Annotated in this window: 49 protein-coding genes and 1 tRNA gene (1 of these 50 running past the window's edge); 22 read left to right on the forward strand and 28 right to left on the reverse strand. The window is 40.8% G+C overall.

What is annotated here, in order from left to right; genetic code table 11:
- The 6 genes from ABIN91_RS18280 to ABIN91_RS18305 form a co-directional block, all read left to right on the forward strand.
- Nucleotides 1–663: the 3' portion of a nitrilase-related carbon-nitrogen hydrolase gene (locus tag ABIN91_RS18280; protein WP_348052884.1), read on the forward strand. The gene continues 204 nt to the left of window position 1, outside the view; 663 of the gene's 867 nt are visible here — the last part of the coding sequence; its start codon lies beyond the left edge, outside the window; it ends in the stop codon at nt 661–663.
- 96 nt (nt 664–759) lie between these two features.
- Nucleotides 760–2,100: an NAD(P)-dependent oxidoreductase gene (locus ABIN91_RS18285; protein WP_348052885.1), complete on the forward strand. Its 1,341-nt coding sequence runs from the start codon at nt 760–762 to the stop codon at nt 2,098–2,100.
- A 145-nt stretch (nt 2,101–2,245) separates the two neighbouring features.
- Nucleotides 2,246–3,514 (forward strand): NAD-dependent dihydropyrimidine dehydrogenase subunit PreA, encoded by a 1,269-nt coding sequence (preA, locus tag ABIN91_RS18290; RefSeq protein ID WP_348052886.1) that lies wholly within the window; start codon nt 2,246–2,248, stop codon nt 3,512–3,514.
- 264 nt (nt 3,515–3,778) lie between these two features.
- Complete coding sequence (locus ABIN91_RS18295; protein WP_348052887.1) at nt 3,779–4,141, forward strand: hypothetical protein; 363 nt, start codon at nt 3,779–3,781, stop codon at nt 4,139–4,141.
- A 57-nt stretch (nt 4,142–4,198) separates the two neighbouring features.
- Complete coding sequence (locus ABIN91_RS18300; RefSeq protein WP_348052888.1) at nt 4,199–4,900, forward strand: TIGR00730 family Rossman fold protein; 702 nt, start codon at nt 4,199–4,201, stop codon at nt 4,898–4,900.
- 2 nt (nt 4,901–4,902) lie between these two features.
- Nucleotides 4,903–5,766 carry an AMP nucleosidase gene (locus ABIN91_RS18305; RefSeq protein WP_348052889.1) on the forward strand — a complete coding sequence of 288 codons (864 nt, stop codon included), beginning with the start codon at nt 4,903–4,905 and terminating at the stop codon, nt 5,764–5,766.
- A gap of 129 nt (nt 5,767–5,895) precedes the next feature.
- Here ABIN91_RS18305 and ade read toward each other — a convergent pair whose 3' ends face one another.
- The 7 genes from ade to allB form a co-directional block, all read right to left on the reverse strand.
- Nucleotides 5,896–7,524: an adenine deaminase gene (gene ade, locus ABIN91_RS18310; RefSeq protein WP_348052890.1), complete on the reverse strand. Its 1,629-nt coding sequence runs from the start codon at nt 7,522–7,524 to the stop codon at nt 5,896–5,898.
- Between the two features lie 140 nt (nt 7,525–7,664).
- On the reverse strand, nt 7,665–9,095 hold the full coding sequence (locus ABIN91_RS18315; protein ID WP_348052891.1) for a phosphoenolpyruvate kinase: 1,431 nt from the start codon (nt 9,093–9,095) through the stop codon (nt 7,665–7,667).
- A gap of 30 nt (nt 9,096–9,125) precedes the next feature.
- Nucleotides 9,126–9,464 (reverse strand): hydroxyisourate hydrolase, encoded by a 339-nt coding sequence (gene uraH / locus ABIN91_RS18320; RefSeq protein ID WP_348052892.1) that lies wholly within the window; start codon nt 9,462–9,464, stop codon nt 9,126–9,128.
- Nucleotides 9,461–9,964, reverse strand: coding sequence for a 2-oxo-4-hydroxy-4-carboxy-5-ureidoimidazoline decarboxylase (gene uraD, locus ABIN91_RS18325; protein ID WP_348052893.1), 504 nt, complete (start codon nt 9,962–9,964; stop codon nt 9,461–9,463). The genes uraH and uraD overlap by 4 nt, the downstream gene beginning before the upstream one ends.
- Before the next feature lies 1 nt (nt 9,965).
- Nucleotides 9,966–10,712, reverse strand: coding sequence for a (S)-ureidoglycine aminohydrolase (gene allE, locus ABIN91_RS18330; RefSeq protein ID WP_348052894.1), 747 nt, complete (start codon nt 10,710–10,712; stop codon nt 9,966–9,968).
- A gap of 6 nt (nt 10,713–10,718) precedes the next feature.
- The gene (locus ABIN91_RS18335; RefSeq protein WP_348052895.1) at nt 10,719–11,963 is read right to left on the reverse strand and encodes a M20 family metallo-hydrolase; all 1,245 of its coding nucleotides are present in this window, start codon (nt 11,961–11,963) and stop codon (nt 10,719–10,721) included.
- A complete protein-coding gene (allB, locus tag ABIN91_RS18340; RefSeq protein ID WP_348052896.1) occupies nt 11,956–13,287 on the reverse strand; it encodes an allantoinase AllB in 1,332 nt (443 codons plus the stop codon). Before allB ends, ABIN91_RS18335 begins: the two co-directional genes overlap by 8 nt.
- 98 nt (nt 13,288–13,385) lie before the next feature.
- On the opposite strand from allB, the gene pucL reads away from it, so the two are divergent.
- Nucleotides 13,386–14,231: a factor-independent urate hydroxylase gene (pucL, locus tag ABIN91_RS18345; RefSeq protein ID WP_348052897.1), complete on the forward strand. Its 846-nt coding sequence runs from the start codon at nt 13,386–13,388 to the stop codon at nt 14,229–14,231.
- Nucleotides 14,232–14,465: 234 nt separating this feature from the next.
- On the forward strand, nt 14,466–15,464 hold the full coding sequence (gene bioB, locus ABIN91_RS18350; RefSeq protein WP_348052898.1) for a biotin synthase BioB: 999 nt from the start codon (nt 14,466–14,468) through the stop codon (nt 15,462–15,464).
- A gap of 89 nt (nt 15,465–15,553) precedes the next feature.
- Here bioB and ABIN91_RS18355 read toward each other — a convergent pair whose 3' ends face one another.
- Entirely contained in the window at nt 15,554–16,549 is a 996-nt protein-coding gene (locus ABIN91_RS18355; RefSeq protein WP_348052899.1) for an ion channel, read from the reverse strand.
- Nucleotides 16,550–16,843: 294 nt separating this feature from the next.
- On the opposite strand from ABIN91_RS18355, the gene trpD reads away from it, so the two are divergent.
- From trpD to trpA, 4 genes are read left to right on the forward strand one after another with little or no spacing between them, the layout of a single operon-like run.
- Nucleotides 16,844–17,833, forward strand: a complete 990-nt coding sequence (gene trpD, locus ABIN91_RS18360; RefSeq protein ID WP_348052900.1) for an anthranilate phosphoribosyltransferase — start codon at nt 16,844–16,846, stop codon at nt 17,831–17,833.
- 5 nt (nt 17,834–17,838) lie between these two features.
- Nucleotides 17,839–18,456: a phosphoribosylanthranilate isomerase gene (locus ABIN91_RS18365; protein ID WP_348052901.1), complete on the forward strand. Its 618-nt coding sequence runs from the start codon at nt 17,839–17,841 to the stop codon at nt 18,454–18,456.
- 2 nt (nt 18,457–18,458) lie between these two features.
- Complete coding sequence (trpB, locus tag ABIN91_RS18370; protein WP_348052902.1) at nt 18,459–19,640, forward strand: tryptophan synthase subunit beta; 1,182 nt, start codon at nt 18,459–18,461, stop codon at nt 19,638–19,640.
- On the forward strand, nt 19,640–20,413 hold the full coding sequence (gene trpA / locus ABIN91_RS18375) for a tryptophan synthase subunit alpha (protein ID WP_348052903.1): 774 nt from the start codon (nt 19,640–19,642) through the stop codon (nt 20,411–20,413). Before trpB ends, trpA begins: the two co-directional genes overlap by 1 nt.
- On the opposite strand, the gene ABIN91_RS18380 is transcribed toward trpA, so the two are convergent.
- From ABIN91_RS18380 to ABIN91_RS18395, 4 genes are all read right to left on the reverse strand, one after another.
- Entirely contained in the window at nt 20,403–21,002 is a 600-nt protein-coding gene (locus tag ABIN91_RS18380) for a hypothetical protein (protein WP_348052904.1), read from the reverse strand. The two genes, trpA and ABIN91_RS18380, sit on opposite strands and share 11 nt — an antisense overlap.
- A gap of 42 nt (nt 21,003–21,044) precedes the next feature.
- Nucleotides 21,045–22,436: an arginine decarboxylase gene (locus tag ABIN91_RS18385; protein ID WP_348052905.1), complete on the reverse strand. Its 1,392-nt coding sequence runs from the start codon at nt 22,434–22,436 to the stop codon at nt 21,045–21,047.
- A gap of 89 nt (nt 22,437–22,525) precedes the next feature.
- A complete protein-coding gene (locus ABIN91_RS18390; protein ID WP_348052906.1) occupies nt 22,526–23,449 on the reverse strand; it encodes an arginine deiminase-related protein in 924 nt (307 codons plus the stop codon).
- Nucleotides 23,446–24,882, reverse strand: coding sequence for an arginine deiminase family protein (locus tag ABIN91_RS18395; protein ID WP_348052907.1), 1,437 nt, complete (start codon nt 24,880–24,882; stop codon nt 23,446–23,448). The genes ABIN91_RS18390 and ABIN91_RS18395 overlap by 4 nt, the downstream gene beginning before the upstream one ends.
- A gap of 170 nt (nt 24,883–25,052) precedes the next feature.
- Between ABIN91_RS18395 and argS the strand changes: the two genes are divergently transcribed.
- Nucleotides 25,053–26,822 (forward strand): arginine--tRNA ligase, encoded by a 1,770-nt coding sequence (gene argS, locus ABIN91_RS18400; protein WP_348052908.1) that lies wholly within the window; start codon nt 25,053–25,055, stop codon nt 26,820–26,822.
- Between the two features lie 441 nt (nt 26,823–27,263).
- Here the strand turns inward: argS and ABIN91_RS18405 are convergent, their stop codons facing one another.
- On the reverse strand, nt 27,264–27,554 hold the full coding sequence (locus ABIN91_RS18405) for a hypothetical protein (protein WP_348052909.1): 291 nt from the start codon (nt 27,552–27,554) through the stop codon (nt 27,264–27,266).
- 61 nt (nt 27,555–27,615) lie between these two features.
- Nucleotides 27,616–28,509, reverse strand: coding sequence for a 3-hydroxybutyryl-CoA dehydrogenase (locus tag ABIN91_RS18410; protein WP_348052910.1), 894 nt, complete (start codon nt 28,507–28,509; stop codon nt 27,616–27,618).
- Between the two features lie 183 nt (nt 28,510–28,692).
- On the opposite strand from ABIN91_RS18410, the gene ABIN91_RS18415 reads away from it, so the two are divergent.
- Nucleotides 28,693–29,376: a hypothetical protein gene (locus ABIN91_RS18415; RefSeq protein WP_348052911.1), complete on the forward strand. Its 684-nt coding sequence runs from the start codon at nt 28,693–28,695 to the stop codon at nt 29,374–29,376.
- An 83-nt stretch (nt 29,377–29,459) separates the two neighbouring features.
- On the opposite strand, the gene bioD is transcribed toward ABIN91_RS18415, so the two are convergent.
- The 4 genes from bioD to ABIN91_RS18435 all read right to left on the reverse strand — a co-directional run bounded on the left by bioD (nt 29,460) and on the right by ABIN91_RS18435 (nt 32,482).
- Nucleotides 29,460–30,071, reverse strand: a complete 612-nt coding sequence (gene bioD, locus ABIN91_RS18420) for a dethiobiotin synthase (protein WP_348052912.1) — start codon at nt 30,069–30,071, stop codon at nt 29,460–29,462.
- Complete coding sequence (locus ABIN91_RS18425; RefSeq protein ID WP_348052913.1) at nt 30,064–31,185, reverse strand: 8-amino-7-oxononanoate synthase; 1,122 nt, start codon at nt 31,183–31,185, stop codon at nt 30,064–30,066. Before ABIN91_RS18425 ends, bioD begins: the two co-directional genes overlap by 8 nt.
- Nucleotides 31,186–31,246: 61 nt before the next feature.
- Nucleotides 31,247–31,639: a hypothetical protein gene (locus ABIN91_RS18430; RefSeq protein ID WP_348052914.1), complete on the reverse strand. Its 393-nt coding sequence runs from the start codon at nt 31,637–31,639 to the stop codon at nt 31,247–31,249.
- 66 nt (nt 31,640–31,705) lie between these two features.
- Entirely contained in the window at nt 31,706–32,482 is a 777-nt protein-coding gene (locus tag ABIN91_RS18435) for a LexA family transcriptional regulator (RefSeq protein ID WP_348052915.1), read from the reverse strand.
- 80 nt (nt 32,483–32,562) lie between these two features.
- Between ABIN91_RS18435 and ABIN91_RS18440 the strand changes: the two genes are divergently transcribed.
- Complete coding sequence (locus tag ABIN91_RS18440; RefSeq protein WP_348052916.1) at nt 32,563–32,925, forward strand: GIY-YIG nuclease family protein; 363 nt, start codon at nt 32,563–32,565, stop codon at nt 32,923–32,925.
- On the opposite strand, the gene msrB is transcribed toward ABIN91_RS18440, so the two are convergent.
- The 4 genes from msrB to ABIN91_RS18460 form a co-directional block, all read right to left on the reverse strand.
- On the reverse strand, nt 32,912–33,400 hold the full coding sequence (gene msrB / locus ABIN91_RS18445; RefSeq protein ID WP_348052917.1) for a peptide-methionine (R)-S-oxide reductase MsrB: 489 nt from the start codon (nt 33,398–33,400) through the stop codon (nt 32,912–32,914). The genes ABIN91_RS18440 and msrB overlap by 14 nt on opposite strands.
- A gap of 126 nt (nt 33,401–33,526) precedes the next feature.
- Nucleotides 33,527–34,168, reverse strand: a complete 642-nt coding sequence (locus ABIN91_RS18450) for a fasciclin domain-containing protein (protein WP_348052918.1) — start codon at nt 34,166–34,168, stop codon at nt 33,527–33,529.
- Between the two features lie 24 nt (nt 34,169–34,192).
- Nucleotides 34,193–34,987 carry an SDR family oxidoreductase gene (locus ABIN91_RS18455; protein ID WP_348052919.1) on the reverse strand — a complete coding sequence of 265 codons (795 nt, stop codon included), beginning with the start codon at nt 34,985–34,987 and terminating at the stop codon, nt 34,193–34,195.
- Nucleotides 34,988–35,000: 13 nt separating this feature from the next.
- A complete protein-coding gene (locus ABIN91_RS18460) occupies nt 35,001–35,351 on the reverse strand; it encodes a DUF4174 domain-containing protein (RefSeq protein WP_348052920.1) in 351 nt (116 codons plus the stop codon).
- Nucleotides 35,352–35,464: 113 nt separating this feature from the next.
- Here ABIN91_RS18460 and ABIN91_RS18465 point away from each other — a divergent pair, with 113 nt between their 5' ends.
- The 4 genes from ABIN91_RS18465 to ABIN91_RS18480 all read left to right on the forward strand — a co-directional run bounded on the left by ABIN91_RS18465 (nt 35,465) and on the right by ABIN91_RS18480 (nt 41,612).
- On the forward strand, nt 35,465–36,484 hold the full coding sequence (locus tag ABIN91_RS18465) for a zinc dependent phospholipase C family protein (RefSeq protein WP_348052921.1): 1,020 nt from the start codon (nt 35,465–35,467) through the stop codon (nt 36,482–36,484).
- Between the two features lie 14 nt (nt 36,485–36,498).
- Nucleotides 36,499–39,219: a bifunctional YncE family protein/alkaline phosphatase family protein gene (locus ABIN91_RS18470; RefSeq protein ID WP_348052922.1), complete on the forward strand. Its 2,721-nt coding sequence runs from the start codon at nt 36,499–36,501 to the stop codon at nt 39,217–39,219.
- A gap of 97 nt (nt 39,220–39,316) precedes the next feature.
- Nucleotides 39,317–40,351 (forward strand): glutamate 5-kinase, encoded by a 1,035-nt coding sequence (gene proB / locus ABIN91_RS18475; protein WP_348052923.1) that lies wholly within the window; start codon nt 39,317–39,319, stop codon nt 40,349–40,351.
- 13 nt (nt 40,352–40,364) lie between these two features.
- The gene (locus ABIN91_RS18480) at nt 40,365–41,612 is read left to right on the forward strand and encodes a glutamate-5-semialdehyde dehydrogenase (protein ID WP_348052924.1); all 1,248 of its coding nucleotides are present in this window, start codon (nt 40,365–40,367) and stop codon (nt 41,610–41,612) included.
- Nucleotides 41,613–41,874: 262 nt separating this feature from the next.
- Here the strand turns inward: ABIN91_RS18480 and yidC are convergent, their stop codons facing one another.
- From yidC to ABIN91_RS18500, 4 genes are all read right to left on the reverse strand, one after another.
- Entirely contained in the window at nt 41,875–43,731 is a 1,857-nt protein-coding gene (yidC, locus tag ABIN91_RS18485; protein WP_348052925.1) for a membrane protein insertase YidC, read from the reverse strand.
- Between the two features lie 21 nt (nt 43,732–43,752).
- Nucleotides 43,753–45,363, reverse strand: coding sequence for a CTP synthase (locus ABIN91_RS18490; RefSeq protein WP_348052926.1), 1,611 nt, complete (start codon nt 45,361–45,363; stop codon nt 43,753–43,755).
- A gap of 299 nt (nt 45,364–45,662) precedes the next feature.
- Nucleotides 45,663–46,223, reverse strand: a complete 561-nt coding sequence (locus ABIN91_RS18495; RefSeq protein WP_348052927.1) for an acyl-CoA thioesterase — start codon at nt 46,221–46,223, stop codon at nt 45,663–45,665.
- Between the two features lie 74 nt (nt 46,224–46,297).
- Nucleotides 46,298–46,669, reverse strand: coding sequence for a VOC family protein (locus tag ABIN91_RS18500; protein ID WP_348052928.1), 372 nt, complete (start codon nt 46,667–46,669; stop codon nt 46,298–46,300).
- Between the two features lie 236 nt (nt 46,670–46,905).
- On the opposite strand from ABIN91_RS18500, the gene ABIN91_RS18505 reads away from it, so the two are divergent.
- On the forward strand, nt 46,906–47,814 hold the full coding sequence (locus ABIN91_RS18505) for a hypothetical protein (RefSeq protein ID WP_348052929.1): 909 nt from the start codon (nt 46,906–46,908) through the stop codon (nt 47,812–47,814).
- Between the two features lie 125 nt (nt 47,815–47,939).
- Nucleotides 47,940–50,864 carry an outer membrane beta-barrel protein gene (locus ABIN91_RS18510; protein WP_348052930.1) on the forward strand — a complete coding sequence of 975 codons (2,925 nt, stop codon included), beginning with the start codon at nt 47,940–47,942 and terminating at the stop codon, nt 50,862–50,864.
- Nucleotides 50,865–50,920: 56 nt separating this feature from the next.
- On the opposite strand, the gene ABIN91_RS18515 is transcribed toward ABIN91_RS18510, so the two are convergent.
- Nucleotides 50,921–51,445, reverse strand: a complete 525-nt coding sequence (locus ABIN91_RS18515) for a GNAT family N-acetyltransferase (protein WP_348052931.1) — start codon at nt 51,443–51,445, stop codon at nt 50,921–50,923.
- Entirely contained in the window at nt 51,445–52,311 is an 867-nt protein-coding gene (locus tag ABIN91_RS18520) for a sialate O-acetylesterase (RefSeq protein WP_348052932.1), read from the reverse strand. Before ABIN91_RS18520 ends, ABIN91_RS18515 begins: the two co-directional genes overlap by 1 nt.
- A 190-nt stretch (nt 52,312–52,501) precedes the next feature.
- Here ABIN91_RS18520 and ABIN91_RS18525 point away from each other — a divergent pair.
- A tRNA-Ser gene (locus ABIN91_RS18525) sits at nt 52,502–52,588 on the forward strand.
- Nucleotides 52,589–52,729: the final 141 nt, after the last annotated feature.

The following is a 52,729-nucleotide window of genomic DNA, read 5'->3' on the forward strand; positions in this document are numbered from 1 at the left end:
TACGCTTCCGCGGAAGCCGTACCTGGCCCAACAACCGATCTGATGGCGCAATACGCCAAAAAATATAACATGGTAATCATCGTTCCGATATATGAAAAGGAGCAGGCCGGCGTTTTATACAATACCGCCGCCGTTATTGATGCCGATGGTACTTATTTAGGTAAATACCGCAAAAATCATATCCCGCAAACTAACGGCTTTTGGGAAAAGTTCTTTTTTAAACCAGGCAACTTAGGTTACCCTGTATTCCAAACTAAATACGCCAAAGTGGGCATTTATATTTGTTACGACAGGCATTTCCCTGATGGCGCACGCTGCCTGGGTTTGAATGGGGCCGAAATAGTGTATAATCCATCAGCAACCGTAGCCGGTTTGTCCCAATATCTTTGGAAACTGGAGCAACCGGCACATGCCGCTGCAAATGGTTATTTTATGGGCTGCATCAATAGGGTTGGTGAAGAAAAGCCATGGAATCTGGGTCGTTTTTATGGCTCTTCATACCATGTTGATCCACGCGGGCAAATATTAGCCACCGCATCAGAATACGATGATGAACTGCTGGTAACTGAATTTGATTTGGATATGATAGACGAAGTACGCAGCACCTGGCAGTTTTTCCGCGACCGCCGCCCCGAAACTTACGGCCCAATAACGGAATTGTAGTTCGGATTAAAGAGCAAGGAACAAAGACACAAATTAAAGAAATCAATAGAATTTGCACATTCACATATCTGCACATTCGCACATTAAACAAAACACATGCCTATAACCAATTTCAGGCTTACTACCGATCAATACGAAGAGAACTTCGCTGATATACATCCGCCATTCGAGAACTTGACTGCGGCCTTGGTAGAAGCAAACCGCTGTATATTTTGCTACGATGCACCGTGCATGAAATCGTGCCCGACGAGTATCGATGTGCCAAAATTCATCAAACAAATAGCTACCGAAAATATCAAAGGCTCTGCACATACCATCTTTACATCCAATATTATGGGTGGTGGATGCTCTAAAGTTTGCCCGGTTGAAAAACTGTGCGAAGGTGCCTGTGTGTACAATTTGATGGAAGAAGAACCCATCCAGATAGCCCGTTTACAACGTTACTCAACCGAAAAAGCGATAGCCAACAAATGGCCGCTATTTAAACGCAAGCAATCAAACGGCAAAAAAGTAGCCGTTATTGGTGCCGGCCCGGCAGGTTTATCATGTGCGCACGTTTTATCCCGCGAAGGTATTGATGTTGATGTTTACGAAAAAGAAGCCAAAGGTGGTGGTTTAATGACTTATGGCATAGCAGCTTATAAAGTTACCCCTGGCTTTTGCGAGGATGAAGTAGAATACATTCTATCAATAGGTGGTATCGAAATTAAATATAACCAGGAGTTAGGTAAAGATATTACGCTGGCCGATCTGCAAAGCCGCTATGATGCCGTTTATGTAGGTATCGGCGTAGGTTTAGCCCGTCAGCTCGAAATTCCGGGTGAGCATTTGGATGGTGTAGAAGATGCCATCAGCTTCATTTACGATATCCGCAGTAAAGATTTTAGCGAAGTAAAAGTAGGCGAAAGCGTAGCCGTAATAGGTATGGGAATGACGGCCATTGATGCCGCTACCCAAGCCAAACGCCTCGGTGCCAAGCAGGTTACAATGGTTTATCGCCGTACTCAGGCCGAAATGCCTTGTACCGAAGTGGAACTCAATATTGCCAAACTGGATGGCTGTAACATTATTTGGCTGGCTGCTCCAAAAGAAGTTTTAGGCGTAGATGGCAAAGTAACAACCTTAGTTTGCAGCAAAATGGTATTGGGTGAACCCGATGCCAGCGGCCGCCGCTCACCAATAGAAACCGGCGAAGAAATCGCGCTCGAAGTAGATATGGTAATTAAAGCAGCCGGGCAAATGCCTTTCGAAAGCCTCGTATCGGGCCTAAGCCTCGAAAATAAATACGGTAAAATAACAACCGATAAAAATGGCGTAACCAATATAGCAGGCATATTTGCCGGTGGTGATTGCGTTAACGGAGGTAAAGAAGTAGTAGACGCCGTTCAAGCCGGAAAAGACGGCGCAGCGGGAATTTTGTCCTATTTGGGCGCATAGTTAGTTCATGGATCATTGTTCATAGATCATAGTAAAAAGGGAAAATTAATAAAAGACAAAACTGGTTAAGCAGAGTATTTGAAAGGTTGTTCTACCATGAACTATGAACCGTCAACTATGAACCCCTAACCATCAATCAAATACCATGGCCGATATATCATCAGATTTTTTAGGCATTAAATCGCCTAACCCATTTTGGTTGGCGAGCGCGCCACCAACAGATAAAAAAATAAACGTACTCCGCGCATTCGAAGCCGGGTGGGGTGGCGTGGTATGGAAAACCCTGGGCACGCAGGTAAAAAATGTATCGTCGCGCTATTCGGCGGTTGATTACCATGGTAGTCGGGTAATGGGTTTCAATAACATTGAGCTGATATCCGACAGGCCGCTTGATATCAACCTGATCGAGATCAAAGAGGTTTTGAAAGAATTTCCCGATAGGGCGATGGTTGTTTCGCTTATGGCGGATAACAGCCGCGAAAGCTGGCATGAACTCATTAAAAAAGTAGAAGACACAGGAGCGCATGGTTTGGAACTAAACTTCGGTTGCCCGCACGGGATGACTGAGCGTGGTATGGGAGCAGCCGTAGGCCAGGATCCGGAAATTGCCCGCATGGTGGTTGAATGGGTAATGGAAATTGCCACAATACCGGTAATAACCAAACTAACGCCAAATGTACATTCTGTTGTACCAACCGGTTTAGCTTCGGTTTTGGGTGGCACGAATGCGCTTTCGCTGATCAATACCATACAATCGGTAACCGGAATTGATCTGGATACCTTAATTCCTAATCCAAATGTTGGTGGTAAATCTGCTTTTGGTGGCTATTGTGGTCCGGCGGTTAAACCTATCGCATTAAAATTTTTGACTACCATTGCTCAGAACGAGATAACCCGTAAAGTGCCTGTTTCGGGTATCGGAGGTATCAGTACCTGGAAAGATGCCGTTGAATTTATGCTGCTCGGCGCATCCAACGTACAGGTTTGTACTGCTGCTATGAAACATGGTTTCCGTATTGTGGAGGATATGATTGAAGGTTTGAATTACTGGATGGACGAAAAAGGCTTTGCCAAGCTGGATGATTTTATTGGTAAATCCGTCCACACCATGTCAAACTGGGAAGACCTGGACATCAACTATCACGTTATCGCTAATATTAACCAAGATAAATGCGTGCATTGCGGTCTATGCTACATCGCCTGCGAAGATACATCGCACCAATCCATCGCTTTGGATTATGGTAAGCCATACAACAAATACACCATTAAAGAGGAAGAATGTGTAGGCTGTAATTTATGCGCCTTGGTTTGCCCTGTTGATAATTGTATTACCATGGTTGAGCACCGCAAAGGCGATGAATACATTAACTGGAAGGATTATCAACGTCTTGGTTTACCATTGAATGATCATTAAGCTGTAAAAGTATAATTTGTTATTTTTAAATCAATTTTAAACAATAATTACAATCAAAAACTTATATTTCAGCAAATATTTTGTTAAAATAGCATTAATTTGTAAATAAATTAATTGAACTTCTTGATATTCTGAAAGTAAAGCCTTAAATTTAAGGGTTTTGTATGCACGAACTGCGTAAAAGACTGGCGAAACCCGGTCTTCCAAATAGTTTGGAATTAGAATTAAGTACTGACCTCTTTTTTTAAATTTTACTACAAGTATATGCACCCTGAAATCGAAGCCGTAATCAAACTCCCTGTTGAAGGTTATTCTGAGCCAAATGAACTGGCTCAAAATAATGCCGATAAATTGTTATCCCACATTACAAGGAAAGGTTTATACCAAACCAACATGTTAAACAAAACATGGACTGGTGGGTTGAGCATTTACCTAACCTTTGGCGATTGGCAATTTCACATGCAGGCCAATAACGAGGGCAGAATAGTTTATATCTTATTCAGAGGACAGGAACAATTAGATTGCGGCAGTGTGATTTATGAGCAGTATACACACATTTTATCACATTATTTAAACGCTATCAAATTTAGCACACCGGCTATTGGATTGAGGCAAACAGGGTCGTGATACCCATATCAAATACTGTTTTGATAATTGAGTCATTACAGTAGTAAATATTTATACATGAAAGAGGATAGAATACGGAAGGCATTTGAGAATAAAGACTGGAACGAGATCAAGGTTACCGACTCGTGGCAGATACTAAAAATAATGGCCGAGTTTGTTGACGGGTTTGAAAAACTGGCCAAAATTGGCCCATGCGTTTCCATATTCGGTTCGGCTCGTACTAAAGCAGATCATAGATATTATCTGCTGACCGAAGAAATAGCCCGTTTACTTACCAAACAGGGCTATGGCGTAATCTCAGGCGGTGGCCCCGGCATTATGGAAGCTGCTAATAAAGGCGCTTTTGAGGCCGGTGGTAAATCAGTCGGGTTGGGGATAGAATTGCCCTTTGAAGCATTTGAGAATAAATATATTGATCGGGATAAGTTGTTAGAGTTTAAATATTTCTTTGTCCGGAAAGTAATGTTTATGAAATACGCGCAGGGTTTTATAGCCATGCCGGGTGGTTTTGGAACATTGGATGAATTTTTTGAAGCAGTTACCCTGATACAAACCGGCAAAGTAGCCCGGTTTCCGATAGTTTTGGTTGGTACCGAATACTGGAAAGATCTGATAGAATGGACTAAAGATAAAATGCTTACCGCCGGTAATATTAAAGAAGAAGATCTGAACTTGTTCCGCTTGGTTGATACTGCCGAAGATGCAGTGGCCCATATTGTTAAGTTTTACGAAAAGTATATCATTAAGCCGAATTTTTAAGCATGAACGAAGAAAAAGTTGTAAAAAAAGATGCGGCAATTGTAGAGCGGTCTAAAAAAATTAAGGAAGTACAAAGTGCTGTTCGGTCTGGTTTAAAAACCAAGGAGGCTATTGTGCATAACTGGCTGCCACGTTATACCGGCCGCCCGCTGGAAGATTTTACCAGCTATATCATCTTGACCAATTTTTCGGGTTACCTGCAATTGTTTTCTAAATGGCACAATGATGCGCCAATAATCGGTTTAGATAAACCCATGCAAAGTGTAAGTGCCGACGGTATTACCATCATCAATTTCGGCATGGGCAGCGCATTGGCCGCTACTGTAATGGATCTGCTTACCGCCATCACACCCAAAGCCGCCATATTTTTAGGGAAATGCGGTGGCCTGAAAAAGAAAAACAACGTAGGTGATCTGATATTACCCATAGCCGCTATTCGTGGCGAAGGAACATCAAATGATTATATGCCACCCGAAGTTCCGGCGCTACCATCATTTGCTTTACAAAAGGCGATATCAACCACCATTCGCGAGCATAACCGTGATTATTGGACCGGCACCTGCTACACCACCAACCGCCGTGTTTGGGAGCATGATAAGAAATTCAAAAAATACTTGAAAACCCTGCGCGCTATGGCCATCGATATGGAAACTGCCACCATATTTACCACGGGTTTCGCCAACAAAATCCCGACGGGCGCAATTTTGTTAGTATCCGACCAACCCATGATCCCGGAAGGTGTTAAAACCGCAGAGAGTGATTCTAAAGTATCCGAGAATTATGTAGAAACCCATTTGAAGGTTGGTATAGATTCGTTAAAGCAATTGATCAATAACGGGCTTACCGTAAAACATTTGAAATTTTAGAGAGCAGAGGCATATTCTCCACGCGTCATTGCGAGGTACGAAGCAATCTCTTTAGGACAAGCGGCCATGCAAGTTCGCCCTGTATAGTTGGGGATTGCTTCGTACCTCGCAATGACGGCTTGGTGAGAATCAGTTAATCAACTTAAATTCAGCGCCATCAAACAAACCCTTATCGCTCAACTTCAAATGTGGTATCACCAGTAAGGCCATAAAAGATAAAGTCATGAAAGGAGCGGAGAGGGTTGATCCCAGTAGTTTGGCTTTTTTATCAATAGCGGTATAAGCTTTGGCTACCTTGTAACCATCCTCGTTGCTCATTAGACCCGCAACTGGTAAAGCCAGGATAGACTCGCCATTATCGCTTACACAGCTAACGCCACCCTGGGCTTTAATAATGAGATTGACCGCTTTGCAAATGCTCTCATCATCTACACCAACCACCACAATATTGTGGCTATCGTGTGCTACCGATGATGCAATGGCTCCCTCGGTTAATCCAAAATTCTTGATAAAGCTTTTCACGACAGGGGCATCCCGGTAACGGTTAACCACAGCTATTTTTAGGATATCGTCTTTTAAGTCCGATTTTAGTACACCATTCTCTGGCAAAAGTTTAACCATCAGTTTATTGGTGATCAACTGTCCATCAATCGCTTCAATAACCGGGATTAATTCATCAAATGAATTGGAAACAGTAAAAGCAAAATCCTGCGGTGTTTTTTCAGTCACCTGGAAGTTATTCACTAAACCGGCTGTACTGCTTTTAATATTCGAGATACCATTTTCGGCAACCAGAATACCATCAATATAGGTTTGCAGCACTTCAAAGTTTCTCAAATCTTTAACCACAATAAAATCAGCAGGGTCGCCAACGTTTAGTAACCCAATATCTAATTTATAATGCTCAACCGGATTAATACAAGCGGCTTGCAGCACTTTGAAAACGTCGATATCTTTATGCACCGCGCGGCTGCAAAGCTCATTTATATGGCTCGCCACAAGGCTATCCGGATGCTTATCATCACTACAGAACATGATATGATCCGGATGATCATGCAGCAGATCTACCAGCGCGTCAAAGTTTTTAGCGGCGCTGCCTTCCCGTATCAAAATCTTCATACCATGCTTTAATTTATCCAAAGCTTCGTCGGCAGTAAAGCATTCATGGTCGGTAGTTATACCCGCCTCAATGTATTGTTTAGCCTGTTCGCCGCGTAAACCAGGCGCATGGCCATCAACGGGTTTGCCTGCATTTTGAGCGTATTTTATTTTGGCTAAAACTTCAGGGTCGCTGTTTAATACTCCAGGGAAATTCATCATTTCCGTTAAGTATTTGATCTCATCGCGCTTTAGTAATTCGGCAATATCGGCGGCATCTAAAACTGCTCCGGCTGTTTCAAAAGTTGTAGCTGGTACGCAACTTGGCGCACCAAAATTGAATTTAAATGGAACGGTTTTGCCATTCTCAATCATATACTCAACTCCGGCAAGGCCACATACATTGGCAATTTCATGCGGATCGTTAACAGTACCCACGGTGCCGTGCACTACTGCCAAACGTGCAAACTCTGCCGGTACTAACATGGAGCTTTCTACATGCACATGTGCATCCACAAAGCCCGGCATGATATAAGGGAGCGCTGCTTCTTCGCTTACAGTAACTTTTTCTACAGACATGATCCTGCCGTCGGCAAAGCTTATCCTTGCGGGGTAAATGCTTTTGTTTTTGATATCGACTAACCGGGCAGTGATTTGCATTTTGTTGTTTATATAATTTGTTTTGTCCTTACGAGGTACGAAGCAATCGCACGGAGGCATCTTCGCCCTGTATAGCCGCTTGGCTTCTGTGCAATTGCCGCGCTATGGCTCGCAATGACATGGAGGAAGAAGGAAATATTCTACTTCTTTCTTCTTCCTTCCAAAATTCTAAAGAACGAACGGCTACGGATCTCATCCAAAGTTAAGCCAGTTGCCAGGGCTTCTTCTTCGGTAATAGCACCGCAGTTCATCGCCTTTAAAAAGAAGTTTAATAATCCCTGACCGGTAGCCGCATCATCAAAAATATCCCCGGTAAGGGTTGATATCGCCGCACGCTCCACAAAGGTTTTCAAACGGAAAACAGCATCGCTGTAACTACTTAAAAAGAAGTTGTAGGTAGCCGCGTAACGCATTGGCAATTGTGCCGGGTTCAGATCCCAACCCTGGTACATTCCGTTTATTAACGAATGCATGGTGTGGGTATAACCAGTTCTCCAGGCATTATGTACCGAATCGCGGTTCTCTTTCAATTGCTCAAAAGTCAGGCTATCACCACGGTGCGGGCCTATTGGCATTACGTTGGTAGCACCGTCAGATAAAAATATGCCTGTTCCGCCCAAAGCAACCTTAGTCATGTGGTGGGCAAAATCACAAACAGAGTGCGACATAGTTTGATATTTGGCCGTTATCCCGCACGAAGCGGTATAATCATACGTACCAAAGTGCGCGGCAATACAACGCCCCTGGCTCGCCTTAATAATGCGGAACAAAGGGTTGCGGCCTTCATCGTCCATCACAATTTGGGTAGCCTCAACCATGGTTTCCATTTTTAAATAGCCAGCCGGTAAGTTATTCGCTTTTTCAATGATCTCGAAAAGGTTAACCAAAGTTACCACCTGCTCAGGGATTGTAACCTTAGGTAGCATCACCACAAAGTTTTCAGGCAGTTTGCCTTTGGTTTTTTCGAATAGGGTAGTCAGGAAAATATCCAGCGTGCGTACGCCGCGTGCTTTCAAATCTTCGGTAAATGGTTTGATGCGGATACCAATAAATGGCGATATCGTGCCATTTTGCATTCCTAAAGCCAGTTCATTAGCTGCGTTAACTGCGGTAGCGTCTTCCTCAGCATCAGGGCGGTTACCAAAACCATCTTCAAAATCTATCCGGAAATCTTCAACGGCTTCGGTTTGTAACTTCTTAACTATCTTGTTGTAAACGGAGTAGGCTAACCACTCGCTTTCTTCCTTGCGTTTGGCCTCGGTCATGGCATCCAGTTTTTTGGTTAGCTTTTCAATATCAGCTTCCAAATGAGGCAAATGCTCGTAGCCATCCAGTTTTAAAACGTTAGCCAGCGTTACAAAGTTTGGGGCGTATGTTTGAAGGTTCTTCAAGGCAATTTCGCCCATCTTAACCGTCGTGTCCGATTTAAATAAGTTGGCACCACCATATACGGTATGCACAGCCTGCCTGTCGGGTTTATCGCCCGGGTATTTTTTCTGGAACTCGATATTGGCCGTTCCAAGTGTGTTTAATAGCGCGGTTTTGTCGCTTTCGCTGATGCTTAATTTCATCTCTTTTTATATTTTTTTGCGGAACCTTGGTCAGGAACCGCGATAGGTTGAATATCCAAACGGATTTAATAATAAAGGTACATGGTAGTGCTCGCCGGATGTTATGTTAAAAACGATCTCTACAAAAGGGTAAAAGGCTTGTACTTCAAGTAAATCAAAATACGCCTGTACCTCAAATCGCATTTTGTAAATACCTGTTGGCACGGTTAAGCCGGTATCTAATAAATCGGGGATTCGGCCATCGGCATTGGTTTTACCTTCTGCGAGTTTGCTCCACTCATTGCCGTTTTGCTGATGCAGTGATATCACTACACCCTGTGCCGGTTTGCCTAAAGTGGTATCTAAAATATGTGTAGTGATCTGGCTCATGCGAATAATTTTTCTAAACGGATACGGGTTATTTTAGCTTGCTCAGTGGCGGCTATTTCTATTTCTCTATCAGGATCGTTCGGTAATCTCGATTCCAAAAGCCAAAGCATTTCACTTGCCGGTTTACCGGTAGCGCAAACAATAAATATATAGCCAAATTTATCTTCATAATCCCGGTTACCTTTAGCTAATGCATCAATCACATCGGCAGATGCGGTGTTAACACCCGATTGCTCGTTGGATGCCCATGTTGCCGTTGCCGCGAATCTCTCTTTCAGCGAATCTTTATCACCAATTTTAGGGTGATGTGTAAATGCTTCAAGGTAGTCTTCCTCGTCACATTGCGCCCATTTTTCATCGGCGGCTATTAATATATCAGCCAGGCTATCAACCGGGAAAACAGTGAGCATCAAGTTAGCCCAACTTGTTGATCCGCAGCATTTGAATAGCGCATCATACTTTTCGGTTTCGCTTAAAAGGTTAAATTCGGCAATGGTCATGTTAAATGGTTGTTGGGTGCCTGTTTACGTTTTTGTAGTAAATATATATGGCGGGTTCTTTACCCATAGCTGTGAACCATTGCTGGCAATAAGGTGCCATCCAAATGGAATCGCCTTTTTTAATCGGGTACCATTCATGGTCGAGCATATAAATACCCTGGCCTTGCAAGTATAATAAGCCATGCTCCATAATATGGGTTTCTACCATGGGCAGGTTACCACCGGTTTGGTAAGTGAAAATATTCACGGCCATGTCAAAGCCTAATTCGGCAGGTAATAAAACCTGTATGCGCAGGGCATCATCGTTCATATATATCGGGCCTTCAATATCTTTTTGATCGCCAAACAGGGTATCCGGTACATCATAACCTTCCAAATGTTCATAAACCTTGTGAAAAGTAAGTAGTTGTGTACCCACGGCCATGTCCTCAAACAAATATTCTTTTTCTATCGGGATATACACAAACTGGCCTTTAGTTAAGGTATATCCCTTGTTGCCAATATTAGCTTTGGTGCTACCCTCAACTACATAAAAAAATATCTGCGAGGCTTTGGTTATGCCTTTTAAAGTACAATTTGGTGCTGCTGTAATTAATGTTTGGCAAAGGTTAGCACCCATTTGCTCGTTAATGATCACGTTTACGGTACAGTTTTCCCATCCCGGAACATTGCTGTTAATATAACCATCGGGCGCAATAACAGCGTGGTTACGCTTTACTACCGACCGGGTTAATGCTGAAATCTCCATATTATTCTATTTAGTACTCTTTATTAATTCTTCTATAAACTTATCCGATACCTCAATGGCCGCCGCAACGTCTTCTAACTCGGCATCTTCCAAAGGATTATGACTAATGCCCTTAAAGCACCTTACGAACAACATGCTCACCGGAGCTACCTGCGAAACCGGAACGGCATCATGCCCGGCACCACTCACCAGTTTTACAAGTTTAATGTTCGATGCCCCGATGGCTTTTTCAAGCGATTGGCTCAAATCCACATCACAAGTTACGGGTTTGGTTTCTTGTATCAAATTCCAATTCAATTCAATACCGCGCTTATCGGCAATAGCCTGGCAAAACTGATTAATGGCATGGTAGGCCAAACCCAGTTTCAATTCATCTGCACTACGCAAATCAAGGCTGCAAATTACCTTGCCGGGAATTACGTTACTGGCCGAATTAACCACATCAAGCTTACCAATTGTGGCAACTAAATCTTCCTTGTTTTTAATGGCGAAGTGCTCCAGTTCCAAAACAAATTGCGACGCTGCAACCAACGCATCATTACGCATATCCATTGGCACGGTACCGGCATGGCCAGCCATCCCTGTAAACGTAATTTCTACCCGTTTTTGTCCCGCAATAGCGGTAACTATAGCAACGGGGATATGGTTTTCATACAATACCGGGCCTTGCTCAATATGTATTTCATAATATCCCAGCCAATCTGCGGCAACAATAGCATCTGCGGGTAGCAATTCACTTTTACCGCCCATAGTTTCAATCGCGGCATTTAAGCTAATTCCGGTTTTATCTGTTTTACTTAACAGTGCCTCATCAAAAGAGCCAACTACTACCTTGCTACCTAAATAAGTGGTATGGTAACGTACACCTTCTTCGTCGCTAAAAGCAATCAGTTCTATATTGAATGGCACATTAGTTTCGGTTGCTATCAAATGCTCTAACAAATCTAACCCCATTAAAACACCCAGCGGGCCATCAAACTTACCGGCGTTAACAACAGTATCAATATGCGACGCCACCACAAATGTTTTAGCGCCCTCAATCTTGCTTTTTAAAATACCACGAACGTTCCCGATATTATCAATACGGGTTTCCAAACCAGCTTTTTGCATCCATTGGGATACCAAAGTGCTGCCTTGTAAAAATGCATCGGTACCAAAGGTGCGGGTAATGCCGGCCTCTTGCTCGCTAATGGCGGCCAGTTGGTTAATCCGTGAAAATATTTGCGCCGCGCGATGTATATAATTACTCATTCAATATCACTTTTCCATGGTTTAACTGGAAGGTTCCCTTATCAAAAAGCTTGTTCCCTGCAATATACGTTTGTTCAACTATTCCATATAATGTTTGGCCCAAATAGGGTGTTACTTTATGCTTATGTTGTATCATATCTTCGGTTAGCACAAAACTTGTTTCCGCATCCCAAATTACTAAGTCGGCATCATAGCCGGGTTCAATTTTTCCTTTTTTATCTTCTTTGCCTATCAGTTTGGCTGGGTTTTCACTTAACCATTTGGCTATATCATTTAACATGCAATTATGCTTTTTAGCAGCAGTCCACAATACAGGCAGGGCGAATTGCAATGATGATATACCGCCCCAGGCTTTGGTAAAATCGCCGGTTTGCATCTGTTTCAGATCGGGCGGGGCAGGGGAATGATCAGTCGCCACAAAATCAATAACATCCTGCTTCAAGGCATCCCATAACAAATCATTATTCGTTTTTTCGCGGATGGGCGGTGCGCATTTGAATTGTGTTTGCCCGTCTTTAATATCTTCGGCATTAAAGTATAGATAATGCTCCCCGGTTTCAACAGTTAAAGGTAAACGCTGTTTTTTTGCTTCGGCGATGGCTGATATTGAGTTTGATGATGACAGGTGAACAATATGTACCCGGCAATCAAATTCTTCGCATAAGCGGATCATCAGGTCAATGGCATTATCTTCCCAATATTTTGGCCGCGATGTAAGGTAGTCTTGATACGATAGCGGGTCTTGATTCTCAACTTTAAAATCATCAGTTAACTCACAATGTACCAATAATGGCAAATCATATTTTGCTATGATCGGCATCGCTTTGCGTAGATCATCTTCAGTCGCGTTAGGGAAATCATCTATCCCCGAATGGGTTAAAAAAGCTTTAAAGCCCAATACACCCATTTTAATTAAAGGTTCAATTTCGTCCGTATTGCCCGGTACTACACCACCCCAAAAACCAACGTTGGTATGTAGTTGTCCTTCGGCTGCAGCCAATTTCTCTTTAAACGCTGCAACACTGGTTGTAACCGGCGCCGAATTTAGCGGCATATCCACCAAAGTGGTTAAACCTCCGGCTATGGCCGCCTTTGTTGCGGTGTTAAAACCTTCCCAATCGGTGCGGCCGGGTTCGTTAATGTGAATATGCGGGTCAATGATGCCTGCCATTACAATTTTATCGCCAACATCTTTAATAGGGAAACTGGTTTTAGCATCGTAACTTAAAACATTAACTATTGTTCCGTTTTCAATCAGTATCAGACCTTTAACTACACCGCTTGATGTGATGATATTTGTAGATTTAATTGCGAAGCGGTTCATTTTTTGTAAAAAAAAGTAAAATTTATATATTTTACTGCAAAATCAGTTTAAAGTCCCTAAATTGCTAATCTTTTAACAATAAAACAAAATTGATTACAATGAATATCAAGTTAGGGAAAAATGCTTACGGAAAGAATGCTGTGAATCTGTCGAAGATCATCCGTCATGACGATCATCATGAATTTAGGCAAATATCCGTAAACTCGGCCCTCGAAGGTGATTTTGAAACCGCACATACCGAAGGAGATAACTCTAAAATTTTAGCTACCGATACTCAAAAAAATACGGTATATATTTTAGCAAAGGAGCATTTTACCAAGGGTATTGAAGATTTTGGACTGTACCTTTCAAACTTTTTTTTTAGTAATAATCCACAGGTTTCTAAAGTTAATATCGAGATCAGCGAACATCTGTACACCCGCATGGCTTTTGATGGTACAGTACACCCGCACGCTTATGTAAGTAGTGGTGATGAAAAACACACTACAACTATTGTGCAGAATAAGGACAGCATAACCATCACCGCAGGAATTAAAGATTTATTAATTCTAAAAACAACAGATTCTGCCTTTACGGGATACATCAAGGAACCTTACACCATCCTCAAAGAAACAACTGATAGAATATTAGCTACCAAATGCGAAGCCACCTGGACCTATAACTCGATCAACATTGATTTTACAGCGATGTTTGATCAGATCCGCACCACGTTATTAAAAACATTCGCCTTCCATAACAGCCTTTCGGTGCAGCAAACGCTTTATGCCATGGGTGAAGCAGTATTGCAGACCTATCCGGAAGTTACCGAGATCAGTTTGATTATGCCGAACAAACATCATATACCTTATAACATGGAACCATTTGGTATGGATAACAAGAACGAAATTTTTATGGCTACTGATGAGCCGTTTGGTTATATAACCGGGACGGTGATAAGGGGGTAGTATTCTATGTCATTTCGATGAGTGGAGGGGAAATGAGCGAGGGGGCGAAGAGAAATCTTCTGCTTCGCGCTTGGCGAAATACAAAGAGCAGAAGATTTCTTACTCGTACCCTGCCTGCCGGCTCGCTAAATGACAACTATTTTATATATCAATTCTAAATAAACAGTTTATTTGTACCTCAAATTGCACAAACAATTTTTTCCGTATTTTTGGATCATTAAATTTTGACACTACATGACTGAAGTTAGACATAACTGGACAACAGAAGAAATTTCTGAAATATATTATTCCCCATTATTGGATCTGATCTACAGGTCAGCAACTATTCACCGCGAAAATAAGGATTATTCCGAAGTACAGATCAGCTCGCTGATCTCGATCAAAACCGGTGGTTGCCCCGAGGATTGCGCATATTGCCCGCAAGCAGCCCGTTACAATACCGGTGTTGATGTACATGCCATGATGCCTAAAGAAGAAGTTTTAGAAGCCGCTGCCAAAGCGAAAGCGGGAGGCGCATCACGTTTATGTATGGGAGCCGCATGGCGCGAAGTACGTGATAACCGCGATTTTGACAAGGTTTTAGAAATGGTGACAGGCGTTAATGCCATGGGTATGGAAGTTTGCTGTACCCTGGGTATGCTTACCGAAAATCAGGCACAGCGTTTGGCCGATGCCGGTTTATATGCTTATAATCATAACCTGGATACATCCGAAGATGATTACAAACGTATTATCACCACCCGTACTTATGACGACCGTTTAAATACTTTAGATAATGTACGTAAGGCACATATTAGCGTTTGTAGTGGTGGAATTATCGGTTTAGGTGAAACTAATGAAGATCGTATCTCCATGCTGAAAACATTATCAACTATGCCGCAACATCCCGAATCTGTACCTATCAACGCGTTGGTTCCTGTAAAGGGAACTCCATTGGCAGATCAGCCCCGTGTTTCGGTTTGGGATATGGTTAGGATGATCGCTACAGCGAAGATCGTAATGCCAAAATCGGTGATTCGCCTATCCGCCGGAAGGACTGAAATGACAACCGTTGAGCAGGCATTCTGCTTTATGGCCGGTGCCAACTCAATATTTGCTGGCGAAAAATTATTAACCACACCAAACCCAAGCTTTAGCGATGATATGGCTATGCTGGAACTATTAGGTTTAAAACCACGCGAAGCCTTCAAAAATGGCCGCCCAAAACAAAAAGTTGAGGAAATAGAAGCTTAAGATTATAAATCACCACCCCGTCATTGCTGTAAAGGTCAGATAATTCTGTCACCGAGTTATCTGACCTTTACAGTAATGATATTTTTTAATTATATTGCTTTGTTGGCCAACTCTTTATTTAAAGGCTGCTCCTTTACATAATCATCCAGTTTCTCGTGATCGCTTATCTTACCCAGATCAAGCACCATTCTACCCTCTTCATCGCGATCAAAAGCTGGGGTGAATTTGGCGTTCCATACTACCTCATCGTATTGATAAGAAGTACGGGAATGCACAGTTTGTGAAAAGGTATCGTCGAAAGATTTTAATAAAACCGATACGCTCGCCTCTGTTTTTTCGAGATCTTCGTGGGTGATATCCTTAAGCGGGCTATCGTCATTTAAGGGATGAACAATGGTCCAATTGAGGGTGAGTATACTCACACGTTTACGTTCCAATTCAAGCGGAATGAATTTTCGTACAGTTTTACCATTAACATCTTCGTTATAAGAAAATATAACTTCAACTTCCAGATCTATCAGTGTACTGCGGCGTTTATTAGCTAACCTGAACATTAGGGCTTTACCATTTTCGAGATATGGGGCAACTAACAAATTTTTACTATAAGCTATCCTGGCAGACGGCCTTGAAAAACGGCCATACAATAAACCTGTAGCCAGGGCAAATGCCAATAAGCCTATCATTGATTCAATTGCCGATACGCTGCTTGCGGGTATCCCGTGAGGATAAATATGACCGTAACCAACTGTGGTAATGGTTTGTGCAGAGAAAAAGAAAGCGTCAAAAAAATGTTCGTAAGCTGTTGCACCTTGTGCGCCAACCAGGTTTTCAATACCTAAACTAAGATAGATAAACGAAAATATAAGGTTTACAATTAAATAACCACTGAGTATCAATAGCCAGAAATGGTGCCATTTCATGGTGATCAGCCTGTGATAATTATTAGCGGTGTTAAAGTAGGATAGGCCCTTGCGTTTAACATTAATAGATCCATCCTGATTAAATATGCGTTGATTTTTGGATACTGCCTGTGTACCCAAACCCATATCATTTTCAGGGTTAATCTTTACTTTCTTAATGCCCATGTTTAAATATAGCTATTTATGACTGTAAATTTATGTATACGCTTGCTTTTAGAAAAAACAATTTACATATTTGTCCACGAAATGATACAAACCGGATTAAATAACAATTGGTGGTGGCTTAACGAGTAATCGTAAGGCTTCCCTGTGTTTATCCGTAAATATATTGTAAAGGGTTGCCAATGGCAGCCCTTTTTTATTGGCCTCACCCGGCCTCTCCGAAGGAGAGGAGGTTCAAAAGGCTTATTATTAATTTAATTTTAAAAGCCTCCCCTTTTGGGGAGGTTGGAGGGGCTAATGAAATCTATATTAAACCATCTTTTTGAATACAAAACCTTTAGCAAAGAAGAGTCGAAAGTGATTTTGACGAACATTGCCCAGGGCCAATATAATAACGCGCAAATGGCAGCCTTTATGACGGCTTATTGCATGCGTAATATCACTGTTGATGAACTAGAAGGTTTCCGCGATGCCATGCTTGAACTTTGCCTCCCGGTTGAATTGGATGCTGATCAACTGGTGGATCTTTGTGGTACAGGTGGCGATGGTAAAGACACCTTTAACATATCAACCCTGGCTTCGTTCGTGGTAGCTGGTGCCGGATATAAGGTTGCGAAGCATGGCAATTACGGTGTGTCGTCAGGTTGTGGTTCATCTAATGTGATGGAGTACCTGGGATATAAGTTCACCAACGATATCAGTACCATTAAAAGGAATGTCGACGAAGCAGGTATTTGTTTTCTGCATGCACCTTTATTTCATCCGGCCATGAAAACTGTTGCACCTATTCGAAGAGAACTGGGAGTTAAAACATTTTTTAATATGCTGGGTCCGCTGGTAAATCCCGCAAGGCCCAAAAATCAAATAGTAGGTGTTTTCAGTTTAGAATTGGCAAGGTTATATGCTTACCTATATCAAAAAACATCAAAAAACTATACCATATTACATGCTTTAGAAGGCTATGATGAAGTATCGTTAACCTGCGATTTTAAAACGTTTACCAAAGCCGGTGAAAAGATAAGCACCTTAGAGCAATTAGGTTTTGACAAACTAAGTCCGGAGGAAATCGCCGGTGGAAATACGGTGCCCGAATCGGCAGATATATTCATCAGTGTTTTGGTAGGCGAGGCAACCCCGGCTCAGAATAATGTGGTATTATGTAATGCAGCTTTGGCTATACAAACACTGAATCCTGAAAAAAACTTTGCCGATTGCTTTTATGAAGCCGAGGAATCGTTGTTAAGTAAAAAGGCATTGATCAGCTTTAAAAAAATAAGCAGTAACTAAACAAAATGAAGATCAAAGTTTGCGGTTTAAGGAACCCGGGAAATATTGAAGCGATTGCTGAATTAAAGCCTGACTATATGGGTTTTATATGCTATGATAAATCGCCAAGATATGTTTCAGAAACATTAGCTCAAGCTTTGAGAAATGTACCAGACGGAGTAACTAAAACGGCTGTTTTTGTTAACGAAAGTAAAGAAAAGATTGGACAGCATATTGCCAATTTTGGCTTTAATTCGATACAATTACATGGTGATGAAAGCCCCGATTTTTGTACTTACTTTCGTGATAAGGTAGAAGTTATTAAGGCCTTTGGAATAGATGATAGTTTTGACTTTACGAAGCTTGATGATTATACAAATAGTGTTGATCTGTTTTTGTTTGATACTAAAACCGTTGGGTATGGTGGATCGGGTAAAGCCTTTAATTGGGATGTAATAAATAAATACACATTAAACAAACCTTTCTTTTTATCGGGAGGTATAAGTCTGGATAACCTGGAGCAGATCAAGCAAATCAAACATCCTGCTTTTTATGGTGTTGACCTCAATAGCAAGTTTGAGATAGAACCAGGTTTGAAGGACGTACAAAAATTAGAACAAGCGTTTAAAATATTAAGATCATAATAATGAATTACGGAGTTAACGATTTGGGGTATTACGGAGATTTTGGTGGGGCATACATCCCCGAAATGCTATATCCTAATATAGAGGAGTTGCGCCAGCAATATCTGACTATTACTTCAGATCCATCTTTTATAGCTGAGTTTAACCAGCTATTGAAAGATTATGTGGGCAGGCCCTCACCTTTGTATCTGGCTAAACGTTATTCGGAGAAATATGGCGCCAATATTTTCTTCAAACGTGAAGATCTGAACCATACAGGCTCACACAAAATAAACAACGCCATAGGGCAAATATTACTGGCTATCCGTTTGGGTAAAAAGCGAATTATTGCCGAAACAGGTGCTGGTCAGCATGGTGTGGCAACAGCCACCGTTTGTGCTTTAAAAGGTATTGAGTGTGTGGTTTACATGGGTGAGATTGACATGGAACGCCAGGCACCAAACGTTGCCCGCATGAAAATGCTGGGCGCTACAGTAGTGCCGGCAACATCAGGAAGTAAAACCCTTAAAGATGCTACCAACGAAGCCATGCGCGACTGGATCAATAACCCGGTTGATACACATTACATTATTGGTTCGGTAGTAGGGCCTTATCCTTATCCTGATATGGTGGCAAGGTTTCAATCCATTATATCCGAAGAAACAAAAAAGCAATTATTGGAACAAACTGGCAACGAACTGCCTGATTATGTAATGGCTTGTGTGGGTGGCGGCAGCAATGCTATGGGTATGTTCTACCACTTTTTAGATAATGAATCTGTGAAATTAATAGCGGTAGAAGCAGCAGGCAAAGGCGTAGATAGCGGCCACTCGGCAGCAACCACATTTTTAGGCTGTGAAGGTGTTTTACACGGCAGCCGTACCATTTTAATGCAGACTGATGATGGGCAGGTTGTTGAACCTTATTCCATATCGGCAGGTTTAGATTATCCCGGTATTGGCCCACAACATGCACATTTGTATAAGGTTAACCGCGCGCAATATGTGAGCATTACCGATGATGAATCGTTACAGGCTGGTTTACTATGCTCGCAGTTAGAAGGTATCATCCCCGCTATAGAAACCGCGCATGCCTTAGCTTATTTAGAAAAAATGACCTTTAAACCAACCGATAATGTGGTTATCTGCTTATCTGGCCGTGGCGATAAAGACCTAACAACATACATCAACTACTTCGGATTTTAATGAACAGATTACAACAACTCTTCGCTGAGAAAAAGCAAAACCTGCTATCTATCTATTTCACGGCCGGTCACCCTGCGTTAAATACCACAGTTGATATTGCCGAAGCTTTAGAAAAAGCTGGGGCTGATTTTTTGGAGATCGGCTTTCCATATTCCGATCCGATAGCCGATGGGCCAACCATTCAGGATAGCTCCCTTACAGCCTTAAACAATGGTATGAATTTGAACGTGTTGTTTGAGGAACTAGCTGATCTGCGTAAACGTGTAACTATCCCAGTCTTACTAATGGGATACTCTAACCCGATGATCCAGTATGGCGTTGAACGTTTTTGCAAAAAAGCTGCAGAGGTAGGAGTGGATGGTGTTATTGTTCCCGACTTACCTATGTACGAATACGAAAAGCTATACAGCAATAACTTTGCAGATAATAATCTGAGCAACATTTTCCTGGTAACGCCACAAACTGCCGCAGACCGTATTTGCAAGATTGATGGATTAAGTAATAGCTTTATCTATCTGCTTTCTTCAGCATCAATAACTGGTAAAGCTTTAGATTTAAATGATACAGTTGATACGTATTTTAAACGTATTGAGGATATGCAATTGAAAAATCCAACCATAGTTGGATTTGGTATAGCTGGCAAAGCCGCTTTTGATAAAGCTTGCCAGTATAACAGTGGCGCCATTGTTGGCAGCGCTTTTGTGAAATATCTAAACAGTACCAAAGATTACCTTGCCGGGATTCCTGAGTTTATTGGGCAGTTTAAAGGATAGTATTTATTGCTTCTTTTGAAAAGTTTATTGAACTTAAATACTTTTTGTCTTTTAATTTGTCTAAAATAGATTTGGCTTCTGCTTCCGAAATCCCGCCCGCAAATTTTATGGTTTCCATGCCGTAGTCAAATCGTATTAATCCACCATTATCTAAGGACCAAGGATTGGTTCTTCTTCCGCCAAAGCTTGAAAAGATATCATTACTACCATCATCTAAAATTCTAAAGTCTTTAGCGGAGTTTAGATCGTAAGTTTTAGACTTTAAAACAATTACTGCCTTTTTGATAATGGTTAATTGACCTGAAGTTGCAGTGATAATTTCATGGCCTGAAAAATTCCAGACTAATGTTCTGATTACAAATAAACCACCAACGGTCCAACCAATCACCCAAAACACCAGAAATAGATTGCTAAATGTTTCTCCTTTTAAAATGGACGTAATAGCGAAAAATTCACCCATTACCCATCCACCCATCCAGGCACACATAAACAGTATGATAAACCAATTTTTTTTAGACGGTATAACTATTTCAATACTGTCAAAATTATCATTTACAGTTGCCCTGCCAGAATACGGTGTTTCCATCATTGTAGAGGTTTAGATGTTGATATACCCAAGCTAAACAATTGATCAGGTATACCCTAAAAGTTTCAATACTTGTTTACTATTCTGCTCCTCACCAAACACCTCAAAGTTGAAAGTTTCATCACGGTTACGGCGTATCAAAACATGTTTAGGCGATGGCAATAAACAGTGGTGAATACCACCGTAACCGCTCAATACTTCCTGATAAGCGCCTGTGTGGAAGAAACCAACATACTGTACCTTACGCGTTTTAGGCATAAATACGCTGTTCATGTGTGCTTCCTGGTTATAATAATCCTGACCGTCGCAGGTTATCCCACCTAAGTTTACCCGCTCATATTCTGAGTCCCAATTATTTATCGGTAACAGAACATATTTTTGGTTCAAAGCCCAAACATCGGGCAGATTGGTGATGAATGATCCATCCAGCATTAACCAGCGCTCACGGTCATTCTGCTGTTTACGACCTAATACTTTGTATAAGATCCCTGATGCTTCGGCAACGGTATATTTGCCAAACTCGGTGATAATATCCGGTTCCATTACATCGTGCTCGGCACATATCTCTTTGATCCGGCTAACAATCTCATTGATCATATATTCATAATCAAAATCGAAAACCAACGAATCTTTGAACGGCATACCACCACCAATATCCAAAGTATCCAGATCAGGATTGATCTTTTTCAACTTGCAATATAGGGTAACGTATTTCTCTAACTCGTTCCAGTAATATGGCGTATCAGAGATACCAGAGTTGATAAAGAAGTGCAATAACTTCAATTTGAAGTTAGGGTTTTTCTCTATTTTGTTATAATAGAAGTCAATCACATCCTCAATACGAACACCTAAGCGCGATGTGTAAAACTGCGAATCTGGTTGCTCTTCAGCAGCTATACGGATACCCAGGTTACAAGGGGTGTTCATTTCAACCTCATCGTCGTAAATGTTAAACTCTTCTTTATTATCTAAAACCGGGATGATGTTTTTGAAGCCATCGTGCAACATATCTATGATATATTGCTTGTATTGAAAAGTTTTAAAACCATTACAAATAACGGTCATATCCTTATTCAAAAGGCCTTTTTTCTCCAAAGCATCAATCATCGGCATATCAAAGGCAGACGATGTTTCCAGGTGGATCTCGTTCTTTAGCGCTTCTTCAACAATATGCTTAAAGTGGGAGCTTTTTGTACAATAACAATATTTATAGCTTCCACGATAATCATTCTTGATGATAGCCTGTTGAAACAACAATTTGGCCTGCTGTATTTTTTTAGATACGATAGGCAGATAGGTAAACCTAAGCGGTGTACCGTACGTTTCTATCATCTCCATTAAATTAAGGTCATGAAAATATAGTTCATCATCATAAACCTCAAAACCCTCTTGCGGGAAACCCACGCTCAGGTCAATAAATTCCTCGTAACTCTGCATTTATTGAATTAAAAATTTTTGCAAAAGTGTGATTTTAAAATGGAAATAAGCCCTATTTAACCACACTATTTTAATCTTCTAAATGTAATTTAATTTTTGACGGGCAAATGTACCTCTGCTATCATGCAGCGGGCACTTCCGCCGCCAATGGTTTCAATAGTTTCGAGGCTTGCACTAACAATTTTACAGTACTTTTCAAGCTTTTTAACTTGTTCTGGTTCAAGCGAGGCGTGAGCTCTGGCCGACATGATCAATAACCGCTCGCCTTTATCGTTTTTTAACTCCAGCATGTTGCCGGCAAATTCATTGAGTTGCTGCTGCGATATTTCGATAACCTGCTTGTTGGTTTGCTCAAAAGATGCCATTAATAGATTTTTTTCAATGGCATCGGTAACAGCGTCCAGGCATATTACAACAAATTCATCGCCCAAGCACATCATCACATTGGTATGGTAAATGGCTTTGCCATTTTGATCCGTAGCGTGAAATAGGATAGAAGTATAACCACTTTCGGAGCGAAATGCTTTAATAACATCAGGGTGGGTTCGGGGCGATAGGCAAGCATAAGCTATTTTGTTTTCGCGATCAAGTACCATACTACCGGTGCCTTCTAAATATTCACCACTGTGTTCGTACGGACTTAAATCTTTAATTTCGCTAACTACAAAATCATTAAACGTCGTTTTTTTGAGCATTTTAATATCCCTTTCCAGTCGCCTGTTTTCGGCTTGCATCGGATAGATGAATATTTTACCGTCCTCATGAAATGAAACCCAATTGTTTGGAAAAATTGAATCGGGAGTATGGGGCTCTGTTGTATCATGAGCTATAATTACATCAAGGCCGTTATCCTTTAATTTTTCTGCAAAAGCATCAAACTCAGCCAATGCCATCTCCTGAATATTTTGCTCCTCAATACTCTTATGTTGAAAAGCATTACTTTCTGCCGTTTGCTCGTTAAAGCCAAAGCTAACCGGGCGGATCATCAATATGTGGGATGTTAGATGATTCATTGTGATATCGATGTTCTTAATAAAGGCATACTCATACAATGAAACCCGCCACGTGCTCGTGATAACTCAGCCGATGGCATTAGTATTACCGTATCTTTTATGGTATCAACTGATAATTCACCACTTTCAAGCTTTCGAAGCAAATCGGCTACCTTAATTACTTCAAAGCCATTATTTTCAAAAGCTTCAACGGTTTTATCATTCCTGTCGTATGCCAGTACAACGCCTTCTTTTAGCGCAAGCAGGTTACACGAATCCGTCCATTGCTCACGTGAATCATACGGGAATTGGTTGTTACCCGAGTAGATGAATTTTGTTGCCTCTGTGCTATGCAGATCATTTCGGCTAATATCATCCAATAACTCTTCCAGGTTATGGAAACGTTTAGGTGAGTCTGTTTTACCTTTACTAAATTGTAATATCTCCGGACTTTCCTTAGGTTTAGTATCCCCAAAATGACTTATCGGCTCTGCCGGGTCTACGTTTGTCACATCAAACAGCGATTTAAGCAGTACCCAAACATTACGCTTTACCTGTGTAAAAACAGTATCCAAATGCATAAAATTCCGCTTTTGCGGGATCTTAATGATCGTAATTTTTTCGATCACATTTTGCTCAAACAGTAATTTAATAGCCGCGTTGGCGCCACGGGTTGATGTGCGCTCACTACAACCTATCAGCAGGTGGTTATGGTTCACTACCATTACATCGCCACACTCTAAAGTGGTCCGCTCATGCGTTTCGTCGGCAGTTTCTAAAAAAGTCTCCGAACTTTGTGGTATCTCAATGATCTTATCGCGATAAACGCTAAAAAGCGGGTGATTGAAAAATATATAGCGTACCAATAACGTTTCGCGTAAGCGGGCTGGTTTAGCAGGCTTACTGATCAATAAATGCCCGTTAATAGCTACACCCACATCACGCGAGAATATAAAGTTCGGTATCGGGGCAAAAATGAGCTCCTTGTTAAAAAAACCAGATAATAGTATTTTAGCTAATTCTACAGGATCTGTGCTAATTAGGGTTTGTTGTAAGGCATAGGTTACGTTTTCCATACCACACACAGCGGCTATCAATTTTTCTTTAACGTTTTGTTCACTTAGGATATCTGCTAATAGTGTTTGAAACTCTATTACTTTGCTGGAGTTATGGAAATCGGCTTTACCGGGTTTAAAAAAATCGCGGTTATCTTCTATCTCATTAAGCTTACCTTTAATCTTATCGGGGTCTAAAAAGTAAAGTAGCACTTTAACGTAGTGATCATACTCTTTGCCGCGTATGGTATCCAGGTGAACTATATCTTCAAAAAGCCAATCCTGTGCTTTATTGGGTACTACTTTACCTAAGCCAATATCGGGGCTGTGAATGAGTAAGCATTGCAGATCTCCAATTTCGGAGCTGTTGCTGATCTTAAAATCTGGTGCAGTTAACATAGATGTCTGAATTGGATCCAAGGGCCAAGAATCAGGAAGCAAGGTAAAAGCACACACAACTACGTCTTGATTTTTGCATCTTGACTCTTGATTCTTTGCAGAAACAAAGCTATCAGAATTTAGCCATATTAAAATGTGGCAGGTTGTTACGATTTGATTAATTTTGCCGGATGGATTTCATAGTTGATGCAACCCTTAAGGCGGTTAAAGCCTTATACCAAACCGATATTACAGCTGCCGATGTTACACTGCAACAAACCCGTAAAGAGTTTGAAGGGCAGGTTACCATAGTTACTTTTCCGTTCGTTAAGTTTTCGCGTAAATCGCCGGAGCAAACCGGTACCGAAATAGGCGAATTTATCCAGAACGAAGTTGCAGTTGTTTCTGGCTTTAACGTGATCAAAGGATTCCTGAACATCAGTATTACCGATGCCTACTGGATCAAGCAGTTATATACAGAAATTGCTACCGATTCATTTGGCTCTTTCCCCGCTAAGGGCGAAAAAGTGATGGTAGAGTATTCGTCGCCAAATACCAATAAGCCATTGCACTTGGGCCACGTGCGTAATAACCTGTTAGGATACTCTGTTGCCGAGATTTTGAAAGCCAATGGGTATGATGTGATCAAAGCCAATCTGGTTAACGATAGGGGCATTCACATCTGTAAATCAATGCTGGCCTGGCAATTATTTGGCAACGGTGAAACACCACAATCAAGCGGTTTAAAAGGCGATCATCTGGTTGGCAAATACTATGTCGTTTTCGACAAGGAGTACAAAAAGCAGATCGACGAGCTAAAAGCCAAAGGCCAAACCGAAGATGAGGCCAAAAAGAACGCGCCCCTAATTATCGAGGCCCAGCAAATGCTCGAAAAGTGGGAAGCCGGTGATAAAGAAGTAATCAGCCTGTGGGAAACCATGAACAGTTGGGTTTACGCTGGTTTTGATGCCACCTACAAAAAACTGGGTGTCGATTTTGATAAGTACTACTACGAATCAAACACCTATTTATTGGGTAAGGATATCGTAGAAGAAGGTTTAGCCAAAGGCATTTTCTTTAAAAAAGAAGACGGCTCAGTTTGGATCGACCTGACCGCTGATGGCCTGGATGAGAAACTGGTACTCCGTTCAAACGGCACATCGGTTTACATGACCCAGGATGTTGGTACGGCTCAACTAAAGTACAACGATTTCCAGGTTGATAAGTCGATCTATGTTGTAGGTAATGAGCAGGATTACCACTTTAAGGTACTATTCCTCATCCTCCAAAAATTGGGTAAACCATGGGCCAAAGGCTTATTCCATCTATCTTATGGTATGGTAGACTTACCATCAGGCAAAATGAAATCCCGCGAAGGTACCGTAGTTGATGCCGATGATCTGATGGCCGAAATGGAAGCAACAGCCAAAACACAAACCGAAGCTTTAGGCAAGATCAACGATTTTGATGAGGAAGAGAAAAAGCAACTATACTATAATATAGGCATGGGCGCTTTAAAATACTTCCTGTTAAAAGTTGAACCTAAAAAACGCCTGTTGTTTGATCCTAACGAATCGATAGATTTTCAAGGTCATACCGGTCCGTTTATTCAATATACACATGCCCGTATCAAATCGGTATTAAAACGTGCAGGTTTCGGCCAGGGTACATCAAACACAAATATTGATGTTTTAGATGGGGTAGAACGCGAACTGATTTTAGCCATGAACCAATTCCCTGAAGCTATCAATCAGGCGGCCAGAGATTATAGCCCTGCTATAATAGCCAACTATGTTTATGAGCTGGCTAAAACCTACAATAAGTTCTATCAGGAAAAGCCTATCCTAAAAGCCGAAGACGAAAGCGTAATGCAATTTAGATTAGAACTATCATCAGCCACAGCCCAAATAATCAATAAAGCTATGCACTTGTTGGGTATCAATGTTCCCGAAAGAATGTAATAGGTAATGTAGGTTTCATTTTGTCTTGATTTTTACATCTTGACTCCTGATTCTTCTTTGCAATTATCATTCTCATAATGCACCCTAACGTAAACGTCATATACACATGGGTATTTATGGGTGTTTTTCAGGATTATTAAGACTCTAATTATGAATTTGATAATTTATTAGAGCCTAATAACTATCATAACCTCAATAATTTAAATAACAAATTATGGGTATTTATGGGTGTTTTTCAAATAACAATTGATCGGATTTTACATTATAAATCTGCACAATCCTAACATTACAAAAATACAAAAATATTTCCACAAAGCTCTCAAAATCCTGTGCTTACCAAAAAAAGTCCCGCCAAAAAGCGGGACTTCCACATCATTAAGCAGCAAAAAATAATAAGACCATACAGTTTCTAACTACTTGATACTTGCTACTAAATACTCATCATCTCCAATGGCCCTTTTCCCAAACATAACCGTTCGGAACATTGCGCCAATGGCCTGGTATCCATTCGCGGTTTCTGCCGCGTTCGTAGTGGCCATTTATATAAACGTATCTTCCACCACGCCATTGCCATTCGCCCGGAATCCAAACCGCATTTGCATATGGTGAAGAAGGGCGAACATATACAGGTTCTACAGGCCTCTCCCGAACAACGAATGAACCTGATGCGCAACCAGCTAATAATGTGCTGACTACACCAACTATTGTTGAAATTTTCGATATCGTTTTCATCTACATAAGTATTTATTACCATATACGACAAATAACTTTCTCGAAAGTTTAATTAAATGATTTACCGCTTCCTAAAGTTGGCCGCAACAACCAGGTCTTTTGTACCTCCGCTGTAATCATAAAATCCTGAGCCCGACTTTACTCCCTTACTACCTGCGGTAACCATATTCACTAAAAGAGGGCAAGGCGCATATTTTTGATTACCAAAACCATCGTACAATACCTTTAATATAGCCAAACAAACATCCAGGCCAATAAAATCGGCCAATTGCAGCGGCCCCATTGGGTGCCCCATGCCTAACTTCATTACGGTATCAATTTCTTCAACCCCGGCAACGCCTTCGTATACACTGTATATGGCTTCGTTTATCATCGGCATTAATATGCGATTTGCCACAAAGCCGGGGTAATCGTTTACTTCAACCGGTTGTTTATCCAGCTTTCGCGATAATTCCATAATAGTATCGGTAACCTCATTGCTTGTAGCATATCCGCGAATAACCTCTACCAGTTTCATCACCGGAACCGGGTTCATAAAATGCATGCCTATAACTTTATCCGCTCTGTTTGTTACCGAAGCTATTTTAGTAATGGATATTGACGAAGTATTGGTAGCTAATATGGTTGTAGAAGGGCATATTTCATCTAGTTCTTTAAATATCTTTAATTTTAGATCGCTGTTCTCGGTAGCGGCTTCAACAATCAGATCTGCATTTTGTACTGCCTGCTTTATATCTGTATAAGTAGTGATGTTGTTGATTGTTGCCATTTTTACAGCCTCGTCTATTAGGCCCTTAGTTAATTGGCGGTCAAGGTTTTTTTTGATTGTATTAACGCCCTTTTCTAATGCGTTCGCATTTACATCAACCATATTTACGCTGTATCCATGTTGCGCAAACAGGTGCGCAATGCCATTCCCCATAGTTCCGGAACCTATAATTGTGATGTTTTTCATGTAAGTAAATAATTATGTACTTGAGGGCGAAATTATTCGTTAAAGATAAACGTTTATATTAAAATGACTTGTTAGCCTATTAGAATATTAGGTAACAATAAGTTATCTGGTTATTATGGTCCGCTTTTTGAAAAATATTTTTTATGTGATATACCTTATAAGTAATTTAATTATATTTAGCATATGAAAATCAGATTAGTTTTATCAATAGCCGTAATAGCATCTTGTTTAAACCTTAAAGTTGCCAATGCTCAAGAGCAGCAGGAGTTTAATAGTACCAATATTATGCCTGTGCTGAACCATAGCTACACAAATGTTGAAGGTTCACCTTTTTTAACAAATCAGTGGGCTAAAGGAACTGTAAAAATGGCTAACGGACATGTTTACAAGGATATGCAGCTAAAATACGAACAGTGTTCAGATGCTATGTTCTTCAGAAAAACTAATGATGAAGACCTATTTGCTTTTAGTGAGCAGATTAGCGAGGTTAAAATGGACTACATTCAGAACAATATTCCATATCAAAAGCTTTATCGTACGGGCTACACCATTACGGGAAGTACCGAGAAATCTTTTTTTGAGGTTCTTAGCGATGGACGCGTACAATTGTTAAAAAAGGACAATAAAATAATAACCGAATCGAAAGAATATAACTCATCAACTATTAATAAAAAGTTTGAGCCGGTTACAAAATACTATATCGTTATAGCTGGAAATGTAAAACCTTTTAAAAAGGATAAGAAATTCATTCTGGCTAATTTATCCGATAAACAAACGCAGATTGAAAACTATATTAAAACCAATGATCTGGATTTGAAAAACGATGCTGATCTGGCTATGTTATTCAATTATTATAATTCGATATAATTAGTTTAAGCGATTCAAATTGATCTATAAATAAAGAGGGCCGGCTTTTTAAGCCGGCCCTCTTTATTTGAAAATAACTTAGATTATAAGGCGAGTTGATTGCTGACGCTTAAAATACCAAATTTATCTGGAGATAAATTTGGTATACTGTATGTACTAATATTTTGCGCTTTTGCTTTAATTATTGATTCTGAATCAACATCTGGTTCACCATTAAATATAATCATTTTTAGCGGTATTGATCTGTATTTTAACGCTTCTATAGATAACAGGGTATGATTAATGCTCCCCAAATAGTTTTTAGATACTAATATTACTTCCGCATCCAATTGTTTGATCAGATCTATCATTAAAAATGTATCATTCAAAGGAACCATTAAACCACCGGCCCCTTCAATAATTAACTGGTTTTGAGTTTTAGGTAATATGATCTTAGCCGGATCAATAGTGATCCCATCCAAAGCGGCCGATTTATGTGGCGAATAAGGCTGTGTTAATCTATATGCCTCCGGGTGAAATACCGATGTGCTATTTGAAATTAAGCTTTTAACCATTAAAGTATCGCTATTATCCAAATCACCAGATTGTATGGGCTTCCAATAATCAGCTTTAAAATGCTCAACCATAACTGCCGAAACTATAGTTTTGCCTATACCGGTACCAATACCGGTTATAAATATGGGGCGCTTACTCATTTATTATCTGTTTTAACAATTGGATGAGGCTGTTTATTTCTTTATCCGTATTAAATGCGTGTAAACATATGCGTAACCGTTCAGCGCCTTTGGCAACCGTAGGGCTTAATATTGGCCGGATATCAAAGTTATTATCCTGTAAAGTTAATGCAATCTGCTTCACCCTGTCATTGCCCGGAATAACAATGCTTTGAATTGCACTGTCGCTCTCAAGTAATCCATAGCCATCTCCCAATCCCAATTTAAATAGATTAATATTATCTGTCAATTCTTGTTGCTGTTTACCTGAAGTCTGCAAAAACTCATAGGCCATTTTTACGCTCACCTGTTGGTGGAAAGATGATGCAGTGGTATAAACAAATGAGCGGGCAAAGTTTATTAAATATTCTATTAACAAGCTACTCCCCAAAACTATAGCGCCATGTGTACCTAAAGCCTTGCCAAAAGTTATAACCCGGGCAAACACTTTATTTTGTAAATTTAATTCGCTTACTAAGCCTCTGTTAAATAAACCAACAGCATGTGCCTCGTCAACTATTACATTTGCTTTGTATGTTTCGGCCAATGTTATTATTTCTGTCAAGGGCGCCCTATCTCCATCCATCGAATAAATGCTTTCTACAGCGATATAGCAATTACCTGTTGCATGTTTAAGCTTATCCTCCAGACTTTTTAAATCGTTATGTTTAAAGGAGTATCTGTTGGCATAACTAAGCCTTGCCCCGTCAATAATGCAGGCATGGATTAATTCATCGCTAATTATAGTATCGCCGCGCTGCGGAAGAGATGAGAATAACCCCAGATTAGCATCATATCCCGAATTAAATATTAAACCCGCTTCAGCATCATGAAATTTTGCAATTTCTGATTCTAATTCTTCACAAAATGCAGTATTACCACTTAATAGGCGGGAGCCTGTAGATCCGTTTAAATAGTCGGGATGTTGTTTGAGGTACTGATCAACCTTGCTCTTTAATTCTGCTGATCGTGCAAAACCAAGGTAATCATTCGAACAGAAGTCTATAGGCGGCTTATCCGTTTTTAAAATCCGGTAAGTTCCTAACGCTTTACGTTCGTTAAGTTTACTTTTTATATAGTTGTTAGCGCTGCTCAATATTGAATATAATTTACGCTAAAATAAGAAAAGCGGCGCAAGGCCGCTTTTCTACATCAAATTATTTTGATGGTGGGGGTGGAGGAGTACCACCACCGCCGCCGCCGCCATTGCCGCCACGGTTATTCATTCTTTCTTCCATTATTTTTTTCCAGGCCGCTTTTTGATCATCAGTAAGTACTTTCTGAACTTTTTCATTAGCAGCTTGCATTAACGGGCGCATAGCTTGTCTGTCGCCGCCAGCTTTCATAACACTATCTCTTTTTGCAGTTTGCTCTGTGTAGATAGCGGTAATTTTAGTTGTTTGATCGTCAGTTAATTTTAACTGAGTTTGCATTTGCTTTGCCCTGTCTGCAGCAGACATTTGTGGGCCGCGGCCCTGGCCACCACCTTGAGCCTTGCTCAAAGATACTACGCTTACTAATAAGCAGCATACCATTAATAATTTTTTCATTTCTTTCTTTTAAGTTTAACTGTATGATAAAGATAGAAGCAAATAGTTTAATTGCAACCCTGTAACTTAATTGTTGCCTTGGTTTATCTTTGATATAGAACGCTGCATTTCCATCATCATTGTTGTTAAACTTTCCATAGTTGGTTCGGGTACGGGCTGTGGCAATTGGGTTGATATATAAGCCTTGGCTTTCCACAATTCCAAAATATCCTCGCCACTAACCTCATACGGGTCATACACCGGGTTATCCGACATCAGCTTTAATTTCTTCTGATCTTTAAATTTATTGCCAACACGTTTATAAACCACACCGTCGTTCTTACTTACTACCACATAGGTTTCGGCAGGTTTAACATCGGCCCAGTTTTCAACATACTCACCTATAATAATAGAACCTGACGGTAACGGTAGCATAGAATCGCCCTTGATCTCAAATGCGCGGAACGTACCCCCGGTAAACATAGGCAAGTTAAACTTAGGCAATCTGGCTACATATTCAGGATCGGCGTAGCCATTCATATAACCAGCGCTGGCCTTCATAGGCACCAGTTCTATATTCTCGTTATCGTCTTTATCAACAGATATACTAAGTACCCTCAGATTAGCCGGATTGCCCTTTGGTTTGGGTGCCCACTTATCGTCAATGGTTTCATTAATAAAATCATCAACACTTAAATCAAAAAATATTGCTATTTTTTTTAGTAATTCATATTTCGGTTCAGCTCTGTTCTCTTCGTAGGCGCCTACTAATGAGCGCTTAATATCCAGTGAATCAGCAAATTGTTGCTGGGTTAAACCTTTCTTTTTACGTAGAAACTTAATATTTGAAGAAATATTTGCCATAAAATTTGGAATTGCTAAAATAGTTAGTATTTTTATGCCAATAAAATTAGCAATTAATATTTACATAGACAAATAAAATTATGAACACGTTTATTTATATCATCACCGACAGGAACAGGAATTGCTTACACAGTGGCATGACAACTGATTTGATCAAAACGATTGACTTTTATACCGAGATGCCGAACCTGTTTTTTGATAGCGCTCAACAACTAAATAGATTAGTATATTTTGAAGAGATCAATAACGAGGAAATGGCTATGGAGCGCTTTAAGGTAGTAAGCCGTTTTACAAGGGCCCAAAAAGAAAAAATGATCAGATCCGTTAATCCCGACTGGGTAGATCTGACCATTGGTTTAAAGTTTGAAACAAACACTATGCAGCAACGGATGCAATTCCGTCCGGCAATAGCTAATACACGCAGGCGTGTTACTTCTTTTTAAATATTAATGCGCCTGAGTTCATGCAAAATCTTTTGCCACCTCTATCGGCAGGGCCATCGTCAAAAACATGCCCAAGGTGCAAACCTGTGCTTTTCTCGATAACCTCGTTACGGCTCATGCCATAAGTGTTATCCTTAACGATCTCAATTTTTTTAGCGTCAACGGCTTTTACAAAACTTGGCCAACCTGTTCCGCTATCAAATTTATCATCGGAGCTAAATAATACATCGCCGGTTGCGGCGCTTACAAATACACCTTTGTCGTGCATATCAAAGTAGGAGTTTTTAAAAGGCGGTTCGGTACCACGCTCAACCATAATATAGTATTGGTTTGAGGTGAGTATTTTTTTCCACTCTTCATTAGTCTTAGATTTTGGGCGACCTTGAGTTAGCTTGCTCGATTGGCCATTACTCATCTGGCATCCGCAAAAAGCTATCAACATAATGATAACTAAAATATTGATGGTTCTTTTCATCTGATTCTTTATTTAAGATTTATACCTGATTAGTCGGTTTTATTAAAACAACCTTACAGCCTTTAATAAATTACGAATTTAATCCTGATCCGGATTTACCAACGCGCAATGTCAATCAGTTAAAAACTATAACTTGCTTTTAGGAACCAGCACCGCAGTCACCACATCAATTATACCATTGCTCTGCTCAATATCAAACTGACTGATCACGGCTTCTTTTCCATTTTCATCTACCAAAACAATATTTCTATCACCGTTAATTTTAGCTATTAGTTTAGCGCCGGTCAGGGTAATAAAAGTAGCCGAACCTTTACCTTGTACAATTTGTTTGGCAATATCTTTAGATGTGTATTTGCCACTAATTACATGGTAAGTTAGTAATCTGGTTAAATCTATACCATGAGTTGTTTTTAACAAGGTATCTAAAGTGCCGGGGGCCAATTGATTAAAGGCGTCATTGGTGGGCGCAAAAATAGTTAAGGGGCCACGGCTTTTTAGCGTTTCGGATAAGTTGCCTGCCAAAATAGCATTGGTTAATGTGGTGTGATCTTTTGATTTTTTAATATTATCTACAATATCTTTATCCGATCTCATTTGAGCGCCACCAATTATCCGGGTTTTAACGTGCTTGGGTATAGTCGCCGTAGTCGTATCTGGCGTACGGGCTACCGATTTGGTAGTGGTTGTACTTTCAACATTTGTATTGATTTGCGCCTGTACGCTATATACGCATGTGGAAAGTAATAGGATGAGAAGTAATTTTTTCATTGTTATTTATTGAATAATTTAAATTTATATCACGCCTTTTAATAGGCCACCTTCAACCCGTATGGCAGCGCCATTAGTAGCCGAGGCCAAAGTGCTGCATAAATATACAACCATATTAGCTATTTCGTCGGTACTGGCAAAGCGCTGTATGATAGATGTTGGGCGCATGTGTGTGAAAAAGTCTTTCTCAACATCTTCTTTCGATTTATTTTGCGATTTAGACAGATCATCAATAAAACCACCCACACCTTCGGATAGTGTCGGGCCAGGCAAAACTGAATTTACGGTAACGTTACTGCTTTTAGTTAATTCGGCCAAGCCACGGGCTACGGCTAACTGGGCGGTCTTAGTCATACCATAGTGTATCATTTCAGAAGGTATCTGTATAGCCGATTCGCTGCTGATAAAAATAATGCGTCCCCAATCCTGTTCAAGCATTTTAGGGAAGTAGATACGGGATAACCTCACGCCACTTAATACATTAACCTCATAAAACTTCATCCAGTCGGCATCGCTAATGTCGGCAAACTCTTTTGGCTCAAATATGCCAACGTTATTGATCAGGATGTCAACTTCAGGGAGTTGTGTTAATAAACTATCTATTTCATTAACTTTCCCAAAATCGCAGGCAATACCTCTAATATTGGGGTTGCCGGTTTCCTGCTTCAATTGTTCGGCTACGGCATCAGTTTTTTGTTGCGAACGCCCGTTTATAACAACGTGCACGCCCTCGGTGGCTAATAATTTAGCAATTGCAAAGCCAATTCCCGCTGTTGAACCTGTTACCAGGGCGGTTTTTCCTTTTATATTTAAATCCATTATTTGAAATGTATCAGTGCTTATATTTTATTTCTTGCTGGCGCATCGGCATATTATCAATTAAATCAAATAAGCGGGTTAAACTTACCGGCTCATGGCTGCGTAGCTTCTCGCCATTATCTTTTCCTATCAATATTACGGTAAATGGTACATTGGTTACACCCCACTTTTTGTATTGCTGAACATTACCCGTCGAATAGGTGATAACCCTGTAAATAATATCCCGGTCGTGTATACCCTTCGCATCTGCTTTTAGTATATTTATTTGTTGTATCACGTTAACATTGTTGGCTTTATCCGCAAAGATCAAAACCGAACGGTTGGCTTGTTTTTGATTTGCAAACACCATACATATCGCAAACATCACTAAAATTTTAATTTGCATAGCCATCATAAAGCCATAACAACAAAACAGTAACATTGTTACCTGCAAATGGAGGAAATTGTAAAAAGATATTGATATGTTACATACTTTTGATGAAGCAGTTTTATAGCATGGGTTTAAAAAAGACAAAGCCATTTTTATTACGTACGGGTTTAATGTTGGGGATAGGATTATCATTGATATCCTGGGGGAAATATGGCCATGAGCACATCAATCGTGCTGTAGTAATGACGCTCCCCGCACCTATGCAGGGCTTTTTTTATAACCATGCTGATTTTATTACGGTAGAATCAAACCTGCCCGATGTTCGTAAATATACTATCGGCGATTCAGCCGAATTTCCCCGCCATCATATTCACCTGGAAGCTTACGGCAATTATGATGCTATCCCAAAATCGCCAAAAGAAGCCAAAGCAAAATACGATGCGAAGTTTTTGTATAAGCATGGCACTTTGCCCTGGTACATTCAGGATATGATGCTGAAGCTAACAAAGGCTTTTAAAGAAGGGCATAAGTCGGATATCCTATTACTATCTGCCGATATCGGTCACTATATTGGCGATGCCTATATGCCATTGCATACCTCAGAAAATCACAACGGAACCTTAACCAACCAAAAAGGTGTGCATGGTTTGTTTGAAACACGACTGCCAGAACTGTTTGGCGATACCTACAAGTATAATGTAGGTAAACCCCATTATATTGCTGATATACAGAAAGAAACCTGGCGCATAGTTGCAGCCTCAAACCATGCAGCCGATACCTTACTTAAAGCAGATCGCGATCTGTCCGCTACATTCGCTAAAGACAAGGTTTTTGAAATGGTTAATGGCAAAATAAAAACCAATATGTATAATGATTATATACATACTGTTGATTATGCCAAAGCCTATCACACCAAATTGAACGGTATAGTACAAAGGCAAATGCGTGGAGCCATACTATCTACCGCCAATTTTTTATATACAGCCTGGGTAAATGCAGGCAAGCCAGATCTTTCGGCTCTTGACCCGGTAGAACTTACTAAACGTAATGCCACTACTTTAGCGCAGGATAAAGCCTTGTTCAATCGCGGCAAGCTATTTGGCCTAAAAAGCGAAAAAGAATTTTAATCCGTCAAATCAAAATGATCTCAAAAAGCCGTATCCTATTTGCCTTATTTGTTGTGCCAGTTGTACTAAGTGCATGCCATACTACAACAGCGCCCGGAAATAAAACAGCCGCCATAACAGATGAAAGCTCGTACCACATCGGCTATGATGATAGTACTTTGTACAGTAAATCTTTACCCTATGTAATGCCCTATAACCGTATCATTAATCCGGCAGGTACAACGGTTTACTTTGGCGATACCAAATATGAAAATCATAGCCTGGATTGTAAACTCATTCCGGGCAGGGATGCTTTGGTTGTAGAAGACCGTTACGGGATAGCTATTATCAACACCAAAACCAAAGATGTGATAGCGCGATGGAGCTATTATGATGAGAAACGTTTTACTGGTTTAGCGAGCACCTATTCGGGAATACAGGTGGTGCAGCGTTATGGTAAAACCAATATTTTATGGAGCGCGGCAAGTGGCAGCAAATCATACGTAATGATGGTTAACTGGGATGGTGAACACATTTTTTTTAAGAAACAGATAGCATTTGCTCCCGAAGGTAATTCACCTTTAGCCTTACCCAATGAGTTGAAGGTTATTGAAGAAGGCGATACGGACTACCTTTACGTAGTATTAAACGGCAACAACCAGTTTGTGAAACTGAGCCTTGCCGATGAAAAAGTAAAATGGAAAACACCAACAGGTGTAGCCCCTTACGGTTTAGCCATAGCGAATGGGAAGGCATTTATCAGCAATTGGGGAGGTGCGATCCCAACTGATGCAACAAAGGGCGAAACTTCGGGTGTACCTTACGGGAAAGCATATTCAGATCAAAAAACCGGTGCAACTGCACAGGGAACGGTTTCTGTTATCAATACCAGCACTGGCGCTTTTATTACAGAGATACCAGTTGGTTTGCACCCTAACGCTATAGTTGCCAGTCCGGATAGTAAATTTGTTTACGTAGCTAATGCCAACAGCGATAATGTTTATGTAATTGATGCCGTAAAACTGGTTACCGTCGATTCCATCAGCGTTAAGTTGGACATCAGTGAGAAGAGTTTTATTGGTGATTCGCCCGGAGCTTTATCATTGAGCCCCAAAGGTACCATGTTGTATGTAGCTAACGGATTGGATAACGCCATTGCAGTTATCAAACTCGGCGCTAACGTAGCTACCAACGGAAAAGATCAAACTGTTATCAAAGGCTTTATCCCAACAGAAGCCTATCCGGGTGGTATAGCCATTGATCTGAATAACATCTACGTAACCAACCTGGAAGGGGAAGGAGCAAGGGTTAACAGTAACCGCATGACGGATGGCGCTAAAAGCACCCCCAAAGTTGATGCCTTTAACTCACATCATATGGAAGCTACAGTTTCCATTATCCCTTTACCCCAGGGTTTAAATAACGATATGTTCAACTATACCGAACGGGTAAAAAAAGCTAACCTGCTGTTCAGGACCCAGCTTTCGAGGCAATTGCCGCGAAGTAATGTAGCGCCACGGCCCGTTCCCGAAAGGATAGGAGAGCCCTCGGTATTTAAGCATGTGATCTATATCATCAAAGAAAACCGCACCTACGATCAGGTTTTAGGCGATATGCCCGAAGGCAATGGTAAAAAAGAACTCTGCATTTATGGCGACGAGGTTACGCCCAACCAGCACCAGTTAGCCCGTGATTTTGTGTTGATGGATAACTACTACGCCTCGGGCAAGTCATCTGCCGAAGGACACCAATGGACGGATGCCGCCATGGTTACCGATTACGTAGAACGCAATGTACGCTCATGGTTCAGAAGCTATCCGCATGTTCAGAACGATGCGCTGGTTTACAGCAAACAAGGTTTCATTTGGAATAATGCTTTAGATCATGGTAAAACAGTGCGTATATACGGCGAAACCGCCACACCTAAATTTGATAAAAATTTAACCTGGACTAAGATATATCAGCAATGGAAAGATGGTAAGCCATTAGAGTTTACCAATAGTACAACCATTTCCAGGGTAAGGCCTATCCTGGCACCCGGTTACCCCGGATATGATACCCATGTAATTAACGACCAGGTACGTGCTGATGCCTTTATCAAAGAGCTAAAAGAGTACGAAGCAAAACCCGGCGACCAGTGGCCTCAACTAATGGTGTTAGCCTTACCGGCAGACCATACCGGCGGTTTAAAGCCCGGTTTACCAACACCCCGCGCTATGGTTGCAGATAACGATTTAGCTTTGGGCCGCATTGTTGAAGCGGTTTCACATAGCCGTTTTTATAATTCGACAGTGATATTTGTTACCGAGGATGATTCTCAGGATGGCTGGGACCACGTTTCGGCTTATCGTACCATTGGGAATGTGATCAGTCCGTATTCAAGATTACAGCGTAAGGTGCCTACCAATTATAACCAGACTTGTGTAGTGCGCACCATTGAGCAAATACTGGGCATCCCGCCTATGAATGTGATTGACGCGACGGCCTTACCTATGTTTAGCTGCTTTAATAACAAGCCGGACTATTTTGCATACAAATACATCGAAAATAAGATCGCGCTTGATGAAATGAACAGGGTATTATCATCATTAAAAGGAGCGGAGTTATATTATGCCAAGCAAAGCATGTTGCCCGCTTATGATCATATCGACGGTGGTAATGATGATCTGTTAAACCGGATGTTATGGCTGGTAGCTAAACCTAAAACACCATATCCTGCTAAACTTGCCGGTAACGATAAGGATGACGACGATTAAATAGCCTAAATTACCCGGAATTTTACAAGGAAAAAGCAAAAGTAGACTACTTTATTGGTAGGCTTTTTATAGATTTGGGCAATATTTATCGCATACATTGACAAAGTCTATACTCGTTATCAAATTCGGAACCGCATCCATCACCCACAAAAACGGTGATCTGGACGAAAATGTGATGGCCGAAATTGCCCGGCAGGTGGCAATCATCCACAACGATTACCATATTGTGATGGTATCATCGGGAGCCGTTGCCGCAGGCAAAAAACTATTAAAAAACTATTCGGGAACCATCAGCGAGCGCAAAGCCGCTGCCGCTATTGGCAACCCGCTGTTGCTGAACAAATACGCCGGTTATTTTGCCCCTTACGGGATCAACATCGCGCAAAGCTTATGCGAGCGTCAGCATTTCAGCAATCGCAACCAATTCCTCCAACTCAAAAAAACTTATGAAGATCTGTGGGCTAATGATATCATCCCCATAGCTAACGAAAACGACGTAGTAAGCAACCTCGAACTCAAGTTTTCGGATAATGATGAACTGGCTACTTTAATAGCGGTTGGCTTCGGCGCATCGGTATTGTTGTTTAGCACATCTGTACCCGGCGTATTGGATGCGGATGGAAAAGTGATACCCGTGATACCCGTGATAGATAAAGCTGCTCTGGGCCTCGCCAATAAAGAGAGATCGGCATTAGGTTTAGGTGGTATGGTATCTAAATTAACCTTTGCCCGTTTAGCTACCCGCATGGGTATCAAAGTAGTGATATTCGGTATCGGTACAACCGATGGCATTTTAAATGCGATCAAAGAACAAACCGGAACACTTTGCCACCCGCAAAAATGCTCAATGCCTGCACGTAAAAAATGGCTGGCCAGCGGCAGCCTGGTTACAGGCAGTTTGCAAATTGATGCCGGTGCAGCTAAAGCCTTGCAAAACGGGCATAGTTTACTTGCTGTAGGCGTAAAGGATATTATTGATAAATTTGAACAAAGCGAGGTTATCGAAATACAAGATGAAAACCAGGTAACCATAGCCGTAGGCCGTGCCAAAATATCATCAGACGAAATATTGGCCAACCTCAAAACACAAAAGCTCATCATTGCCAGTGCAGATGATATTGTGTTATTATAGAAAGTAAAGAATCATGGAATCGATCCAGCATTTATTATACGAAGCTCACCAGGCATCAACATCCATTAAATTATTGGATGATGAGCGTAAAAAAACGCTCTTAAATCGTTTAGCGGTTACTCTTTCGGAGAACCATGAACACATCATTGCCGAAAACAAAAAGGATCTTGATCGCATGCCGGATACTGATCCTAAAAAAGACAGGCTGTTATTAAACGATGCAAGGATTGATGACCTATGCACCAGTATCAAAGATATTGCAGCCTTGCCAGATCCTGCCGGCCAAATCATCCTGGAGAGCACCACAGCTAACGGATTATCAATTCAAAAGAAAACCGTACCCTTAGGCGTAGTTGGCGTAATATACGAATCGCGCCCTAACGTGACGATTGATGTAGCTGCCTTATGCATTCGCTCGGGTAACGTATGTGTGCTCCGTGGTGGTAGCGATGCCTTGTACACCAATATTTGCCTCGTTAACCTGATCCATCAGGTGTTGCACGAGTTTGGCTTAAACAGCGCCATTGTACAGCTGTTACCAACCGACCGCAAGTTCATCAATGAGCTTTTAACCGCGGTTAAATACATCGATATCATTATCCCACGTGGTTCGCAGCAACTGATAGAGTTTGTTCGCGAAAACTCAAAGGTACCGGTTATTGAAACAGGGGCAGGCGTTTGCCACACTTACGTGGAAAAAACCGCCGACCTTACCAAAGCTGCCGCCATTGTGGTGAACGCCAAAGTAAGTCGCCCATCAGTTTGTAATTCATTAGATACCATTTTGGTTGACCGCTCTGTTGCCCCTGAACTACTGAAATTGACTGTTCCCGGATTACTTGATTACAAGGTTGAGATATTTGCAGATGAGCCAACCTATGCCATTTTAAAAGACCTTCAATATCCATATCTGCAAGCCGCGACTCCCGAAGACTTTGGCCGTGAGTTTCTGGATTTCAAATGCTCGGTTAAAGTAGTTGATAGTGCCGATGAGGCCCTTGATCACATCAGTAAATTTTCATCAAAACACTCAGAAGCTATCGTATCACAGGATAAACAAATATCAGAACGCTTTATTAATGAAGTAGATGCAGCCGCTGTGTATATTAATGCCTCAACCCGTTTTACCGATGGTGGCATTTTTGGTTTAGGTGCCGAAATTGGCATCTCAACTCAAAAACTACATGCCCGTGGGCCATTCGCTTTAGAGAAACTGGTAACCGAAAAATGGTTTGTGAGAGGTGATGGGCAGGTAAGATAAGTGGATTTGAATAAGAAACCCAGTCTCAAATTGTCATTTCGATAGAGCAAGGGGCGGGAATGAGCGGTTGCGCGAAAGAGAAATCTTCTACTATAGATATGTTTGCTTCATATTGGCCGCTTTGCCTGTCTACAGTAGAAGATTTCTTAGTCGTACCTCACTTCGAAATGACATCGAATTTCTTATCTCGACTCATGTAAATAACAATTACCGTATTAAACAAAAAGGGAAGAACATTACGTTCTTCCCTTTTTGCTTTACCTTATTTGCCTTTTTTAGCTGGCGGAATTTGTTTTGGCGCTTGTGACTGCACTTGCTGATTACGCATGTAATCTTCCATTTTAGCCGCGAACCCTGATTTCTTTTTGGCCGTTTTATCCTCAGGTTTCTTTTTGTTCTCCTGGATCTGAGCGTGGATCTTTTTATCATCTACCATCAAACGGATAGCATACTGTTGAGCGAATGTTAACATATTCGCCAAAAAGTAGTAGTAGTTCAAACCAGATGGATACTTGTTCAGCACAAAAATGAAGATAACAGGGGTGATGTAACCAATGTATTTCATCTGGCCTGTAGCACCCGATATCTGGTTGTTAAAGTAAGTATAAATGAAGGTTGATATCGTCATCAACAAACACATCAAACTCAGGTGATCGCCAAGTAACGGAATGGTTGTACCAAACTTGATCAAATCATCATAAGTAGATAGATCCTTCATCCATAAAAAGCTCTCGCCACGCAACTCAAATAAAGCCGGGAAAAAGCGCAGGAACGCGAACACGATAGGTAATTGCAGCACCATTGGCAAACAACCACCAAGCGGGTTTACACCAGCCTTTTTATAAAGCTTCATGTATTCCTGTTGTAGCAGGGTAGGGTTATCCTCGCCAACCTTAGCTTTGATCTCGTCCATCTCAGGCTTCAGCACGCGCATTTTAGCCATTGATAGGTAAGATTTATAAGTTAATGGCGATAACACTAATTTCAATAAGATGGTCAACAATAAAATTACGATACCGTAATTCCAGCCAAATTTTTTCAAAAAGTCAAATACAACCAATACAGCGTACCTGTTAATCCATTTAAGCGGTCCCCAACCTAAATCAATTTGTTTATCCAGGTTAAAGCCTTGAGCTTTTAATAACTTAAACTCATTAGGGCCATAATAAAACTCCATTGGGTAAACACCAGCGCTATTAGCCGGTATTTGCAAGCTGGCCTGCATTTGTTTAACCTCGGTTTTATTGCTGGTATCCATGCTTACCTTTAAATTGGATTTTGTGAACCCATCTTTATAGATCAGCACATTCGAGAAAAAGTGCTGTTTGAACGATACCCATTGAATTTTCTTATCATTAACATCCTTAGCCTCATCACCGGTAACGCTCAACGAGTTTACATCATCTTCTGTGTTTTTATAATACACGGTTGAGTACTGGCGCTCCATGCTCATATCCTTTTCGGTTTTAAGCATGCTCGATTGCCAGTTGATATCAACCACCTTACTATCAGCAATTACACCATCTAAACCTGTTTCTTTAATAACAAGCCCAAGTTTGTAACCTGCCGCTGGTAACGAATACACGTAATCAATATACTGTGTAGCGCTATAATTTAAACGGAAGCTAATTGCAGAATCGGCACCGGCAGAGTTTAAAGCTGTAGCCGATGGTTTAAAGTACAGATCGTTAGTGTTGATCTTTTTATTACCGGCAATAAAATTCAATCCAAAGTGCTCATTTGGGCCGTTAAATAATACCAATGGCTTACCATCAAAGGTTTTGAATTTTTTTAACTCGGCATATTGAACACGGCCACCATGGGTGGAAACTTTAAGTAACAGGTCTTTATTTTCAACTGTAACCAATTGCTCGGTACCAACAGTAGCTGCACCAAACGCGGTTTTTAATATAGCCGAATCAACAACCTGTGCTTTTGGTACCGAATCAACTTTAGGCGCTGTAACAACGGCTGTCTTAATTCCGGCTTTTTTTAGCGAATCTGCGTGAGCAGCAATTTGAGCTTTTTTAAGGTCTGCTTCAGATGGCTTCATTAAATAAAATGAGCCAAAAAGTATCAGCATGATCAGGAATAATCCTGTGTATGTATTTCTATCCATTATAATAAACGTAACAAGCTGCTATTTTTTGCGGGCATAAGCCAGCGCAGCGGCGACAAAGTTAACAAAAAGTGGGTGAGGATTAGCAACCGTTGATTTTAATTCAGGATGAAATTGTGCACCCACAAAAAACGGGTGGTTTTTTAACTCTACGATCTCTACAAGGTTGTTTTCAGGGTTCATTCCCGATGGTATCATGCCTGCCGTTTCATACTGTTTAAGGTAATCGTTATTAAACTCATAACGGTGGCGGTGCCTCTCGGTAATATGCTGCTGACCGTATATGGCAAAGGCCTTACTGTTTTTACGCAAATCACAAGCGTATGATCCTAAACGCATGGTACCGCCCTTAGCGGTGATCTTCTTTTGCTCCTCCATCATATTAATAACAGGGAAGGGGGTATCCGGGTTCATCTCAACGCTGTGCGCGTCTGTTAATCCCAATACATTACGGCCAAATTCAACCACGGCGCATTGCATACCTAAACAGATACCAAAGAAAGGGATATTATTTTCGCGTACGTATTTAATAGCCTCAATTTTACCCTCAATACCACGCTGACCAAAACCAGGGGCAACCAATATACCATCTAAACCTTTTAAACGATCAACAGCGTTCTCAGGTGTTAATTGCTCCGAACTGATACATTCCACACGCACCTTGCACTCATTTTGAGCACCCGCGTGGATGAACGATTCGGTGATGGATTTATAAGCATCTGGCAGTTCAACATATTTACCAACCAAACCAATCCGTATTTCGGCAGTTGGGTTTTTCAAACGGCCCAAAAAGTCTTTCCAGCGATCCAAATTCGGCTCTGTCTTGCTCGATAGTTTTAACTTGCTCATTACTATCTTATCCAATTGTTCCTTCAACATCAGCAAAGGCACATCATAAATAGTAGAAGCATCTATCGATTCAATAACCGCGTTCACATTTACATTACAAAATAAGGCTATCTTTTTACGGATATCCGCATTGATATGATGCTCGGTACGGCAAACCAAAATATCCGGCTGAATACCATACTCCAACAACATCTTAACTGAGTGCTGTGTAGGCTTGGTTTTTAATTCTCCGGCAGCAGCCAAAAATGGAATTAAAGTTAAGTGTATAACCAGAGAATCGTTCTGCCCATGCTCCCAGCGGAACTGGCGAACAGCTTCAATAAACGGCAATGATTCTATATCGCCAACAGTACCACCAATCTCGGTTATTACTACATCAAATTCACCACTTTCACCCAAAATGCGGAAGTTGCGTTTGATCTCATCTGTAATGTGCGGAACTACCTGTACCGTTTTACCCAAAAAAGCGCCTTCGCGTTCGCGATTGATCACATTTTGATAGATACGGCCTGTGGTAATGTTGTTGGCTTTTGATGTTGGCGTATTCAAAAAACGCTCGTAGTGACCAAGGTCAAGGTCGGTTTCGGCTCCATCCTCGGTAACATAGCATTCGCCGTGTTCGTAAGGATTCAATGTTCCGGGGTCGATGTTGATGTAAGGGTCGAATTTTTGGATGGTTACCCTATACCCACGGGCCTGTAGAAGCTTGGCCAGTGATGCAGAAATAATACCTTTTCCTAACGACGAGGTAACGCCGCCCGTAACAAAAATATATTTAGTCATATGTTTTTTTTGGATTCCGGCAGCCGATATGATGGTGCAGAAATTGTTTGTGTACGGGATGCAAAGGTAACAAATTATTTGAATTTTGACTGATTTGTTAACAAAACGACACCGATTTTACACTGTTGATAACTAACCCCCTGTTAAAAAGGAACATGAGTAAATGTGAGTATTTAGATCAGCTGGCGCGAGCGTTCCGTTCGTGACTTGTTATTCCCAGGCCTCTGGCCTTACTATAAATAATACGACTTATAAAACAAGTACTACAATCAATATAAAATAACGATTGGGCAAGTTTATTACCCTATAGCTATTTTACAGCGTTCGCCAATTAACAGGTGCTCGTACTTCTCGTAGTTTGTTGGGGTTTTGATCTGCTCTACTTCCTGGCGGTAATTTTGGCGGAGTTCTTTGCGGCGTATGGCTTCTACAAAGCGGCGTACTTCATTTTGGGTTTCTAATATTAACCCGGGTACCTGCGTTGGCTGGTTTTGCTCATCCTTGGCAACCATAGTAAAATAACTGGTGTTAGTGTGGTTTACAGAGTTGGTTTTTATGTTTTCGGATACAACCCGGATGCCAATAACCAGTGAGGTGTTACCTACATAGTTTACTGATGCCATAAGGGATACCAGTTCGCCAACCTCAATAGGGGCCAAAAAATCCACGGTATCAATTGATGCCGTTACGCAATAATTACCGGCATGCTTGGCGGCGCAAACGTAGGCTACCTTATCCATCAGCGAAAGTAAGATCCCCCCGTGAATTTTACCCCCAAAGTTTGAATAGGAGGGTATCATCAATTCGGTAATAATGGTTTCTGAAAATCGAACAGGTTTAAAGTGTAATTGATCTGGCATGGGATATTGTTTAGTCGAAAAGTCCGGAAGGCCGAAAGTCGGAAAGATTTTTTAGTATTTAATATATTAAGATGTTATTCTGCTATCATTTGTCCAAATTGGAGCAGATAACCGTTATTGTCATAGATAGCGAATTCGCGCATGCCGTAGTCAAAGTTCTCGATAGGATAGCAGATCAGGCAACGTTCTTTTAAGTTTTCCCAAACTAAGTCTACATTATCCGGGTTAATATATAATGAGCCACTCATTATGGGCTTAGGCATATTGCGGTGCTCGTTTGGGATAGAGAACATAATATTTACGGCATCGCATTTAAAGGATGCCCAACCCCAATCTGCTTCGTAGTTTAGCAGGGTAAAACCCAGCACTTCGGTGTAAAATTTTATAGTGGCTTCCATATCGTGGGTTTCCAACATGGGCGTTAAGCCGGTTAGTTTATAGTCCATATTGAAGGTTTAATTGAGTTGAAATTAATTATGATAATAATATTGCCGTTATTTATAGGTTATTGCAACAATTGCATGACAATTAAGCAACAATTATATGACAATCAAATATTGATTAAACTTCGTGGTATTTTCACAGTCAATAAGCCATATCATATAAAAATTAATACCTATAGCTTCTTATATCCATGTAGCTTTGTTTAAACCTAAATATATAAACTAATTATACAACACCAATGAAAAGAGCATTACTATTGATCAAAACCGCTTTACCTATTTTATTTATCATAGGTTTAAGCGTTTCTGCGCAAGCTCAAAAACTAAACACAGTACAAGCAGGCAGTTTAGCCGCTCCCACCAAGGTTAAAATTGATGGCAAACTGGATGAGTGGGGGCCAGATTTTCAGGCTTACAACAAAACTACCAAGCTTTTTTACATACTATCAAACGATGCCAAAAATTTGTATCTGGTTGTAAGATCAACCGATTTGCAAAACAGTACCAAAATTATGGGTGGTGGTGTTACCATAACGATTAACACAGCTGATAAAAAGAAAGAAGAGAATGCTTACAGTGTACGTTTCCCGATAGTAAGCCGGGCCAACTTACGTGGTATTCGCAGGCCGCGTGGTGCAAGTGCTACAACGGTGATGGATTCGGCATCAATGGCCGAAGCCGCCGCCGCCCGTAAACAGGCTATTGCCGCTATAAAAGAGATAAGTGTGCTGGGCTTTAAAGATATTACCGATACCCTGATCTCTATTTATAACATATATGGTATTAAAGCCGCGGCCGGGTATGATGAGCAGGCTAACTTGCAGTTTGAGCTATCCATACCGCTATCATTACTTAATCTATCAGCAGATAACCCTAAAGAGTTTGCCTATAATATAACAGTTAACGGGCTCGATTTTAGCCGTAATAATAATGGCGGTAATAACCGTAACGCAGGCGGCGGTGGTTTTGGTGGTGGCGGCAATGGCGGCGGCGGAAACGGTGGTGGCAGAAACGGCGGCGGCGGTCGTTTTGGAGGAGGAGGAAACGGTGGTAACCGTGGAGGCTTTAGCGGTGGTGGTAACGATGCCATGAACGAATTGCTTAGTCCAACAGATTTTTGGGGTAAATATACCCTTGCTAAAAAATAATGATCACAGGCATTTGTAATGCCTCTTTTGTAAACCATACTATAATTGATAGTATAATAGATTAAAAAAGCGTATCGAATAAAAATTTAACCCTAATCACACTACCTAATAATCACAACCTTATAATGATAAAAAATTTACTTCTGCTGTTTGTTGCAATTCTATTAACGGGCAACTTATTTGCGCAAATCCGGGGCAACCGGATGCAAGGGCAAACGGCAACACCCGCACCGCCGGTACTCTTCCGCGAAATAAGCGGTGTAATTAGAGATACTACCGATAATACCTTAATAGGCGCTACAATTTTATTAACATCGCGTTTGGATACTTTACGTACAGTATCAAATAACGATGGGATATTTGTTTTTAAGAACGTAAAGATGGCAACATTTACGCTTACCATTACTGAGGTAGGCTATATAACATCCGTACGCAAATACTTACAGAACGACGCGGTTAAACGGTTGGTTTTAGAACCCATCATTTTAAAATCATCAAGCCATATGATGAATGAGGTTAAAATTAATGGCACACCAAGTATAACATACAAAATTGATACAGTTGAATATAAAGCCAGTGATTATAAGGTGAGGGATAACGCCACCGTTGACGAGCTTTTGAAAAAGATGGAGGGTTTTGAGGTTGGTACCGATGGTACAGTTACTCACCAGGGGCAAGCAATTACTAAGGCTAAATTAAACGGAACATTATATTCCGGAGGCGATGTGGCCCAGGCAATTCAAAACTTACCTGCAGAAATTGTTGAAAAAATACAGGTTGTTGATGATTACGGTGACGCTGCCGCACGAACCGGTGTAAAAGATGGCGACCCTCAGAAAGTGTTAAATATAACTACCAAGCCCGATAGATCTATAGGTTTAACTGGGCGTTTAAACGGGCAGTATGGTAGTGACGACCGATATAATGTTGGTTTAACCGGAACCCGCATTAATGCTAACCAGCAAATAGCGGTAAATGGTACTTTGAATAACACGGTTACAGGTGTATCATCGAGCGGCATAACCGGGGGCGCAACTGTTGGCGGCGGCGGCGGAAATGGTATTAGCGCCGGCGGGGGTGGAAGCCCTGGTACAAACCGTTCAGGTTCGCCGTCATTTGGTTATAATGATCAGTTTGGTAAAAATGTCAAGGTAGAATCAGGATACAGGTACAAGTTCAATGATAATAACTCTACCAGCAATAGCTTTGGAAGGAGCAACTCTACACTAGGGTATACTAATTTTACCAGATCAGGAACATCTGAAAGTGACAGTAAAAGCCATAATGTGAATTTTGATATTAAATGGGATATCAATAAATCAAACTTTTTGCAAATAACACCTTCGTTTAGTTATAGTTCTTCCAATAGCTCAAGTACTACAGATAATCAAACCGATGCATACTATACCAGAATTGATCCCGTTACTGGCGCACCCATCCCAAACTACCAGTTTTATAACACAATAGGTTCAAGCGGAACTACCAATTCTACTACTAACTATGGTTTAACTGCGTTTTATCAGCATATATTTGAAAAGCCCAAAAGAAACGTCTCGTTACAGGTAAGCATAACCAGTGCCGACAATGAATCGGAAAAGGAATCAAAAAACAATATATATTACTTTACAGATACTACCAGAACTGTTCCAAAAAATCAATTACTTAACCAAACCAGGGTTGATCGGAACAGCAACAACAAAACTTACCGTGCAAGCTCAACATACGTTGAACCTTTGGGATTATACTCACAATTAGAACTTAACGCGCAGATAAGAACGTCTACTTATGATAATTCGGCAGTTAACGATAGTATTGCACCAAGTGGGCAAATTGTACCGTTATCGTACCGTGATAATATTTATAACTATACGTTTACAGAATCACACCTTACGTTGAATTATAGGTTTAGTGGCATAAAGTACAATATATCGTTAGGAACAACGGCTGTCCCAACTTACCTGTCAGGAACTAAACTCAATGCAGGCGCCGGAGCTAATGTATCCACCGGCCGGTCGGATTTTAGGCTCATCCCCGTATTCCGCTTTGCTTATTCATGGTCTCGCACGCAGCGGTTTTCATTTTATTACTCTGGCTCAAACACCGAACCAAGCTTTCAGGAAATTCAACCTTTTACCGATATATCTAACCCAAGAAGTCAAATAGTTGGTAATCCTAATTTGAAACCAGCGTTTACACATTCATTTAATGCTCAATACAATAATTACCTTGCTAACTCTAAATTAAACTTTTCGTTTTTTGTTAACGCAAGTATTCCGGTCAATCAAATTTCTACAAATGTTATCCAGGTGCTTGGTTCGCCATATGCTACAAACGGAGATTATATTAACGAAACGCATTACGTAAACCTTAACGGATCACAGTCTGTAACGGGCAGGTATAATATTGCCAAGCAATTAGATGATCGTAAATACAATTTATCGTTAAACGGTAATGTAACTTACAATTACAACCAGGCTGTAAGTAATGATGTACAATACCATACCACAAATTGGAGATTTGATGAGCGCTTTGGACCGCGGATAACACCGGCGGAGTGGATTGAAATAAATCCATATATAGGTTATGATCTGTCAAGATCGTTTTCATCGCTTGTGCCTAACTCAACATCCGGAAGCACGGCATCATCTTCATCTCTATCTACCCAGGTACAAAAAACATCTTTAGCTGTTGATGGAAAAATATATTTTCTGAAAAGCTTTCAGTTTAACTACAACGCTGCAAAAAGCTATGTGGCAGGTTTAGGTAGTTTAAGCACAAATCCGCTTGTAATTAACATGGGCCTTGAAAAGGATTTTTTCAAAAAGAGAACTTTAGTTATTACGTTTAACGCCTACGATATTTTACACCAAAACAATTTTATAGAGCAAACATTGTCTCCTAATGGTAGTTTTACCAATACTTTATCAAGCTCATTGAGCAGATATTTTTTAGTTGGCGCACGTTTGTACCTGCAAAAATGGAGTGGTACACCAACACGTAATGGCAAAAAAATGAACCGCCGGGGTGATGGTAGTTTTATTTACGAATAGAACGATAAAAGAATATAGATTTAACAAAACCAGCCGGTTAAGGCTGGTTTTGTTGTTTAAACCAAATCAAGTTTCATCAGAATATCAGTTTGCTTATCGCTGCCAAGCATAAAATAATGGCTGCCAAATATGTTAAAACCATGGCTCTGGTAAAAGCGGATGGCGCTTTGGTTTTTATCCCATACCCCAAGCCAAATGTATTTGCAATGTGCTTGCTGAGCCAGGGCTATTGCAAAGTTTAACAATTGCTCACCAAATTTATTACCCTGATATTTTTTGAGGATGTATATGCGCTCAACTTCTAAAGCATTATTATCCCGAAACTCTGTTTGCGCATTGCCACTATTAAGTTTAAGGTAGCCTATGATCTCATCATCCAGTAATGCGAAATAAAAGTGGGAGTGAGGGTTCTCTAATTCTGATGTTACCTTTTCTATTGTAAATGCCTGAGTGGCATAAGCGGCTATGTCGTCGGGGTTGTTTACCGCTGCAAAGGCATCAAAAAAAGTTTGCCTGCTTAGTTTTAAAAGTGCATTTGCTTCGGTTATGTTTACCTTACGTGTAGAAATATTTTTCTTCATTAATGTTTAGCCATTTTTTGGGCCATACGCAAGCCTAACACCCAGGTTCCATCGGTACCAAAATGGACATGATCTGTAGGGTAGCGGGTATCTTTATCAGTAGCACGATGACTTAGATCATCGGTTTGAACTACAAAGGCATTTTTAACCGCCCGGGGCGAACCTGAGTTCTGATCAATATCATGTTCCGCCTGGCGGACTACCTCACGGTACCGGCCTGTATTTGGAGGTGGAAGCACATAGCCATACACAAAAGGTAGTTTTGCAGAATGATATTGTTTGCGAATCCGTTCAATAAAATGTATCAAATTTTGAGCATATCTTACGCTGGCACTATCATTGGCTACGGCATCATTTTCACCTTGTTGCCATAACATGCCGCGGATGATGGGTTTGTAACCCATTTTTTTCAACTCGTTTAAGCCAGAATCAACCGTTTGAACAAAAACTTTAAACTGTGGCCCCCAATTACTGGTATCACTTGCTATTTTACCCGGGTTCCATTGCTTGTATAAATTGGTACCGCTGTGGGCATGTTTAATAAGGGCTATTTTTCTATCAGGATAAAGTTGATGAATTTTGGTGCCGAAGCTTAATTCGGGACCAAACCTATCCGGAGATTCCGAAGCTTGTATTAATGGTTGCCAGGTAAAGGCTTGCTTACCCGAGTTTAAATGAGGCTTGCCCGAATGGAATATCAATACAGTGGTGTCAATATTCATCGTATCCGTCATGTTTTTCAAATAACCCTGGCCGGTGGCATTGGATTGACCGGCTATTAAGTAAACATCAATTTTACCTTTATTTTGTGCCGATACAGAATAAAATACGCAGAAAAATAAGGCAAACAGTAATAGCTTTAGCATGGTTATGACTTTTAATGGGTTAAAAATAGTACTTTAATTTAGTTTTGTTGTCTACCGATGTTTACTTTAACAAATTAATAACCAAAGGCTTGTAAGTTTGTAATTATATCAAAAATGTGCTTATAAAGTTTATTAAAAAAAAGTTAACATCAAATTTGCCAATTCAGCCGGGATTTGTACTTTTGACCCCGGAGAGTTGGCAGAGTGGTCGATTGCGGCAGTCTTGAAAACTGTTGACTTGTGAAAGGGTCCTGGGGTTCGAATCCCTAACTCTCCGCGAATAACCCTGTCAAAAACAGCTAAAAGCCTGCAAATCAAATGATTGCAGGCTTTTGTTTTGGTGCCAAACCCCCATTTTATGCACCAATTAGCAACAAAAAAGTGCGTATTTCGGTGCGTCAATTCTTAGTTATACCCT

Source organism: Mucilaginibacter sp. (genome assembly GCF_039921305.1).
Taxonomy (GTDB): Bacteria; Bacteroidota; Bacteroidia; order Sphingobacteriales; family Sphingobacteriaceae; genus Mucilaginibacter.

Coding starts and splice junctions, on each gene's coding strand:
- ABIN91_RS18285 (WP_348052885.1), top strand. CDS start 760: ATGCCTATAACCAATTTCAGGCTTACTACCGATCAATACGAAGAGAAC.
- preA (WP_348052886.1), top strand. CDS start 2,246: ATGGCCGATATATCATCAGATTTTTTAGGCATTAAATCGCCTAACCCA.
- ABIN91_RS18295 (WP_348052887.1), top strand. CDS start 3,779: ATGCACCCTGAAATCGAAGCCGTAATCAAACTCCCTGTTGAAGGTTAT.
- ABIN91_RS18300 (WP_348052888.1), top strand. CDS start 4,199: ATGAAAGAGGATAGAATACGGAAGGCATTTGAGAATAAAGACTGGAAC.
- ABIN91_RS18305 (WP_348052889.1), top strand. CDS start 4,903: ATGAACGAAGAAAAAGTTGTAAAAAAAGATGCGGCAATTGTAGAGCGG.
- ade (WP_348052890.1), bottom strand. CDS start 7,524: ATGCAAATCACTGCCCGGTTAGTCGATATCAAAAACAAAAGCATTTAC.
- ABIN91_RS18315 (WP_348052891.1), bottom strand. CDS start 9,095: ATGAAATTAAGCATCAGCGAAAGCGACAAAACCGCGCTATTAAACACA.
- uraH (WP_348052892.1), bottom strand. CDS start 9,464: ATGAGCCAGATCACTACACATATTTTAGATACCACTTTAGGCAAACCG.
- uraD (WP_348052893.1), bottom strand. CDS start 9,964: ATGACCATTGCCGAATTTAACCTTTTAAGCGAAACCGAAAAGTATGAT.
- allE (WP_348052894.1), bottom strand. CDS start 10,712: ATGGAGATTTCAGCATTAACCCGGTCGGTAGTAAAGCGTAACCACGCT.
- ABIN91_RS18335 (WP_348052895.1), bottom strand. CDS start 11,963: ATGAGTAATTATATACATCGCGCGGCGCAAATATTTTCACGGATTAAC.
- allB (WP_348052896.1), bottom strand. CDS start 13,287: ATGAACCGCTTCGCAATTAAATCTACAAATATCATCACATCAAGCGGT.
- pucL (WP_348052897.1), top strand. CDS start 13,386: ATGAATATCAAGTTAGGGAAAAATGCTTACGGAAAGAATGCTGTGAAT.
- bioB (WP_348052898.1), top strand. CDS start 14,466: ATGACTGAAGTTAGACATAACTGGACAACAGAAGAAATTTCTGAAATA.
- ABIN91_RS18355 (WP_348052899.1), bottom strand. CDS start 16,549: ATGGGCATTAAGAAAGTAAAGATTAACCCTGAAAATGATATGGGTTTG.
- trpD (WP_348052900.1), top strand. CDS start 16,844: ATGAAATCTATATTAAACCATCTTTTTGAATACAAAACCTTTAGCAAA.
- ABIN91_RS18365 (WP_348052901.1), top strand. CDS start 17,839: ATGAAGATCAAAGTTTGCGGTTTAAGGAACCCGGGAAATATTGAAGCG.
- trpB (WP_348052902.1), top strand. CDS start 18,459: ATGAATTACGGAGTTAACGATTTGGGGTATTACGGAGATTTTGGTGGG.
- trpA (WP_348052903.1), top strand. CDS start 19,640: ATGAACAGATTACAACAACTCTTCGCTGAGAAAAAGCAAAACCTGCTA.
- ABIN91_RS18380 (WP_348052904.1), bottom strand. CDS start 21,002: ATGATGGAAACACCGTATTCTGGCAGGGCAACTGTAAATGATAATTTT.
- ABIN91_RS18385 (WP_348052905.1), bottom strand. CDS start 22,436: ATGCAGAGTTACGAGGAATTTATTGACCTGAGCGTGGGTTTCCCGCAA.
- ABIN91_RS18390 (WP_348052906.1), bottom strand. CDS start 23,449: ATGAATCATCTAACATCCCACATATTGATGATCCGCCCGGTTAGCTTT.
- ABIN91_RS18395 (WP_348052907.1), bottom strand. CDS start 24,882: ATGTTAACTGCACCAGATTTTAAGATCAGCAACAGCTCCGAAATTGGA.
- argS (WP_348052908.1), top strand. CDS start 25,053: ATGGATTTCATAGTTGATGCAACCCTTAAGGCGGTTAAAGCCTTATAC.
- ABIN91_RS18405 (WP_348052909.1), bottom strand. CDS start 27,554: ATGAAAACGATATCGAAAATTTCAACAATAGTTGGTGTAGTCAGCACA.
- ABIN91_RS18410 (WP_348052910.1), bottom strand. CDS start 28,509: ATGAAAAACATCACAATTATAGGTTCCGGAACTATGGGGAATGGCATT.
- ABIN91_RS18415 (WP_348052911.1), top strand. CDS start 28,693: ATGAAAATCAGATTAGTTTTATCAATAGCCGTAATAGCATCTTGTTTA.
- bioD (WP_348052912.1), bottom strand. CDS start 30,071: ATGAGTAAGCGCCCCATATTTATAACCGGTATTGGTACCGGTATAGGC.
- ABIN91_RS18430 (WP_348052914.1), bottom strand. CDS start 31,639: ATGAAAAAATTATTAATGGTATGCTGCTTATTAGTAAGCGTAGTATCT.
- ABIN91_RS18435 (WP_348052915.1), bottom strand. CDS start 32,482: ATGGCAAATATTTCTTCAAATATTAAGTTTCTACGTAAAAAGAAAGGT.
- ABIN91_RS18440 (WP_348052916.1), top strand. CDS start 32,563: ATGAACACGTTTATTTATATCATCACCGACAGGAACAGGAATTGCTTA.
- msrB (WP_348052917.1), bottom strand. CDS start 33,400: ATGAAAAGAACCATCAATATTTTAGTTATCATTATGTTGATAGCTTTT.
- ABIN91_RS18450 (WP_348052918.1), bottom strand. CDS start 34,168: ATGAAAAAATTACTTCTCATCCTATTACTTTCCACATGCGTATATAGC.
- ABIN91_RS18455 (WP_348052919.1), bottom strand. CDS start 34,987: ATGGATTTAAATATAAAAGGAAAAACCGCCCTGGTAACAGGTTCAACA.
- ABIN91_RS18460 (WP_348052920.1), bottom strand. CDS start 35,351: ATGTTTGCGATATGTATGGTGTTTGCAAATCAAAAACAAGCCAACCGT.
- ABIN91_RS18465 (WP_348052921.1), top strand. CDS start 35,465: ATGAAGCAGTTTTATAGCATGGGTTTAAAAAAGACAAAGCCATTTTTA.
- ABIN91_RS18470 (WP_348052922.1), top strand. CDS start 36,499: ATGATCTCAAAAAGCCGTATCCTATTTGCCTTATTTGTTGTGCCAGTT.
- ABIN91_RS18480 (WP_348052924.1), top strand. CDS start 40,365: ATGGAATCGATCCAGCATTTATTATACGAAGCTCACCAGGCATCAACA.
- yidC (WP_348052925.1), bottom strand. CDS start 43,731: ATGGATAGAAATACATACACAGGATTATTCCTGATCATGCTGATACTT.
- ABIN91_RS18490 (WP_348052926.1), bottom strand. CDS start 45,363: ATGACTAAATATATTTTTGTTACGGGCGGCGTTACCTCGTCGTTAGGA.
- ABIN91_RS18495 (WP_348052927.1), bottom strand. CDS start 46,223: ATGCCAGATCAATTACACTTTAAACCTGTTCGATTTTCAGAAACCATT.
- ABIN91_RS18500 (WP_348052928.1), bottom strand. CDS start 46,669: ATGGACTATAAACTAACCGGCTTAACGCCCATGTTGGAAACCCACGAT.
- ABIN91_RS18505 (WP_348052929.1), top strand. CDS start 46,906: ATGAAAAGAGCATTACTATTGATCAAAACCGCTTTACCTATTTTATTT.
- ABIN91_RS18510 (WP_348052930.1), top strand. CDS start 47,940: ATGATAAAAAATTTACTTCTGCTGTTTGTTGCAATTCTATTAACGGGC.
- ABIN91_RS18515 (WP_348052931.1), bottom strand. CDS start 51,445: ATGAAGAAAAATATTTCTACACGTAAGGTAAACATAACCGAAGCAAAT.
- ABIN91_RS18520 (WP_348052932.1), bottom strand. CDS start 52,311: ATGCTAAAGCTATTACTGTTTGCCTTATTTTTCTGCGTATTTTATTCT.